This window comes from Arthrobacter sp. AL12 (genome assembly GCF_029960645.1).
GTDB lineage: Bacteria > Actinomycetota > Actinomycetes > Actinomycetales > Micrococcaceae > Arthrobacter.
Genome location: NZ_JASBQY010000015.1, coordinates 1 through 57,671 on the forward strand (window position 1 = coordinate 1; position 57,671 = coordinate 57,671).

Genomic DNA, 57,671 nt, shown 5'->3' on the forward strand with positions numbered 1-57,671 from the left:
ACGGACGCCGCGACAGCCGCCAGGGCCGCCCTGCTCCCCGCACTCCACACCGTGCCTTCCATACCCCCATGACATCACGAGCCACCGACATTAAATGATGAAGCCGAACGCGGTGCATCCCGACGCCGGTATGGCCGCGGCCCGTGGTAGGCCGACGCGGTCCTGCCGGTGCAAGCGTCCCGGGCGGCCCCGACGAACGTCCCTTCCGCGGGACTGATTTTCTCACCCGGTGCGGATGAGTGCCTGCCGGTTGCAGCGGGCCATACTGGGAAAATGCCGACGAGCGATACCCGCACCCGCGGCGTCCGAGTAACCGACCTGGCCAGGCTGGGCCTTGCCTGGGCGGCCTCGACGGCAGCCCTCATCATTACCGGCGCGCTGCTCCCGGGGTTCTCTGCATCCAGTTGGTGGGACTACGCCGCCGTGGCAGCGGTGGCCGGCATCGTCGGTCTGATTCTCCGTCCCGCGCTGGTGGAGATTTCGGCCCGGGTGGGCTGGCTGGCGGTGCTTCTTACCGCTGTTGTCGGTCAAGCCCTCATCATGTACGTCGCCATCCGTCTGGTGCCGGGCATCGAGTCGACGGGGTGGACCGCCCTTGCTGCAACCTGGATCAGTGCCGTCGTGGCCACCCTGATCTCGTGGGCCACCACGGCCGGTACCGATGACGGCCTGATCACCTCCCTGGCCAGCAGGGCACGCCGGCAGGTCACCGTCACCGACCCGGAAGTTGACGGCGTCCTGTTCGTGCAGCTCGACGGTGTCCCGTTCCCGGTGCTGCAATGGGCAGTCCAGTCCGGGGCGGTACCGCATATCCGGCGCTGGCTGTCCTCGGGGGACTACAGTTACCGCGAATGGACTCCGCAGCTCCCATGCACCACCCCAGCCAGCCAGATGGGTATTCTGCATGGCACGATTGACGGGATCCCCGCCTTCCGGTGGTACGACCGGGAACTCAAACAGGTCCTGGTCGCCAACCGTCCCGCGGACGCCCGGGTAATCGAGGAAAGGCACAGCACCGGCCAGGGCCTGCTGTTCGATGACGGGGTCTCCATTTCGAACCTGTTCACCGGCGACGCGCCACGATCGCTCTTGACGATGAGTCGGATTGAGGTCCGGCGCGGATCCACTCAGACGCGCCGTGCGTTCGCCTGGTTCTTCACTTCACCGAACGGGTTCATGCGCAGCTTCACGCGGACCGTCGGCGAGGTCATTAAGGAGCGGTGGCAGGCCCGACGACAAGTCAAGCGTGACTTTGACCCCCGAGTGCACCGGGACTGGACCTTCGCCCTGCTGCGCGCCGTGACCAACAGTCTCCTGCGCGACCTGAACACGGCCCTGGTCGCCGAGGAACTGCGGCGTGGCACGAAGTGCATCTATGTCGACTACGTGGACTACGACGAGATCGCCCACCACGCAGGCGTCTTCCGGCCTGAGTCACTCGCCTCCCTGGATGGCCTGGACCGCACGCTGGGGTCCCTGGCCCGGCTCGCCGGTTCCGCTCCCCGCCGCTACCGGCTAGTCGTGCTCTCGGACCACGGCCAATCCCAGGGCACTCCATTCGCTGACCGGTACGGCCAGGCGCTCGGTGATCTGTGTGCCGAACTCATGGAGGAACACGTACAGACTGTGGACGCGTCCGTCGAAGGGCTGGGGCGGGCCGACTCGATCGCAGGCGACATCGCGGCCGGGGGGATGACCGGGAAGCTCGCCGCCCGCGCCAACGGGGGGCTGACCAAGGCGCAGCAGACATCGGATCCCGGCAAGGCCGAGGAGCCTGTGGTCGTGCTGGGCTCCGGCAACCTGGGCCTGGTCTACGTGCGGGGTGACCGGCGCTGGACGCTGGAGGCGCTCAAGAGGGAGTGGCCGGCACTTGTCCCCGGCCTTGTGGGCCATCCCGGCGTCGGGTTCGTCGCCGGCATCGATGAAGACGGCCGGGAATGGGCGATCGGGAGCGGCGGGCGCGTCAATATCTCTAGCGGCGACGTGGAGGGCACCGACCCGTTGACCGGCTTCGGTTCCCACGCGGCGCGGGTGCTCCGGCGTGCCCTGCAGGACCCCAAGGCGCCGGATCTCTACGTCAACAGCATGGTCGATCCGGTAACCAACGACGTCGCGGCGTTCGAGGGCCTCGTCGGATCGCACGGGGGCCTCGGCGGCTGGCAGGACCGCGCCATGCTGCTCGGTCCGGCAGACCTGATGGCGGGGTTGCCCGAGCGAATCGAGGGGGCCGATGAACTCCACCGGGTGCTGGTGGGGATGCTCGAGGCCTGTGGCCAGCGCGCCACGGCGGCGTTCCCGCGTTGAGTGACCGGACCAGTTGAGTGACCGGAGCGTTGAGTGACCGGAGCGTTGAGTGACCGGACCAGTTGAGTGGCCGGAGCACTGCGGTGGGCCAGGCCCGCAGGCCCGGCACGGGCCCCGGATCACCCAGGCGCGACCCATGACTGGCCAGGGGATAGGACGACGGCCGTGCAGCCGGGAGCTTGCTCCGCCACCGCGTCCGCAAACCGGTGCCCGGGCAGCTCGAGCCAGCTCCGGGCAAAGTGTGTGACGAAGGGCGGGTGCAGCGTTCCCCAGTGCACCGGCAGGGCGAACCGTGCGCCGCTCAGTGCGACGGCGCGGGCGGCGGTCTCGGGGTTCAGGTGCCCCGCCGAGAGCCTCGGCCCCCACCCCCAGACCGGCACCACGGCGACATCGATGGGCCCGCCGGCCAGGGCAGGGATCCCGGCCATTTCCGGGAAAAGCCCCGTGTCACCCGCGATCCAGACGGTGCCCGACGGACTGCGAACCAGCTGGCCGTGGGCGTCGTTGGGCCGGTGCGGCATCGGGCGGTGACGATGCTCCGCCGGTACCTGCCGTATCTCGACGCCGCGGCCTGCCGGGGTCCAGCCTTCGCCCAGGGGGACTGTGTTCAGGAATCTGCGGCGGCGCAACCAGGCGACGTTCGCCGGCGCACTCATCAGGGCAGCTCCGGGCAGCATACGGAGGGAGCGCAGCTCGGCGTGGTCATGGTGGAGGTGGGAGAGGAGCACGACGTCGGGCCGGTTCCACGACGCCGGGTCCGGTCGGGGTGCCAGACGCCGCAGCAGGCCGGCATGAGGACGAAGCAGGGGATCGGTCAGGACCCGGACCCCGTCAAGGTCCAGGACCACCGAGGAGTGGCCCAGCCAGGTGAGTCTCATGCCGGGGCCTGCGTTACTCCGTCTCTTCCTCCATGACGGCGATCGCGAAACCCAGCGCTTCGGTGATGTTGATCGCCGCCGACATCGTCCGGGCCGTTCCGATGATGGGGGCCACGGCGACGAGCACGTTCTGCACATCCTTGGCCGTAACCCCCGACTCGATCGCAGGGCCAACATGGGCAAGGTAGGAGACGGGCCGGGCATCGACGGCGGCCAGGGCAGCGATACGAATCATAAGCAGCGCGTCGGCCGGCAGGTCGGAGCGTCCCAGTGCGGCGTCAGTAATGGCGCCGATGGTCTCCAGAACCGGGTTCTCACTCTGAGTGGACATGGTCGAACTCCTTCACATGGGTAGCCATGACAGCCCCAGGGTGGGGCTGTCGATCGTGCAGAGCATTGAACGCGCACCGGATACCGGGGCGCAGTCCGTCGACCGGGTCAGGCCATGGCCTTTGCCTTGAGGGACTCATACTCCGTCTGGCTGATGGCTCCGGAGTCCAGCAGGGCCTTGGCATCGGCGATCTGGCTGGCCGGGCTGGCTGACTTGCCTGCGACCTGCTGGATGTAATCCTGCTGGGCGGCCTGTTGATCGGCCACGGCGGCCATTTGCCGCTCGGTCATGCTGCGGCCGCGCGCGATCAGGTAGATGAGGGCGCCAAGCCAGGGCACGAAGACGAGCAGTACTACCCAGCCGGCTTTACCCCAGCCGCTGAGCGATCGGTCGCCGAACAAGTCAAACAGGCAGCGGAACCACACCATCAGGGCCGCGATCCAGATGAAGAACCAGAAACTCCACAGCAGGATGTCCCAGAAGTCAGTCGAAATTGAGCCCATGGCTACTCCTCCACTAGTGTCCGCCGGTGTCTGGCCCATCGCTTCGCGCACGAATCCGGCCGCAATGGCGGAACATCTGCCGGGGCCCGATGCAGGCCCTCAATGGCCAGCCTGCCCGGACGGGCGGAACACCGCATCGTTCGTCAAGGATGAGGTGGCCCCGAAAACCGCAGCGGCGGCGCGCAGCGGCCGGAACGATCGGCCCGCGACTGTGGAAGATAGGCCCGCAGCGGCTGGCTAGAAGGAGTGCTCCGGGCCGGGGAACTGGCCGGAGCGCACGTCCTCGCCGTAGGCCTTCGCGGCGTCGCTGAGGGAGGCGCGCAGGTCCGCATACTGCTTGACGAATTTGGCCATCCTGCCGCCCCGCAGTCCCGCCATGTCCTGCCACACGAGCACCTGGCCGGTGGTCGCGTTGCCGGCGCCGATGCCGATGGTGGGGACGTCGACGGCGGCGTCCACGGCAGCCGCCGTTGACGCCGGCACCATTTCCATCAGGACGCAGAACGCGCCGGCGTCGGTGAGGGCGACGGCGTCTTCGATGAGCCGCTGGGCGTCATCGCCGCGGCCCTGCACCCGGTAGCCGCCCAGGGCGTGCTCGCTTTGCGGGGTGAAACCGATATGCGCCATCACCGGAATGCCGGCCTGGACCATGGCCCGGACGGTTTCGGCATAGAACTTCCCACCCTCGATTTTGACCGCGTGGGCGAGTCCTTCCTTGAGGAACCGGACGCCGGTGGCCACCGCCTGCTGGGCGGAGACCTCGTAGCTGCCAAAGGGAAGGTCAGCCACCACGAGGGCGCGTTTGGCAGAGCGGGTGACGGCGCGGCACAGGGGGAGCAACTCATCGACGGTGACGGGCAGGCTGGTTTCGTTGCCGAAGACATTGTTGGATGCTGAGTCGCCCACGAGGAGGACCTCGATGCCGGCCTGGTCGAAGATTTCTGCCGTGTACTGGTCGTACGCGGTCAGCATGGCAAAGCGCTCACCGTTGAGCTTGGCCTGGCGCAGGTGGTGGGTGCGGATCTTCGCCACCGGCTTCCGGGCGCCCGCCTCCTGGCCCGCCGTCGGGTCCGGCGCCGCAGCCGGGGACGTTTCCGCTGCGGCCGCCGCGGCGGCGGCCGTGCCCGCGGGAGCCGGGCCGTTGCCGTAGGGGGCGGCGAGTTCTGCGGGCATGCTGGAATCGGGGCTTGTGCTTGAGGCCATGGCACGAGCGTAGTGCGATACCGCGCGTCCTAGCTACCGGGCTCCAGCCCGTGGGCGCGTGAGTCACGTCACACGGCCCCCGGGAGAACGACCCGGGGACCCGTGTGGAGCGTCGAATTCTGGGTTCCGCGGGTTAACGCTGTGTTACGCGGGGCAGCTGCGCCAGCAATCGGTGGCGATGATTAGTAAAGTGAACGGTGAGCAGCTGCTGGACCCATGCACGACGGGCCTGGGGCACGGACGAAGAACCGGAAAGAGGCCAGTATGGACCGCCAGCAAGAGTTTGTCCTGCGGACGATCGAAGAGCGCGACGTGCGGTTCGTGCGGCTGTGGTTCACCGACGTCGTGGGATCGCTGAAGTCCGTGGCGCTGGCCCCGGCAGAAGTGGAAGGGGCGTTCGAGGAGGGTCTGGGTTTTGACGGCTCCTCCATCGAGGGCCTCGCCCGTGTTTTCGAGTCCGACATGCTGGCCCAGCCGGACCCCGCCACCTTCCAGATCCTGCCGTGGCGCGGCGAGACCGAGGCGACGTCCCGGATGTTCTGCGACATCCTGACTCCCGACGGCGAACCCTCCGCCGCTGATCCGCGCAACGTCCTCAAGCGCAACCTGGCCAAGGCCGCGGACATGGGCTTCACCTGTTACACCCACCCCGAGATCGAGTTCTACCTGCTCAAGTCCCAGCAGCCGGGCCCGGACGGCGCCCCCGTCCCCGTGGACGAGGGCGGCTACTTCGACCACGTACCGGGTGGTGTGGCGCAGGACTTCCGCCGCACGGCCGTGACCATGCTGGAATCGGTCGGCATCTCCGTCGAGTTCAGCCACCACGAGGCCGGCCCCGGCCAGAACGAGATCGACCTGCGCTACGCGGATGCCCTGCAGACCGCGGACAACATCATGACGTTCCGCACTGTGATCAAGGAAGTCGCGCTCCAGCAGGGCACGTACGCCACGTTCATGCCGAAACCGTTCACGGCCCACCCGGGTTCCGGCATGCACACCCACTTCTCGCTCTTCGAGGGCGACACGAATGCCTTCTACGAGGCCGGCGCGGAGTTCCAGCTGTCCGAGACGGCCCGGCAGTTCATCGCCGGCATCCTCAAGCACGCCCCGGAATTCACTGCGGTCACCAACCAGTTCGTGAACTCCTACAAGCGCCTCTGGGGCGGCGGCGAAGCACCCAGCTACCTCAGCTGGGGCCACAACAACCGCTCCGCCCTGGTCCGTGTCCCGCTGTACAAGCCCGGCAAGGGACAATCCGCGCGGATCGAGTACCGCGGCATCGACTCGGCAGCCAACCCCTACCTCGCCTACGCCGTGCTGCTGGGCGCCGGGCTCAAGGGCATCGAGGAGGGCTACCAACTGCCCGCCGCCGCCGAGGACGACATCTGGTCGCTGAGCTCGGCCGAGCGCCGTGCGATGGGCCACGACCCGCTCCCGGCCAGCCTGCACGACGCCATCCGCTCGATGGAGGACTCCGAACTTATGCCGCAGATCCTCGGTGAGCAGGTGTTCGAGCACTTCCTGCGCAACAAGCGTGCCGAGTGGCAGGACTACCGCCTCCAGGTCACGCCCTACGAGCTGCAGCGCAACCTCGGCATCCTTTAGGCGGCCCCGGTGAGCCTGGCACGACGCCTCATCGCCGCCGGTTTCAGCGATCTGGAAAACGGCGAACGGTGGCTGGCCGCCCCGGAGCTGGTGGGCCTGGACCAGGACCTGCTCTTCGCCGGGCTGCAGCTGGCCGCGAACCCGGACACGGCGCTGCAGTCGCTGGTCCGGCTGATCGAAAAGCATCCGGACCTGCGGAAGCTGGCGGTCGCGGACCCGGAACGCAGCGAACCCATGTACCGGGTGCTGGGAGCCTCGGAGGCGCTGGGTGAGTTCCTGATCCGCCACCCCGAGCATCTTGATGCCTTCGAGGTGACCGCCAGCCCGGAACCGCGCGCCGCGGACGCCGCGGAACTGCGCTCCCGGTTGCTGCGCTCTGTGCAGGCTGATCCAAAATCGGCCCGCCCGGTCGCGGCGCTGACCGGGCAGGAAGGCTACGTGGCGCTCCGCACGGAGTACCGGCGCGGCCTCGTCGAGCTCGCCGTCAAGGACCTCTGCGCCGCCGATCCGCTGGACTTCATGCCCGCCGCGGGCGCGGAGCTGGCGGATCTCGCCGGCGCCGCGATCGAAGCTGCCCTGGCTGTCTCGCGGGCCGAGGCCGTCGAGCACTTCAGCGCCACCGAGGTGGCCGACGTCGGGCTGGCCGTCATCGGCATGGGCAAGTGCGGTGCCCGCGAACTGAACTACATCTCCGACGTCGACGTCATCTACGTGATCGAGTCCGACGAGCTCGACGATTCGCGCGCCAACACGATCGGCACAGCCCTGGCCTCCGGCATTTCCCGGGCGATCATGTCCATTGGCCGCGAACCAGGGCTGTGGGAGGTCGACGCCAACCTGCGCCCGGAGGGCAAGTCCGGGCCGCTGGTCAGGACCCTTGCCTCGCATGAGAGCTACTACGCCCGCTGGGCCGAGAGCTGGGAATTCCAGGCCCTGCTCAAGGCCCGGACCATCGCCGGGGACACCGAGCTCGGCGCCCGCTACGAGGCCGCCGTCGCGCCGCTGATCTGGTCCTCCGCCGGCCGGGAAGGGTTCGTGGAGTCCGTCCGCTCGATGCGCCGCCGGGTCACCGAACACATCCCCGCCGAGGAGGAACAGCGGCAGATCAAGCTGGGCAGGGGGGGATTGCGCGACGTCGAATTCACCGTCCAGCTGCTGCAGCTGGTGCACGGAAAGTCCGACGAGAGCCTGCGCTGCCGGGACACCACCTCGGCCATCGCCGCGTTGTCCGCGGGCGGCTACATCGGCCGCTCCGACGCCGCCGAGTTCGACCGCGACTACCGCTACCTCCGGCTCCTCGAACACCGGATCCAGCTCTTCCAGATGCGCCGCACCCACCTCATGCCGGTCAAGGAAGCCTCGCTGCGGGCCCTCGCCAAGGCCGTGCTTGGGCCCTTCTCCAGCGAACGGCCCAAACCTGACGCCCTCGTCGCGGCCTGGCGCAAAACCAAACGCTCCGTCCGAGAGCTGCACGAACGCATCTTCTACCGGCCGCTGCTCAACACTGCGGCGGCGCTCAGCAGCGAGGAAGCCAGGCTAAGCCCGGAAGCGGCGCAGGGGCGCCTCGCCGCCCTGGGCTATCTGGATCCGCGCGGAGCCATGCGCCACATCGAGGCCCTCACCGCCGGGGTCAGCCGCCGCGCCGCGCTCCAGCGCCAGCTCCTGCCGGTCCTGCTCGGCTGGCTCGCGGAGGGCGTGGACCCCGACGCCGGGCTGCTGGCCTTCCGGCGGGTCAGCGAAGCGCTCGGGACCACGCACTGGTATCTCGGGATGCTCCGGGACTCGACGGCGGCGGCCGAGCGGCTCTGCCACGTGCTGTCCAACTCCCGCCTGATCGCGGACCTGCTGGAAGTCTCACCAGAATCCGTGGCCTGGCTCGGCTCGGACAAGGAACTGCTGCCCTTGACCTACGAGGCGCAGTGGCTGGAGATCGTCTCGAAGATGTCCCGGCACGCGGAGCCCGAAAGCGCGATGCGCCTGATTCGGCTGATCCGGCGCCGCGAGATCCTGCGGATTGCGATCGCGGACAGCGCGGGGCTGCTGGACCAGGACCAGGTCGGTGCGGCGCTGGCCGACACTGACCGGGCCGCTGTCCTGGGCGCACTGCGCGTCGCGGAGAATGTGGTCACCGCCGAGGAGCCGCTCAAGACGCATGTGCTGGTGGTCGCCATGGGGCGGCAGGGCGGCCGGGAGATCGGCTACGGCTCGGATGCGGACGTCATGTACGTGCACCGCGGGCTTCCCGGAGTTCCGGAGGACGAGGCCCAGCAGCAGGCCCTGCAGATCGTCAGCAGGCTCTCCAGCCTGCTGACCCAGCCGCTGAAGCCCGCCATCCTCGCCGAGCGCGTCCTGATGGTGGACGCGGACCTTCGTCCGGAGGGCAAGAGGGGGCCGATGGTCCGGTCGCTGGAGTCCTACGCGGAGTATTACCGCCGGTGGTCGCTTGTGTGGGAGGCGCAGGCGCTGCTCCGTGCCCGCCCGATGGCCGGCGACGACCAGCTGGGCGCCGCGTTCGTGGCCCTGATCAACCCGATCCGCTACCCCGAGTCGCTCTCCGAGCAGGACGCGCGCGAGGTCCGGCGTGTCAAGGCCCGGGTGGAAGCGGAGCGGCTGCCCCGCGGCGCGGATCCGGCCCGGCACCTGAAGCTAGGCCGCGGCGGCCTGAGCGACGTCGAATGGCTGGCCCAGCTGCTCCAGCTGCAGCACGCCGGACAGCACCCCGGGCTGCGGACCACCTCCACCGTCGAGGCGCTCGAGGCGGCCGCCGCCGCCGGGATCCTCGACGCGGAGGACGCGGTGATCCTGCTCCGCGCCTGGCGCCTGGCGAGCCGAATCCGGTCAGCCAACGTGATCTGGACCGGGCGGGCCTCGGATGTGCTGCCATCCTCGCGCCGGGACCTGGAAGCGGTGGCCCGCTGGTGCGGCTACGGGCAGGGCAACGCCGCCGCGCTGGAGGAGGACTACCTGAGGCTCAGCCGCCGTGCCCGGAGCGTGTTCGAGCGGGTTTTCTATGGCCAGTAGCGTTGCCGGCAGGGGCTGACACGCGCCGGGCGCCGGTGCTACTTTGGGCCCATGGCGAAGCAAATGTTCCTGAATCTCCCCGTGAAGGACCTCGACACATCGGTGCAGTTCTTCACCGCGCTGGGGTTTTCCTTCAATCCCGACTTCACCGATGAGAACGCCACGTGCATGATCATCAACGACGACGCGTTTGTGATGCTGCTGGTGGAGAATTACTTCAAGACCTTTACGTCCAAACCCATTGCCGACGCCCGCAGCACCACCGAGGCGATCATGTCCTTCTCCCTGGGCAGCCGCGAAGCCGTGGACGAGCTGGTCCGGACGGCCCTCACTGCCGGTGGGGCCCCGTCCGAGGAAGCCCAGGACTACGGCTTTATGTACACCCACAGCTTCCAGGATCCGGACGGCCATCTGTGGGAAGTCTTCTGGATGGACCCGGCCGGGCCGCCCAAGGACGCGGCGCTCTGAGCTGACCGAAGCACCCGGAGGCGGGGCGCCCGCCGGTGTGGGTAGGCTTGTTTTATGGCTGGAAACGTGTGGCTGCTGCCGCTGAAGGACCTCGACGACGACGCCCGCGACATCAAGCTCGGGGAGATTGCCGGACTCGAGGTCCTGGACGGCCAGCGCAGGTTCGTCGGCGAACCGCTGCGAATGATACTGATCGGGCTGGAAGAGGATTCCCGGCACCCCTTCGTGATCGACGCCAACGGATCCGCCGTCGGCGTCCTGACACTGCAGACCGGAGCCGCGACGCTGGCCGGCTGGGCCGATGACGACTCGGTGTGGCTGTTGCGTGGATTCCTGATCGACCGCCGGCAGCAGGGCAAGGGCCTGGGCACGCTGGCAGCGGAGGCCTCGGTGCGGGCCGCCGGGAAACTGACGGCAGCCCTCGGCGGCGGGCAGGCCGGCGTCGTGCTCTCGGTCAACGAACAAAACCCGGCCGGGCAGGGCGCCTACCGCAAGGCCGGGTTTGAGGACCGCGGCCGGTACCTGGGCGGCGACGCCGGCCCGCAGCGGAGCATGTACCGGCCCTTCTGATCCGCCAACGGAAATGCCGGTTCTAAGGCCCGCAACTGCCATGGGAAGCTATCACAACCTGTCTCGGCGTCTGCAGGCAGGCCGTGCACAGGAAGTACGGGAAGCGCTGAGCCGGCCTGCGGGCGGCGGCGGCTTGATGGCCAATGGCTTAAAAGACAAGCGGCCCCCACCGTAAGGTGAGGGCCGCCGTCGGGCAGTCCCCTGAGGGTCAGCCTCTAGCTAGACGCCGTAGTACAGCTCGAACTCGTACGGGTTCGGGCGCAGCGAGAGCGGACGGATCTCGTTCTCGTACTTGTACTCGATCCAGGTGTCGATCAGGTCCTGGGTGAAGACGCCGCCGGCCTGGAGGAACTCGTTGTCCTCGGCCAGTGCATCCAGGGCCTCTTCGAGCGTGCCGGGGGCCTTGGGGATGTCCTTGGCTTCCTCGGCGGGGAGCTCGTAAAGGTCCTTGTCGATCGGGGCCGGCGGTTCGATGCGGTTGCGGATGCCGTCAATGCCGGCCATCAGCTGGGCAGCGAAGGCCAGGTAGGGGTTGGAAGAGGGGTCCGGAGCGCGGAACTCGATGCGCTTGGCCTTCGGGTTGGAGCCCGTGATCGGGATGCGGATGCCGGCGGAGCGGTTGCCCTGCGAGTAGACCATGTTGACCGGAGCTTCGAAGCCCTTGACCAGGCGGCGGTAGGAGTTCACCGTCGGGTTGGTGAAGGCCAGCACGGCGGAGGAGTGCTTCAGCAGGCCGCCAATGTACCAGCGGGCCATGTCGGACAGGCCGGCGTAGCCCTTTTCGTCGTAGAACAGCGGCTCGCCATTGGTCCACAGCGACTGGTGGCAGTGCATGCCCGAGCCGTTGTCACCGAAGACCGGCTTCGGCATGAAGGTGACCGACTTGCCCCAGGCATCGGCGGTGTTCTTGATGACGTACTTGAACTTCTGCAGGTCATCAGCCGCATGGGTCAGCGTGGTGAACTTGTAGTTGATCTCAGCCTGGCCGGCGGAACCGACTTCGTGGTGGCTGCGCTCGACCTCAAGGCCGGCCTCGTCCAGGTTGATGCACATGGCATCGCGGAGGTCCGCCTGCTTGTCGGTGGGGGAGACCGGGAAGTAGCCGCCCTTGACCGGGGTCTTGTAGCCGAGGTTTCCGCCCTCTTCTTCGCGGCCGGTGTTCCAGTGCGCTTCCTCGGAATCGATCTTGTAGAAGCTGCCCTGCGGGGAGGACTGGTACTGCACGTTGTCGAAGACGAAGAACTCGGCCTCGGGTGCAAAGAATGCGGTGTCGGCGATGCCGGTGGAAGCCAGGTAGGCCTCGGCCTTCTCGGCTACGCCGCGCGGATCACGGTGGTACGGGTCACCGGTGCGCGGGTTCACGATCGAGAAGTTCAGCGCGAGGGTCTTCTCCATGCGGAACGTGTCGAGGAACGCCGTTGTGACGTCCGGGATGAGCTGCATGTCCGACTCGGCGATGCCCTGGAAGCCGCGGATCGAAGATCCGTCGAAGAGCTGGCCGTTGACGAAGAAGTCCGCGTCAACGCTCTTGGCGGGCACATTGAAGTGCTGCTGCACGCCAGGGAGATCGGTGAAGCGAATATCGACGAACTTAACGTCTTCGTCTTTGATGAACTTGAGGACTTCGTCCGCAGTCTTGAACATCTATGCTCCTTATGCATGTGAAAGATCTGGCCATCAGGCCGTGTGGTCCAGCGCAATCCGACAGCGGGGAAAACACAAAGGTGCCCCCCGCTCCTGTGCCGCTAGCAACTGTTACCAGCCTAAGGACACGGGATTTCCCCCCGGTGTCCGCTTTGTTTCCGGCAGGTTACAGAATGCCCTGACAGGTAAACGGTAGTCGCTGTCCACAACGTGGCCTATCCGTGACCAGAGTGTGGCCCCTGATTGTCCACACTCTGAACAGCGGTGGGAGGCGTCCATTTGCCGATAGGCTTGGAGGGTGGTTGATCGTAAAGACATAGGTTCATGGCTCACCGGGCCGGACACGTCCGGCATTTCGAAGTACCCGGGGGAGCGGCTGGGCCTGCCCGAGTCCGGGCCGGGGTCCATTGCCCGGGCCGGCCGGCGCATCGCCGCCATCTGCGTTGACTGGGCCATCGCGCTGCTGATCAGCAACTACGCCTTCGCCGGCGATCCCTGGGCGACCCTGGCCGTGTTCGCCGTCGAACAGGCGCTGCTCGTCGGCACCCTGGGCTACAGCATCGGCCACCGGATGGTGGGGATCCACGTAGTCCGGCTCAGCGGCGGCCCCGCCGGCCCCGTGCCGGCCCTGGTCCGCAGCCTCCTCGTCTGCCTCGTGATCCCCGCCGTCATCTTCGACCCGGACCACCGCGGGCTCCACGACAAGGCCATGAACACCGTCCTGGTCCGGATGTAGCCTCCGCCGCGACCCGCCCGGCCGCCGCGCGCGAATTGCCGCGACCGCCTCGTTGATTTGAAGCGGCTAAACGCCGGCGGTCTCGCCGGCCGGCTCCTGCACCGGCTGCGCAGCGTCCTGCCCGGCCTTGACCGTCAGGTACCCGTGGCGGCCCGCCCAGCGCTCAAACCAGACCGTGGCGAACGGCAACACCGCTGCCGCCCCCGCGAACAGGGCCACCCGGAACGGCCAGCGCTGCAGGCCCCACAAGCTCAGTGCCGCGATCCCGTAGCCGACAAAAAGTGCGCCGTGGATCGGGCCCGCGATCTGCACCCCGAATTCCGTGGTCCGGGTGACCCACTTGAGGAACATGCCCACCAGCAGTGCGGCCCAGCTGAAGGCCTCGGCGATGGCCAGGAACCGGAAGATGCGGATCACGGCAGAAGTGGACGGACGTTTCATGGCGGGGGTCTCCGGGTTCTGTCCCGAGGGGACGGTATGGGCTGGGCAAAGGAAACGCCCCGGCTGCCGGCCTGAAAGGCGGGTACCGGGGCGTTCCTGCAGGCTGGCGTGGCTTAGCGTCCGCGGGCCGCCTTGCGGTCCGGGCGGGCCTTGTAGGGATCGATGCCCTTGGGGATGGGCAGACGGCTTCCGAGCGACGAGATGCGCTTGGAAACCGTGCTGACCTCGAGCTTGGTCAGCTCATTCTTCATCTTGGTCATCTTCTTGGCGACCTGGCTGATCGGAACCTGGCCCTCGCCGCGGCCGCTTTCAATCACGTGGATGGTGACGTTGGGCAGGATGCGCGCGAGCCGTTTGCGTTCGGCGTCGAGCAACGGCTTGACGCGGGCACTGGGGCCCTCGCTGACCAGGACCACGCCGGGACGGCCGATGGCGCGGAAAACGGCGTCCTGGGTGCGGGGGTTCACCGCGACAGGCTGCTCTTCGACGATCCAGCCGCGCTTGAGTGTGCCCAGCGCCGCACCCGAGGCGCCCGGCTGGTTTTCAATCCGGGCGAAGGCGGCGCGCTCGGCGCGGCGGGACAGGATCAGCGTGGCCGCGAGAAGGCCCAGCGGGAGGCCGATGAGCAGGCCCGTGATCCAGTTGTCCAGCAGGAATCCGATGACGAAGCTGACAGCCACGACACCGAGGAACGCCAGCAGCATGAGCCACGGAATCATCGGATCGTGCTGGCGGGTCATCTGGAAGACCTCGCGGATCTGCTTCAGACGGCTCGGCTTCTTGACCTTGGCCACCTTGGGCTTTCGGGAAAAGAGGCCGCGCTTCGGAGCATCAGAAGCCGGAGTGGAGTTGCTGGAATCAGGGGAATTCGCCATAGTGCCTTAATTCTACGTGATGGACGGCGAAGGGCCGGACGCCGGATTCCTCCGGTGCCGGCCCTTCGCCGCGATCATGGCAACTGGTTTCAGGCGCGCGCCGCGAGCAGCGAACTGGCTTCCTGGCGGGTGCTGCCGGAGCTTTCGATGTGGGCCAGCTGGGCCGGGATCTCCAGGCCCTTCTTGCGCATCGCGGTGGCCCAGAGCCGGCCTGCACGGTAGGAGGAGCGCACCAGCGGACCGCTCATGACTCCCAGGAAACCGATCTCGTCGGCTTCCTGCTGCAGATCCACGAACTCCTGCGGCTTGACCCAGCGGTCAACCGGCAGGTGCCGCTCGCTCGGGCGCAGGTACTGGGTGATGGTGATCAGGTCGCAGCCGGCGTCGTGCAGGTCCCGGAGCGCCTCGGAGATTTCCTCGCGGGTCTCGCCCATGCCCAGGATCAGGTTGGACTTGGTGACCATGCCGAGGTTGCGGCCCTGCGTGATGACGTCCAGCGACCGCTCGTAGCGGAAGGCCGGACGGATGCGCTTGAAAATCCGCGGGACGGTCTCGACGTTGTGGGCAAACACCTCGGGCTTGGAGTCGCAGATCGCTTCGATGTGCTCCGGCTTGCCGGAGAAATCGGGAATCAGGAGCTCGACGCCGGTGCCCGGGTTGAGTTCGTGGATCTTGCGGACCGTTTCGGCGTAGAGCCAGACGCCCTCGTCGGCGAGGTCGTCGCGGGCCACACCGGTAACCGTGGCGTAGCGGAGCTGCATCGCCAGGACCGAGCGGGCCACCTTCGTGGGTTCGAAAACGTCCACGGGGGAGGGCTTGCCGGTGTCGATCTGGCAGAAATCGCAGCGCCGGGTGCATTCGGAGCCGCCGATCAGGAAGGTGGCTTCCTTGTCTTCCCAGCATTCGAAGATGTTGGGGCAGCCGGCCTCTTCGCACACGGTGTGAAGGCCCTCTTTTTTGACGAGGTTCTTGAGCTGCACGTACTCGGGGCCCATCTGGACCTTGGCCTTGATCCATTCCGGCTTGCGTTCCACCGGGGTGGCCGCATTGCGCTGCTCGATACGCAGCATTTTCCGGCCTTCTGGTGCCAGGGTCACAGTAGAGCTCCTTCATGGGTTGCAACTAGCGCTTCTTCATTGTTGCGCAGTTCTTCGATGATCCGCGACACGAGGTCGGCGGGGGTGACGTTCCGGCCCGTCTCCTGCGCGATGGTGGTGACGCCGGCGTCGGTGATCCCGCAGGCGATGATCTGGGCGTACGGCGCCAGGTCGTTGTTGCAGTTGATCGCGAAGCCGTGCATGGTGACGCCCTCGTGGACGCGGATGCCGATCGCGGCAATCTTGCGTGCGGGGCCCTTCCCGTCCTGCTCGATCCAGACCCCGGCACGGCCCTTGATCCGGACCGCTTCGATGCCGTAGTCGGCCAGGACGGCGATGATGACGGCTTCCAGCCGCTCCACGTAGTCGCGGATCCCGGCCGGGTTCCTGAGCTTGATGACGGGGTAGCCGACCAGCTGTCCCGGGCCGTGCCAGGTGAGCTTGCCGCCGCGGTCCACCGGGACGACCGGCGTGCCGTCAAAGGGGCGTTCGTGGTCTTCCGTGCGTTTGCCGGCCGTGTAGACGGCGGCGTGCTCCAGCAGCAGGACCGTGCTGGGTGCGGTGCCGGCGAGGACCCTCCCATGGAGTTCGCGCTGGATGTCCCAGCCGCGCGTGTAATCGACGAATTCCGGGTCGAGACCCAGCTGGGAGAACTCAAGAGTCATGGCATCCAGCTTAGACCCCGGCTGTCGCAGCGGCCGATTCTGTGGCGAAGCTCTCACCCCCTGTGGATAACTCCTGCAGGATTCCGCCGGATCCGCTATTCCTTGGTTATGGAAGATCACGCACCCGCCGCCGCCGCCGAGCCAGAGGTTCCCGGATACGACGTCGGCCGTTGCCTCGGACGCGGCGGCGGCGCCGCCGTCTGGCTGGTGACCGAACAAGCGAGTGGTCGCGATTACGCACTCAAGTGTTTCTTCGCCAGCGACGGCGAAGGCGAGGAGACGATCCGGCACGAGGTGCGGATCCTGTCCGTCCTTGACCACGAGCACCTGGTCAAGGCATACGACGTCGTCCGGCTGGACGGGCCGCGTGCCGGGAGCCTCGGGCTGATCATGGACTACGCCGCGGGCGGCTCGCTGGGACAGCTCGTGGCCGGCCGGGGAAGCCTGGGGCCGGGGGAAACCGTGACCGTCCTGACTCCGATCGCCCAGGCCCTCGCCTACCTGCACGGTCACGGCTTCACCCATGGTGACGTCGCTCCCGGCAATGTGCTGTTCACCGCCCACGGCAAACCGCTGCTGGCCGATCTGGGCGTGGCCCGCATGGTGGCTGACGCCTCGGCGGTGCCCGACGCCGGAACCGAGGGCTTCCGCGACCCGGCGCCCGTGGACGCCGTCCGGGCCGGGCTGCAACCGGAACGCGATGTGTATTCCCTTGCGGCCCTGGGCTGGTACTGCCTGACCGGCCGCGCCCCTGAGCCGGGCGCGCAGCGGCCGCCGCTGCCGCTGCTCGTACCCGGGGTTCCGCCTGGTCTGGCCGCGGCGCTGGAATCCGGACTTCAGGAGGACCGCAGGCTCCGGCCCACTGCCGCAGAGCTGGCCGCTGCCGTTCACCGCAGCGCCGTGGCCGCCCCGGTGGACCTGTCCGTTTCGGTCCACCCCACGGTTATTCCGCAGCTGCTGACCCGGCGCACCCTGCCCGGTAAGGCACGGGGGCGTCGGGTGGAACAGCTCCGGTCCCTGCCCGACCGGTTCCACGGGCCGCGCGTGGCCGCCCCGCTGCCAGCCGCCGCGTCACCTGGTGCCGGGGTTCGACCTTCCGTGCGTCCGGGCGCCCGGCGCGGTGCCGGCAGACGTGGCGCGCGCCGCTCGGGCGGCCGGGGCATCACCGGCCGACGCTCGTTCGGGCTCTCGTTCCGGCCCGGCTCCGACCGGCCTTCCGCCGCCCGCCCGGCACGGCCGGGGCGCCGCGGCCTCCGGGCGGTAGCCGTGGGCCTGGCCCTCATGAGTGTCCTTGCCACCGCGTGGGGGTTCACCCGGGCCGGGCTGCCCGCGTCGTTCCCGGGATTTGCTGTCAACGACGCCGGGTCCGCTACGGAGTCCGCCCCGGCGCCCGGGTCGCCGGGCCCCGGTGCGGAGCCGGGTCCTGGCGCGTCTTCCGGGTCGCCGGGCCCTGCCGCATCGCCGGCTGCTTCCCTTCCGCCTGATGTGCAGGCGCAGCTGGCTTCACCCGACCCCGAGGAGGCGGTCCGCGGGCTGGCCCGGCTCCGCTGCCTGGCGTTCAGCTCCGGGGACTTCGGCCTGCTGGAGCAGGTCAACGTACCGGCGTCGGCGGCGGCCGCGGCGGACGGACGGATCAGCGCCAGGCTCAAGGAAACCGGCCGGGTGCTGGCGGGATTCACGACCCTCCTGACCCGCGTGGCACAGGACGCGGCACCGACGGGGGACAGCGGGCAATCGCTGGCCGTCGTGGCCGTCACCGCGGGCACCTCCGCCTATCAGGAACGCGACGGGACCGGGGCGGTGCTGGCGGACGCCGCGGCCGCACCGGAACAGCAGTTGCGGCTCGTCCTGGCGACGGTCGAGGGACGCTGGCGGGTCCAGGACATCCTTCCCGCTGCCGGAGCACCCACCGATATGGACAGGTAGGACCCCGCCGCCGAAGCCCCCGCCGCCGAAGCCCCCGCCGCCGGAGCCCCCGCCGCCGGAGCTCCCGCCGACGCCGGTACTGCTGGCGGTTAGTTCCCGCCGGGACCGGCGCGGATCAGCCGCCTGCGGGTCTCAGGATTCCGTGTCGCGATCCACCACCCACGCGGCGGCCTGGGCGAGCGTGGGGTGCTGCCACTCGAAGCCCGCCCCGCTCAGGGCAGCGGGTTCCATCCGCTGGCTGGAGAGCAGCAGCTCCTCGGCAAGCTTGCCCATCACCAGCCGCAGCACCGGGGCGGGGACGCGGAGCACCGCCGGCCGGTGGAGGGCCGCTGCCAGCGCCGCGATCAGCGAATTCACGTCCGCGACCTCCGGGGCGCAGAGGTTCACGGGGCCGGACAGGCGGCTGTTGAGCAGAAATTCAAAGGCGCCGGCCACATCAGGGAGCGTGACCCACGGCCAGTACTGCCGGCCGTTGCCCAGCGGTCCGCCCACGCCCAGGCGCAGCAGCGGCATGAGCCGTCCCAGCGCACCGCCCGAACGGCTCAGCACGACTCCGGTGCGCGGAGTGACCACCCGGACGCCGGCCGGAGCCTCGTGTGCGGCCGCTTCCCAGTCGGCGCAGATCCCGGCCAGCACACCGCTGCCGGCGGGGGAGCTCTCCCGGATCAGCACCTGTCCGGCGTTGCCGTAGTAGTTGGAGCCCGACTGGCTCAGGAAGACTGCCGGCGGGTTGTCCAGTCGCCCCATGGCCGCCGCCAGCGTCCGCGTCGGTCCGAGACGAGAGTTGCGGAGTTCGTTGATGCGGGACCGGGTCCAGGGCCGGTCGCCGATGCCGGCGCCGGAGAGGTTGATGACGGCGTCGGCCCCCGTCAGTGCGGTCTCGTCGATGCTGCCCTCCGCGGGGTTCCACTGGAACTCCGACGCCGCCGCGGGCGCCCGCCTGACGAGCGTGCCGACGTCGTGCCCGGCGCTGCGCAGGGTGCTGGAAATGGCGGTTCCGATCAGCCCGGAGGCTCCGGCAATAATGATTCGCATGATCCATCTCACCATGCCCGGCTCGGCAGGGATACCTCCCGGGCGGGAGGGCCCGCCTTGACTATGATCTAACGATGACCTCTTCGAGTTACTTCCGTTTCCCGCATCTGCACGGCGATCTGGTCACTTTCGTGGCCGAGGACGACGTCTGGATTGCGCCCCTCGGCGGGGGCCGCGCCTGGCGCGTTTCCTCGCTGCAGCTGCCGGCCCGCAATCCCCGCTTCACGCCGGACGGCAAGCGCCTCGTATGGACGGTCATTCAGGGTACGGCCCCGGAAGTTGTCACGGCGGACGTCGACGGCGGCGGCTACCGGCAGTTGAGCTACTTCGGCCACGCCACCACCAAAGTTAAGGGCTTCACCCCCGACGGCGACGTCCTGGTCACGAGCGCCTTCCGCCAGGCCGACAGCCGCCTCGCCCACGCCTACAGCCTGCCGGTCAGCGGCGGCTGGGCCGCCGAACTCCCGCTGGGTCCGGTGGAGTCCGTGGCCTTCGGGCCGGTCGTCGGCGACGAACGACCCGTCGTCCTCGCCAGTGTCCTCTCCCGGGAGCCCGCGTGGTGGAAGCGCTACCGGGGCGGCGCTGCCGGCAAGCTCTGGATCGACGCCGACGGAAACGGCGAATTCGAACGCCTCGCCGCTGAACTGGACGGCAACCTGACAGACCCGATGTGGGTCGATGGCCGGATCGCCTTCCTCTCCGACCACGAGGCCTACGGCAACCTCTACTCCGTACTCCCCAACGGCTCCGACCTTCGCCGCCACACCGACCATGAGGACTTCTACGTCCGGCATGCCGCCACCGACGGCCGGCGTGTCATCTTCGAATCCGCCGGTGAGCTGTGGCTGCTGCCGGACCTCGGCTCGGAGGCCGTCAAACTTGAGATCTCCCTGGGATCCGCGTCCCAGGCCCGCCGCGGCGCGCCGCTGAAGCCGTCGAAGCACCTCGGCGAGGTGGTGCCGGACCGTACCGGCGGCTCCAGCGCCGTCGAGTCCCACGGCACCCTGCACTGGCTGCGGCACAAGGACGGCCCTTCGCGCGTCCTCGAAGCCACCCCCGGTGTCCGGGCCCGCCTGCCCCGCCCGTTCGGCGCGGGCCGGATCGCCTACGTGGCCGACCATGACGGCGTCGAAGCCCTCTACCTGAAGGCGATCGCGGCGCCCCTGGAGACGGGATCCCCGGCTTCCGCCTCCCCGGCTTCCGGGACCCCGGACGCGGGAACCGCCGCCGGGCACGAGGCCGGGCAGCCGGCCGCGCCGGCCCCGCAGCAGGCAGCCCGTCCGGGCGGGGAGTCCGACGCCGCCACGCACCTGCCCAGCCCGGTCCCGGCCGCAGCCAACGCACGGCCGGGCACCGTGGCCGCGGTCCCGGCAGCGCGTCCGGCCGCAGCTACCCCGGCCACTGCCGACGACGCTGCCGACACCGCCGGGCCTGCGGAAGGCACCGTCCCGGCGACGCAGGAACCGTCCGGCCGCCTGACCAGGATCGAGTTCCCCAAGCCGACCAGGGCCAGTGCCATCGAGGCCAGCCCGGACGGCAACTGGCTCGCCGTCGGCACCGCCTTCGGCGACATCTACCTCGCCGACACCCGGACCGGCGCCCTGTCCGTCGTGAGCAGCATCGGCGAGGGCAGCATCGAAGGCTTCAGCTGGTCTCCGGACTCGGCCTGGCTGGGCTGGTCCGAGCCGGTCACCTCCTTCGGCTCCCGCAGCCGGCTGCGCATCACCGGTGTGGACGACGCCGGTATCGCAGCGGGCGGGGAACGCACCATCATCGAGGTCACCGACGGGCGCTTCCGCGATGAATCGCCGTCGTTCACCCCGGACGGAAAATACCTGGCGTTCCTCTCCAACCGCAGCTTCGACCCGGTCTACGACGGTCACTCCTTCGACCTGTCCTTCCCGAGCCCGATCAAGCCCTACCTCGTGGCCCTCGCCGCGGACACTGCCTCGCCCTTCGGCCCGAGCGTTGACCTGCAGGACGACGCCGGCACCGACGCCGGTGCCGGCACCGACGCAGAGGGTGCCCACCAGGACCAGGTGCCCGCGGTCCGGGTCGACGCCGAAGGCCTGGCCCACCGCGTCATCAGCGTGCCGGTGCCGCAGGGCAACTACTCGGCCCTCACGGCGACCGACGGTGCCCTGCTCTGGCTCGACCACGAGCTTTTCGGCGTCACCGGCGACGGCCGTGCCAGCCTCGAGGACAAGAACGCGGCGCCCTGCCTCGTCCGCTTCGACCTGGCCCGGCGCAAAACCACCACCATCGTGGACGCCCTGGACAGCTACCGGCTCTCCGGCGACGGCGAGAAGGTCGTGGTCCTGCAGGACAAGCAGATCCGCGTCTCGCCCGCCAACGCCAAGGCGGACGAGGAAGCCGGGCAGCTGGTCAAGGTCGACCTCAGCCGCATCCGCGTGCTGCTCGACCCGCTCAGCGTCTGGGGACAGGCCTTCGACGAGGCCTGGCGGCTCCAGCGCGACTTCTTCTGGGCCGAAGACATGGCCGGGCAGGACTGGGATTCGGTGCACGCCCGCTACCGTCCGATCGTGGACCGGCTCGGCTCGCACGATGACCTGGTGGACCTGCTGTGGGAGCTCCACGGTGAGCTGGGCACCTCACACGCCTACGTCCGCCCCTTTGCTGTCACCGAGAACGGCAGCAACGGCCAGGGCCGGCTCGGCGCGGACCTCGCCTTCACCGGAGCGGGCTGGGAGATCACCCGGATCCTCGCGGGGGAGTCCTCCGACCCGCTCGCCACCTCGCCGCTGACCCGCCCCGGCGCGGACGCGAAAACGGGCGACGTGCTGCTGGCGATCGACGGCGTCGAGCTGACCGCAGTGCGCACGCCCGCCATGCAGCTGGTCGGCGCCGCGGGACGTGCCGTCGAGCTCACGCTGCGCAACGGCGCCGGGCACGGAAGCCAGGCTGGGAGGCAGCGCCGGGTGGCCGTGGTCCCGGTCAGGGACGAGGAGCGGCTGCGGTACCAGGAGTGGGTGGCCGGGAACCGCCGGACCGTCCGGCAGGCCTCACAGGGGACTTTTGGCTACCTGCACATCCCCGACATGATGGCCAACGGCTGGGCCCAGCTGCACCGCGACCTCGACACCGAGACGGCCCTTGACGGGCTGATCGTAGACGTCCGGCGCAACCGCGGCGGGCACACCTCCCAGCTCGTCGCGGAGCTCATCGGCCGCAAGGTCACCGGCTGGAGCATGCCGCGCGGGGAGCGGCCGCGGACGTACCCGCACCACGCACCGCGGGGACCGGTCATCATCCTGACCGACGAATTCGCCGGATCCGACGGCGACATCATCACCCAGGTCTCCAAGCTGCGGGGGATCGGCCCGGTCATCGGCACCCGGACCTGGGGCGGCGTCGTCGGCATCGACAACCGCTTCGCCCTGGCCGACGGGACCGGCGTGACCCAGCCGCGCTACGCCACCTGGTTCTCCGGCGGCGTGGGCTGGGGGGTCGAGAACTTCGGCGTCGCCCCCGACATCGAGGTGACCTTCCCGCCGCACGCGTACGCCGCCGGCACCGACCCGCAGCTGGAATACGGCATCGGCGCCCTGAAGGAAATGATCCAGGAGCTGCCCACCGACCGGCCGCCCCTGCGCGAGGGCTACCGCCAGGTCCGGCCTGCCCCGCTGCCGGCCCGCCAGCCCGGCAACTAGGCCGCCGCTCGCCTGCCGGGCAGCCGCCCGCCGATGCCTTAACGGCGAAGGCCCCCGTTCCCAAGTCAGGGAACGGGGGCCTTCGCCGTTAAGGCATCGGAAGCTAGGAGGCCAGGGTGGCGTCCAGGGTGATCTTGATGCCGGTCAGGGCGGCCGAGACCGGGCATCCCACCTTGGCTTCTTCCGCGATCCGCTGGAATTCGTCCTCCGTGATCCCGGGGATGCGCGCGCTGACGGTCAGGTGGCTGTCCGTGATGCCGGTACCAGGCACGAAGGTGACATCAGCCTTGGTGTTGACTTCCTCGGGCGTGTGGCCGGCCTGGGCGACGGCGAGGCTGAACGCCATGGAGAAACAGGCCGAGTGTGCCGCGGCGATGAGCTCTTCGGGGCTGGTCTTGCCCTCGGAGGCCTCCGCGCGCGCTTTCCAGGTGACATCGAAGTTGCCCAGGCCGGAGCTGTCCAGCGTGGTGTTGCCGGCGCCCGTCATCAGGTCGCCATTCCATACAGTGTGTGCGGTGCGTGTAGCTGCCATGTCCACTCCTCAAGTTCGTTGAAATCCCGCAGACCCGGCGAAGCCGGATCATGCCGTGTCCCATCCTAGGGATTCTGCGGCCTCGGCGCACCGGTGTCCGCTATCGGAGGATTGTGACCACGTACAGTGTCGACATGGACAACAGCGACCCCGGCGCCGCGCCCTCGGTGCGCATCGCCACGATCATGGTCAACGCGGTGGACGCGGAGCGCCTGGCAGCATTCTGGGCGGCACTGCTGGGCACCCCGGTTTCGGCGCGCCTCGAACAGTTCGTCTGGCTCCGCCCTGCCGGCCCAGGGGCCCCGCAGCTGGCCTTCCAGCAGGTCGGGCTGCCCACCGGGGGAAGGCGCCGGCTGCACCTGGACATCCACGGGCCCGATCCCCGTGCGCTGCGTGCCCTCGCCGAGTCGCTCGGTGCCGGGTTCGTGGAGGGTAATGACATCGGCGATTTCCTCTGGGACGTGATGCAGGATCCCGAGGGCAATGAATTCTGCATCGCCGGCGACTGAGGTTCCGGGAGAACGACGACGGCGACGCACCCCGTGAGGGTGCGTCGCCGTCGCCGCTGGCGGGAGGGCTGTTTCCGGCGGGAGGTCTACGTCCAGAGGGTGGCGATGGCCACGTTGAGCAGGGCCAGTCCGCCGACGGCGTGCGCGAGGCCGTTGCCGACCTCCTCGCCCTTCTTGTACTTGCGCCGGCCGATGAACGCCAGGACGCCCACGGCCAGGGCAACGGCCAGCTTGACGCCGAGTTTGGCGTAGTTGGCATCCATGTCCAGGGCCGGGATGAGCCCCATCATCGCGATGCCGGTGAGGAGCTGCAGCATGGCGCCGTCGAACTGGCGCGGGTGCACGGTGGGCTGCTTCATCTGCCCAATCCAGATGCCCACGATCATGGCGGCGCCGACGATGTGCAGGAAGACCATGACGTTATAGACGATATTCATGGCATCAGTCTGACATGAAAATTTCCGGGACCATGTGTGGGTGACTGGCCTCGTGGGGTAGGCGTTGTAGCCGGTGGTTATCCGGTCTGTTGCAGGGGCTCGAGGATGACCTGGTAGCCCAGGGACTCGAGCTGACCGATCGCGCGGGCTTTGGTTTTGGCTGGTGCCTGACGGGTGAAGTAGTCGGCGCCGGGGTCCTTGTAGAGTTCGCCGGTGGTAAGCATGTGCCAGGCTGCGGTGAGCATGGCGTGTTCGACCGCGACGAGTGCTTTGGAGGGTCCCCGCCGGGCGGTGATGCGCCGGTACTTAGCGGAGAAATAGGTGTTCTTTGACCGTGCTGCCGAGAGCGCAGCGATGCCCGGGGCTCCTTTGAGGTAGCGGTTACCGGGGCGTGTTTTCGTGGACTTGACCCGCCCGGCGGATTCGTTGGACCCCGGGGAGGTGCCGGCCCAGGATGCCAGGTGCCCCGCGCTGGGGAACACGGTCATGTCGGCTCCGGTTTCGGCGATGAAGACCTCCGCGATCGTGGTGCTGAATCCCGGGATGCTGATCAGGAGTTCCCGGGCCAGACGAAAGGGCGCGATCGCCTCCTCAATCCTGGCGCTCAGGGCCTCGATGTCGGCGGTGTGGGCGTCGATCCGGTGCAGATACAGTTCCGCCATGTAGCGGTGGTGGCGGCTGAGCCGGCCGGTCAGCGCATCGGTGAGCTCGGGGATTTTTGAACGCATCCTGCGCTGGGCGAGCTCTGCCAGGGCCGCCGGATCGTCCTGGCCTTTGATCAGTGCCTGCAGCATGAGACGTCCGGAGACGCCGGTGATGTCCGAGGCCACCGAGGAGAGTTTGATGCAGGCGTCCTCGAGGAGCTTCTCCAGGCGCTGGATCTCCCGGGTCTGTTCCCGGGTGATGATGGTCCTGGCCCGGGTCAGGTCCCGCAGTTCCCGGATCGGGGGCGGGGGCACGAAGGAGGCACGCACCAGCCCGTGGGCACCCTGATCGGCCAGCCAGGCGGCGCCGGAGACATCGGTTTTGCGTCCCGGAACGTTCCTGGCATCGCGGGCGTTGACCAGGATCACGGCCAGGCCCTCGTCCTCGAGCAGGTAATAGAAGGGCCGCCAATAATCACTGGTCGCTTCCATCACCACCAGGCTCACCTGCTCCTTGAGCAGGAAGTCCTTCAGGTCCAGGATCTGCCCGGTCATCGCACCCCAGGTGGTGGCCGTTGACGTCGTGGATCTGGGCCCGCGGCCCTGGATACGGACGCAGACCTTCGCGTCCTTCTTCGAAACATCAATGCCCGCGCACCGCGGGTGGATCACTTCCATGGCGGATCACCCTTCCCAGTCCGTCCAGCAGGAAAAAGAGAGTATGCGTTCCGGGGAGGACGGATGGAACAACAACTCTGACATCCGGGCTCAACGGCAACAATCCACGGTCCCGCGGACAAAAAGCTGTGTCCTCCACCCACAAACTAGCCCACAGGCTCACCGGCACCATAGACGCATCGGGGTCGACCGAAACACACACAACAAGTCTGATTCAGAGCCTCAGAAAGCACCAGAGATCCATCAGCGCCAAGAGGACATCACCGCATTTTCCATGCCCACGGCGGAGCGAAGCGCCCCTCAGAAACTAGCCAGAGGATTCTACGCTCCGTAGTAAGACCCGCCCGGTCTGGCGACGCGCCACGCCGGCCAATAAAACGGCGACGGCGGCGCGGGTTCCGGTGGTTTCCCACCGCTGTCCGCACCGCCGTCGCCGTCGGTATTCCTTGCCCTTGGAGGCTAGAGCCCCAGGTCGGCTTCGAAGGCGCCTTCCTCAAGGCGTGCCTTCAGCGTCTGCAGGAAGCGTCCCGCGTCGGCGCCGTCGACCAGCCGGTGGTCGTACGTCAGGGAGAGATACATCATCGAGCGGATGGCCAGCGAGTCATCGCCGTTCTCGTCGGCGACGACGACGGCCCGCTTGACGATCGCCCCGGTGCCGAGGATGGCAACCTGCGGCTGGTTGATGATCGGAGTGTCGAACAAGGCGCCCACGGAACCGATGTTGGTGATGCTGAAGGTTCCGCCGGAGAGCTCGTCCGGGCCGATCTTGCCGTTGCGGGTGCGGTCCGCGACGTCGGCGATCTTGCCGGCCAGGCCGGCGAGGTTGAGGTTGCCGGCGTCGGCGATGACCGGCACCAGCAGGCCCTTGTCCGTGTCCACCGCAATCGCCAGGTGCTCGGCGTTGTGGTAGGTGATCTCCTGCTTGTCCTCGTCGTAGGAGGCGTTGACCTTCGGGTGCTGCTTCAAGGCCTCGGCCACAGCCTTGGCGATGAACGGCAGGAAGGTCAGCTTGGAGCCGTTCTGGGCCTGGAAGGAGTTCTTGGCCTTGGCGCGCAGCTTGGCGACCTTGGTCATGTCGACCTCGTGCACCTGGGTCAGCTGGGTGGAGATATCCAGCGACTCACGCATGCGGCGGGCAATGACCTGGCGGATTCGCGGGGCCTTCTGCACGGTGCCGCGCAGCGAGGACTGGTCAGCGGAGGGACGCGCCGCCGGAGCAGCGGACGGAGCCGGGGCCGCGGGGGCAGCCACAGCGGGCGCGGGGGCAGCCTTGGCTTCTGCCGCGGCCAGCACATCCTGCTTGCGGATGCGGCCGCCGACGCCGGTGCCGGCCAGCGAGGAGATGTCCACGCCCTGCTGGTTGGCCAGCTTGCGGACGAGCGGAGTGACATAGCCGGACTCCGCGGCCGCGGCGGGGGCAGCAGCGGGCGCAGCCGGGGCCTCCTGCTTCGGGGCTTCCTGCTTGGGGGCCTCCTGCTTCGGGGTTTCCTGCTTGGGGGCCTCGGCCGGGGCAGCTTCCTGCTTCGGAGCAGCTGCCGCTTCCTTCGGGGCTTCCTTTGCGGGAGCTGCCGCGGGAGCCGCACCGGAACCGATCACGGCGAGGACCGAGCCGACCTCGGCCGTTTCATCCTCGGCGACACGGATTTCCTGCAGGATGCCGGCAACCGGTGACGGGATCTCGGTGTCGACCTTGTCGGTGGACACCTCAAGCAGCGGCTCGTCAACCTCAACGGTGTCGCCAATGCTCTTGAGCCAGCGGGTGACAGTGCCTTCGGTGACGCTCTCGCCCAGGGCGGGGAGCGTGACTTCGTGGCCTTCGCCGGCGGGAGCAGCGGCCTCGGCGGCGGGTGCTTCAGCTTCGGGGGCCGGCGCTTCTGCGGCGGCCGGGGTCTCGGCGGCGGGTGCCTCAGCCTCGGCTGCCGGCGCTTCCTCGGCCGGTGCCTCGGCGGCGGGGGCTTCGCCCGAGCCGGCGGAACCGGAGCCGTCGCCGATGCGCACCAGCGGCGCGCCAACTTCAGCGGTCTCGTCTTCGGCGACGAGGATTTCCTCGATCACGCCGGCGATCGGAGAGGGGATCTCGGTGTCTACTTTGTCGGTGGAAACCTCGAGCAGCGGCTCGTCCACCTCTACCCGGTCACCTACCTGCTTGAGCCAGCGGGTGACGGTTCCTTCGGTGACACTCTCACCGAGGGCGGGCAAGTTAACGGATTCAGACATGTCGTCCCCGTTCTCCTTATTGATCTTTGTGCGGATGATTGCTGCCTTGGTCGAGCTTAGTGCACCCGGCGTTTCGGGCCGGGTGCACTAAGCACGGAGGTCTTGCGGTGGTGCGGGCCGAACTATCAGCCGTGGAGGGGCTTGCCGGCCAGAGCCAGGTGGGCCTCGCCCAGGGACTCGTTCTGGGTCGGGTGTGCGTGGACCAGCTGGGCGACGTCCTCCGGGTAGGCTTCCCAGTTCACGATCAGCTGGGCCTCACCGATCTGCTCACCCATGCGAGCGCCGATCATGTGGACGCCGACGACGGGGCCGTCCTTCTGGCGGACCAGCTTGACCAGGCCGCTGGTGCCCAGGATGGAGCTCTTGCCGTTGCCGGCGAGGTTGTATTCCTGGGTCTGGATCTGGTCGTCACCGAACTTGGCCTTGGCGGCAGTTTCCGTGTAGCCCACCGTGGCGATTTCGGGCTCGGAGTAGGTGACCTTGGGGATGTTGACGTCGTCGACGACGACCGGCTTGAGGCCGGCGATTTCCTCGGCGACGAAGATGCCCTGCTGGTAGCTGCGGTGTGCCAGCTGGACGCCGGGGACGATGTCGCCCACGGCGTAGACGTTGCCGACACCGGTGTGCAGGCGCTCGTTGGTGATGACGAAGCCGCGGTCGATGGTGACGCCGGCCTCCTCGTAGCCAAGGTTGGCCGTGACCGGGCCGCGGCCGACGGCGACGAGCATGAGGTCGGCTTCGAAGGTCTTGCCGTCCACGAGGGTGACCTTGACGCCGTCGCCGTTCTGCTCAACCCCCTGGAAGAAGGTGCCGGTGGAGAACTTGATGCCGCGCTTCTTGAAGGCGCGCTCGAAGGCCTTGACGATCGTCGCGTCCTCGTTCGGGACCAGGGAGGGCAGGCCCTCGATGATGGTGACATCGACGCCGAAAGACTTCCAGACCGAGGCGAACTCGACGCCGATGACGCCGCCGCCCAGAATGATCGCGCTCTTGGGGATGAAATCCATGGTGAGGGCTTCGTCGGAGGTGATGACCTTGCCGCCGATTTCCAGGCCCGGCAGCGAGCGGGAGTAGGAGCCGGTCGCAAGAACAATGTTCTTGCCCTTGTACGCGGTGCCGTTCACGACGACGGTGTCGGTGCCCTGGAGCTTGCCTTCGCCCTCGATGACGGTGATGCTTTTTTTGCCCTTGATGAGACCTTGCAGGCCCTTGAATTTGCCGGCAATGATGCCGTCCTTGTAGGCGTTGACAGCGGTGATGTCGATGCTGTCCAGGGTGACGTTGACGCCGTACTTGGCCGAGTCACGGGCGTGGTCGGCCAGTTCCGCGGAGTGCAGCAGGGCCTTGGTGGGGATGCAGCCGTTGTGCAGGCAGGTGCCGCCCAGCTTGCCCTTTTCGATCAGGCCGACGGTGAGGCCGAGCTGAACGGCACGCAGGGCAGTAGCGTAGCCGCCGCTGCCGCCGCCGAGTACCAGGATGTCGAATTCTTGCGCAGTTGCCTGATCGGCCACTAAAACGCTCCCTCGCGTGAACGATGACACGAGAGTACGCATCATCTGGTCTTGGAACTTCCCTGCCGTGATTATGCCAGCAGGTAAGTTCCCTTTCATTTGTGACTACCGGTGTTCACCTTAGCGAACCACTAATACATGCTCCACCTTGCCGTGGCGTTTGTGGAGCGCTTGTGTCCAGTGTCACGCGGCCTGGCGGGCGGGCAGGCTGCCGGCCCACCAGGCCGCGCGGACGGCTGGGCGGATCGTGCCTAGGCGGTTTTTGCCAGGATGTCCTCGACGTAGGCCACCAGCGTGCGCACGGTGCAGCCGGTGCCCTGCTTGTGGTTGTAGCCGTAGGGGCTGCCGTTGTTGAACGACGGGCCCGCGATGTCGATGTGGGCCCAGGGGATCGGCTCGCCGTCCTTGCCCTTGCCCACGAACTCGCGCAGGAAGACGGCCGCCGTCATCATTCCGCCGTGGCGTTCGCCAATGTTGGCGAGGTCCGCGACCTGGGAGTCGAGGCTGGGGCGCAGCTCTTCGGGCAGCGGCATCGGCCAGGCCAGCTCGCCGGCGCGGTCCGCGGCCGCCTTGAGCGGGCCGGTGACGGAGTCGGCGCCCATCAGGCCGGCGGTGCGGTTGCCGAGGGCGACCAGCTGCGCGCCGGTGAGGGTGGCGACGTCGATGATGGCGTCTGGGAACTCCTGGCTGGCGGCGACGATGCCGTCCGCCATGACCAGCCGGCCCTCGGCATCGGTGTTGAGGACCTCGACGGTCTTGCCGCCGAACATGGTGAGCACGTCGGCCGGGCGCTGGGCGGCGCCGGAGGGCATGTTCTCGGCGATGCAGAGCCAGGCGGTCGCCTTGACGGGCAGGCCGAGTCCGGCGATGGCCAGCACGCTGTTGAGGACGACGGCGGCGCCCGCCATGTCGGACTTCATGTCGCCCATGCCGAGGGCCGGCTTGATCGAGATGCCGCCGGTGTCGAAGGTGATGCCCTTGCCCACGAGGGCGATCTTGGCGGTGGCCCGGACGGGCGAGTACTCGACCTTGACCAGGCGCGGCTGCCGGGTGGAACCCTTGCCGACGCCGAGGATGCCGCCGAAGCCTTCCTTTTCCAGACGCTTCTCGTCCCATACGGTGACCTTGACGGGCAGTCCCTTGGACAGTTCCTTGGCGGCGTCCGCGAAGGATTCGGGGTAGAGGTGGCTCGGCGGCTGGTTGACCAGGGAGCGGGTGGCGTTGACGGCCTTGCCGATCAGCGCGGCACGGTCCAGTACCGGCAACAGGGCCTTGTTGGCGGCAAAGTCCGTGACAATCACGACGTTCTTGACGGGATCCTTCAGGTCCTCCCTGGAGGAGCGGTATTCGGTGAAGGAGTAGGCGCCCATCGCGGCGCCCTCGGCGACGGCGGCAACGTCGCCGAGTGACGCCGTCGGGAGGGCCAGGGTGACCGTGCCGAGGCCGGCCAGCTGGCGGACGGCCGAGCCGGCGGCGCGGCGGAGGGCCTCTTCGGTGAGCGGCTGCGCGGCGGAAATCTTTCCGACGCCGGCGAGCACGAGGACTTTCGCCCCGGCCTCGCCCGGGCCCGGGAGGCGGTGGGCCTGGTCGGCCGCCCCGGTGATGCCAAGAACACTCAGTGATTCCGCCAGGGCTTCGGCGGCCTTGGCCGTCAGGGGGTTGCTGAGCAGGACAGGGCCGTCCTTGCCCTGCCCGACGCCGATGACAAGGGCGTCGCTGGGGGACTTCTTAAGGTCCCCTGCGACTGCACTAAGTTTGACTTCAGTATTCTTGACCACGAGGACAGTCCTCAATTCTCTGAGTAATTTCGGCAGGAACTTGCATGTTCTTCCGCCCTGCCTTGGAGCCTGGGCCGCCGCCGGTTTGAGACGTAACCCAGGTGTCTGCAAGCCGTCATAAGGCCAGCTCCGATCGTAGTCTCTCCGCGGCGCGGGTGTTCAATTGAATGAGAGCTGGAGCACACCCCGATCAGGAATGAGCTGACACTCCGCCGTGTTGTACCCGATATCAGCGCTGGCGCCCCGCAGGGCCCGTCCGGCTGCCCACTGACTACGAAGAAAGGAACATGCCGTGCTTGAACGGATTTCCGGCTCCCTGCTGGACCCCGAATCGCTTTACCTGCGTGATGACGCGCTGTTCCAGAGCCCGGAGCTGCGCGGGCTGAACCTCGTCATGGGCTTCACCGGATTCGCCGACGCAGGACACGTCGTCCGGCAGATCACCGCCGAACTGCTGGACACGCTGGACACCGAGATGGTGGCCGAATTCGACGCCGACCAGCTGATCGACTACCGGTCCCGCCGCCCGCAGATCAGCTTCGTCGAGGACCACCTGCAGGACTACCAGGCGCCGCGCCTGGCCCTGTACCGCCTCGTTGACGGGCTCGGCAGCCCGTTCCTGCTCCTGGCCGGATTCGAACCGGACCTGCAGTGGGAGCGGTTCGCGCGCGCCGTCGTGGGCATCGTCGAGGAACTGGACGTCAACCTCGTCACCTGGATCCATTCCATCCCCATGCCGGTCCCGCACACCCGTCCCGTCGGAGTGACGGTGCACGGCAACCGACCGGACCTCATCGAGGGCATCTCGGTGTGGAAACCCACCGTCGAGGTTCCCGCCGCCGTCGGCCATATCCTGGAACTGCGGCTCTCGGAGGCCGGCCGCAACGTCGCCGGCTACGTGATGCACGTGCCGCACTACCTCGCCGAGGCCGAATACCCGACGGCCGCCGTCGCCGGACTCGAATACCTCGGGGCGGCCACCTCGCTGATGCTGCCCGGCGACCGGCTCCGCGAAGCAGGTCGGGACGTCGGGCGCCAGATTGCCGAGCAGATTGAGGCCTCGGAGGAGGTTCAGCAGGTGGTCGCGCGGCTCGAAACCCGGTACGACGAGAACGCCGAGGGGACCGTCCGCCGGTCCCTGCTCGCCGATGAGAACGACCAGCTGCCCAACGCCGATGACCTCGGCGCCGCCGTCGAGGCCTACCTGGCGCGTAAAGAACCCGGCGAATAAATACTATTTTTCTCTCCGCTGGGCATAATGGGGGAGTGACTTCACCCCGCGCCTGGCTGATCTGGATCGTCGGGGTCTTCGCGTACCTTGTGGCGGTCAGCCAGCGCACCTCGTTCGGTGTGGTGGGGCTGGAGGCCACGGAACGCTTCCACGCCAGCGCGGCCGAAATCTCCTTCTTCACCGTGCTGCAGCTCCTGGTCTACGCGGCCCTGCAGATTCCGGTCGGCATCCTCGTGGACCGCTTCGGCTCCCGGGCCATGATCGCCGGCGGCGCCGTCCTGATGGGTCTGGGGCAGCTTCAGCTGGCCTTTGCCGAGAACATCCCCGGCGGTGTGCTGGGCCGGGTCCTGGTAGGCGCCGGCGATGCGATGACGTTTATCGCCGTGATCCGGATGATTCCGATCTGGTTCGCCGCCGCCCGCGTCCCGCTGCTCACCCAGCTGACCGGAATGTCCGGCCAGCTCGGCCAGCTCTTCAGCGTGCTGCCTTTCGCCCTGATCCTGAACCTCGCCGGCTGGACCCCCGCGTTCCTGACGCTCACGGCCATGTCCGTCCTCGCTGTGGTGCTTGTACTGGTCCTGCTCCAGAACCGGCCTCCCGGGCACCCGGCTCCGGAACCGGCCCAAGGGCTGCGCGCCACCGGGATCTCCATCTCCCATGCCTGGCGGCAGCCCGGCACCCGGCTGGGGCTCTGGAGCCACTTCACGGTCCAGTTCAGCGGCACCGTCTTCGCGATGACCTGGGGCTACCCCTTCCTGATTTCGGCGCAGGGCCTGGAAACGCCGGCCGTTTCGGCGCTGATGACGCTGTACGTGGCCGCGGCCATCGCCGCCGGGCCGCTGATGGGCAGCTTCGTCGCGCGGCACCCGCTGCGGCGCTCCACCATGGTGCTGCTAATTTCCGCCGCCACCGCTGCGGCGTGGGCGGCGGTGCTGCTCATTCCGGGACGCTCCCCGCTGTGGCTGCTGGCCGGGCTGGTGGTGGTGCTCGCCATCGGCGGCCCCGGTTCCATGATCGGCTTCGACTTTGCCCGCACCTTTAACCCGGCCCACCGGATCGGTACCGCGACCGGGATTGTGAACGTGGGCGGCTTCATCGCCTCCCTCATCGCCATCTACCTGATCGGCCTGGTCCTGGATGTGCTGCACGCCACCGGCTTCTCGCAGGGCGAGCTGTATGGGCTCGATCCGTTCCGGATCGCCCTGAGCGTGCAGTTCCTGCTGCTCGCCGGCGGGGCCGGAGCCATCGTTGTCAGCCGCCGGAAGGTACGGAAGCAGATGGCGGCCCAGGGCGTCCGGGTGCCGCCGCTGCTGGCGGCCCTCGCCGAACAGCGCCGGCGCAGCGCAGAGCGGCGCCGCACGCCCTGACCGCGGAAACCCGGCCCGGCCTGCCGCCGGGCCCACGCCATGCTGTGACCCGGGTTGTCCACATAGGCCACGCCGGCCCTAACGCGGGCCTGTCCGGGCCGCGAAGCTGGCTTCATGACAGCTCCCGATCACCTGAGAATTACCGGCCCGGAGGACATCCTCGGGTTCATCCCGCATTCCCTGGGCTACTGGCCGGCCCGCAGCCTCGTGGCCATGACCATGCAGGGCAAACTTCTCGGCGCCACGCTGCGGGTGGACCTCCCGGGCGACGGCGGCAGCCCGGACTGGTCCGGCACTCCCGGACCGGCAGGCTTTGCCCGTTCCGTGGCGTCCTATCTGGCGGCCGACGCCGATGCGGACGGCTCACTGCTGGCCCTGTTCACCGAAACTGACGGGGACGGCGCGCCGTGGGCGGAACTTCTGGCGGCGCTGGAAGTCACACTGGCTGACGCCGGCATGCCCGTGCGGGACACCTGGCTGGTCGGAGCCGACTACTGGCGCAACGCCTACTGCCTGGACCCGTCCTGCTGCGCACCACCCGGGCGTCCCGTGGAGGAGATCAGGAACAGCAGGCTCAACGCCGAGATGGTCTACCGCGGCAGCACCGTGGGAGCGGCTCCCGGCGCCGCACTGCTCACGCCGCCGCCGGGTCCGCCGGATCCCGCCGTGCTGGAGGCCCAGCAAGAGTGGGCGCAGCTGTTCTCCGCCCTCGTGCGGGACAGGTGCCAGTTCGGCCAGGTTCTGGACGTGTGGGCGCGGGTGCTGCAGGCCCCCGCACCGACACTGTCCACGGCGCTCACCGGCTACCTGCGCGCGACCCTGTGCGTCCCGTCCTGGCGCGACGCGGTGCTGGTGATGGCGGCTGCCGGGCCGGAGACCGCTGAGCGGGGGGCAGAGGACTTCGGTGTGTTCGACGGCGGGCGACCGGATCCCGGAGAGGGCGGTCCCCGTCCTGCCGCCGGACCCTTGTCGCGGCCGCCGGCTCCGATGCCTCCGCTGGATGGCTTCCCGCCGCCCGGCCCGGCGCCCAGCCGACAGAGCTCCAGGGGCGGTAGCTCCAGGAAAGAGGGCGCCGGGCGAGACGGCACCGAACGTGGAGGCGGCCATGAGCGGCCGGAAGTTCCCGGGTACGGTGAGGTCCTGCTAGGTCTGGCGCCCCCGCTGCCGGACTGGGCCTGGATGGCACGCCTGGACCGGGTGCTGGAGCAGCTGGGCGCCGCCGGCGGTGAGGCGGGAGCCGCTGCGCTGACGGGGCGTGGCTGGATTGAGTGGTGCCGCGGCAAAGGATCCTTCGCCGATGCACTCTTCCGCCGCGCGGACCAGGAGTTCCCGGGCTACCGGCTGGCCGAACTGCTGGCGGAGCTGGTCAGCCGCGGGACGCTCTGCGGCTGGGCGGCCAGGAGGGAGGCGGCCTGGCAGCGGTTCGAGCCGGACGTTGCCTGACAGGCTCGCCAACGACAAGCCACTGTCGACCACCGCAGACCAGCGCCGACCAACACCCGGCCCCCGCCGGGCAAACGCCCGGCCACCCCCGGGCAAACGCCCGGCCCCCGAGTAAACGCCCGGCCACCTCCGGGCAAACCCCCGGCCACCTCCGGGCAAACCCCCGGCCACCTCCGGGCAAACCCCGGGCGAACACTGTGGGCTGTGCGGGCGCCGACGGATATCGCGGCCCGCGTCCCGTGTCGGTTCCGATTAAGAAAACCGTGAGACAATGGTTGCCGAGACCCGGTTGGGTCCGTGTATTAAGTGCTTGTAGTGGACCGTGGAAACAGGGAACATTACGGTCGCCCCGGGAGTTCTACTTAGTGGCTCTTCTGGTCGTGATTGCACTTGATGTGAAACACGGACTTGACAGGGTCATAGTGGTGTTGCCCGTATGGTGATTCCACAGACCGCCGCTAGAAAGGTTTTCTGTGACCCCGTCTTCCGCGAAGAAGGAACCCGCCGACCAGGCCGTATTGTCCCCCGAGGAGAAGAAGGCGGCGACGAGCGCCAAGCGCGCCGCCACGCGTGCAGCCAACAAGGCCGTCAAAGACGCAGCCTTGGCCGAAGGTGACACCACCGCATCGGCAGTCGCCAAGCCTGAACCCAAGAAGCGCGGGCCCAAGCCCGGCGCTAAAGCCGCGGCGCAGGCCGCCGGCAAAGCCAACGGTGACGACGACACCGATGAGGAGGCCGAGGTCGACCTCGACGACGTCGTCGTGGAGGCTGTCGAGATCGGTGAGGACGGGGAGGAAATCCCCGCCAAGGCCGCCGCGGCCGCTACCGGCTCCGGCTTTGTCTATTCCGACGCCGACGACGACGACGCCCCCGTGCAGCAGGTCATGTCCGCCGGCGCTACCGCCGACCCCGTCAAGGACTACCTGAAGCAGATCGGCAAGGTCGCCCTGCTGAACGCCGAGCAGGAAGTCGACCTTGCCCTGCGCATCGAGGCCGGCCTCTTTGCCGAGGAAAAGATCAACGCCGACGACGGAACCATGGATCCGAAGCTCAAGCGTGAGCTCGAATTCGTCATCCACGACGGCAAGCGTGCCAAGAACCACCTGCTGGAGGCCAACCTCCGGCTCGTGGTCTCGCTGGCCAAGCGCTACACCGGCCGCGGCATGCTGTTCCTGGACCTGATCCAGGAAGGCAACCTGGGCCTGATCCGTGCGGTCGAGAAGTTCGACTACACCAAGGGCTTCAAGTTCTCCACCTACGCCACCTGGTGGATCCGCCAGGCCATCACCCGCGCCATGGCCGACCAGGCCCGCACCATCCGCATCCCGGTGCACATGGTGGAAGTCATCAACAAGCTAGCCCGTGTGCAGCGCCAGATGCTGCAAGACCTCGGCCGTGAACCCACTCCCGAAGAACTGGCCCTCGAACTGGACATGACACCCGAAAAGGTCGTCGAAGTCCAGAAGTACGGGCGCGAACCGATCTCCCTGCACACCCCGCTGGGCGAGGACGGCGACTCTGAATTCGGTGACCTCATTGAGGACTCCGAGGCAGTGGTCCCGGCCGACGCAGTGAGCTTCACCCTGTTGCAGGAACAGCTGCACTCGGTGCTGGACACCCTCTCCGAACGCGAAGCCGGCGTGGTGGCGATGCGCTTCGGCCTGACCGACGGACAGCCGAAGACTTTAGACGAAATCGGCAAGGTCTATGGGGTCACGCGTGAGCGGATCCGCCAGATCGAATCCAAGACCATGTCCAAGCTGCGGCACCCGTCACGGTCCCAGGTCCTCCGGGACTACCTGGACTAGGCACGCAACAAACAACGCGGGGTCATTTCCGGCCCGATCCTCCCCGGAGGATTGGGCCGGAAATGACCCCGCGTTGTTTGTTCGGTGAGAATCGGTGTTCGACAACCGCGTTCGAAAACGTTGTTCGGCAACGGAGTTTGACAGAGTCGGTCGTTAAGACGGAAAGAGCCCCTCCGGAACCGGAGGGGCTCTTTCTCTTGTGGTCTAAGCGACCGGACTCTAATCGACCGGGACTGCCGGCTTCTCGTGAAGGCGGCCCGTCTCGTCGTGCCAGTCAGAGCTGAGCGGCCTGAGCGTCGGTTCTACGGCGCGGGCGTGGTGGCCGCAGAAAAGAAGCTCACCTCCGGAGGCGCCGAGAACAACCCGGACATACGCCTGTGCTCCGCAACGATCGCACCGGTCGACGGTGGTGAGTGTGCGGTCCGCAACTGCTGTTGTCATGTTCGGCCTCCTTAGTAGATCGGTATACCTATATAACCAGCATTCGCAGCGAAACCACGGCACGGATGGCTCACTTTCGCTGTACGCGTATCACGTCTCGGTAACGGGTTCCGGCGTCCGCGGCGCCGGAAGAGTGGCGGCACGCCGGACGACGGCACTCCGACTACCCTAGGAAGAGCGCCAAAACCTCTGTCCGTCCAATGGCGACGGTTCCGTTCCTGAAGGAGTTTCCGCCCCGTGGCACCAAGTTCTGACTACACCGCCCGGCACCTCTCCGTACTGGAAGGCCTCGAGGCCGTCCGCAAGCGACCGGGCATGTACATCGGTTCCACCGACTCCCGCGGTCTCATGCACTGCCTCTGGGAGATTATCGACAACTCCGTCGACGAGGCCCTCGCCGGGTTCGGCCATGACATCAAAATCATCCTGCACGCGGACAACTCGGTGGAGATCCACGACGACGGCCGCGGCGTCCCGGTGGACATCGAACCGAAAACCGGGCTCAGCGGCGTCGAAGTCGTCTTCACCAAGCTGCACGCCGGCGGCAAGTTCGGCGGCGGATCCTACACGGCCTCCGGCGGGCTGCACGGCGTGGGCGCCTCCGTCGTGAACGCCCTGTCCGCCCGGCTGGACGTCGAAGTGGACCGCGGCGGCAAGACCTACAAGATGTCCTTCCGCCGCGGCGAGCCCGGCCGTTTCAAGGACACCGGCACCCGGCTGGACCCTTCCTCGGTCTTCTCGCCCTTCGTCGACGGTTCAGTCCTGGACATTGTGGGCAAGGCCAAGCGCGGCGTCACCGGCACACGGATCCGCTACTGGGCGGACCGGCAGATCTTCACCCCGGACGCCAAGTTCTCCTACGACGAACTCGCCGCCCGCGCCCGCCAGACCTCCTTCCTGGTCCCGGGCTTGAAACTCACCGTACGGGACGAGCGCAAGCTCCCCGGCACCCCGGGCGAGTTCGGCGGGCACGAGGAGATCTTTCACCACGACGGCGGCATCTCTGAGTTCGTCGAGTACCTCGCCGCCGACCCCGCCGTCACGGACGTCTGGCGTCTGCACGGCTCCGGCAAGTTCAAGGAGACCGTCCCGGTCCTGGACGACAAAGGTCACAGCCAGCTGACCGAGGTCGAGCGGGACTGCGAGGTCGACGTCGCCCTTCGCTGGGGCATCGGCTACGACAGTACGGTGCGCACCTTCGTCAACATCATCTCCACGCCCAAGGGCGGAACACACCAGACCGGCTTCGAACAGGCGCTCCTCAAGACGTTCCGCAAGGCGGTCGAGACCAACGCCCGCAAACTGAAGGCCGGCAACGACAAGATCGAGAAGGACGACATCTTCGCGGGACTCACCGCCGTGCTCACCGTCCGGCTCGCAGAGCCGCAGTTCGAGGGCCAGACCAAGGAAATCCTGGGCACCTCTGCCGTGCGGGCCATCGTCGCGAAGGTCGTGGAACAGGAAATCACCTCGAAGCTGACCTCGTCCCAGCGCAACGACAAGGCCCAGTCGGCGCTGCTGCTGGAAAAGGTCGTCAGCGAGATGAAGTCACGCATCTCCGCCCGCGTCCACAAGGAAACCCAGCGCCGCAAGAACGCCCTCGAGACGTCCTCCATGCCCACCAAGCTCGCGGACTGCCGCACGGACGACGTCGCGCGCTCCGAGCTGTTCATCGTCGAAGGCGACTCGGCGCTCGGCACCGCCAAGCTGGCGCGCTCCTCCGACTTCCAGGCGCTGCTGCCCATCCGCGGGAAGATCCTCAACGTCCAGAAGGCCTCGGTGGGAGACATGCTCTCCAACGCCGAATGCGCCGCGCTCATCCAGGTGGTGGGAGCCGGCTCCGGCCGGAGCTTCGACATCAGCGCGGCCCGGTACGGCAAGGTCATCCTGATGACCGACGCCGACGTCGACGGCGCCCACATCCGCACGCTCCTGCTCACGCTGTTCTTCCGCTACATGCGGCCGATGATCGAGGCAGGCCGGATCTTCGCGGCCGTCCCGCCGCTGCACCGGGTGGAGGTCATCAACGCCGGCCAGAAGGCCAACGAGATGATCTACACCTACTCGGAGGCGGAACTGCACCTCCTGCTGGCGAGGCTCGCCAAGGAAGGCAAGCGGTACAAGGAGCCGATCCAGCGCTACAAGGGCCTGGGCGAAATGGACGCGGAGCAGCTGGCCGAGACCACGATGGACCCGCGGCACCGCACCCTGCGCAAGGTCGGGATCGAAAACGCCAAGCACGCCGAAGAGACCTTCGACCTGCTGATGGGATCCGACGTCGCGCCCCGCAAGGACTTCATCATCGCCGGAGCGGCGGGCCTCGACCGGGAGCGCATCGACGCCTGACCCCGGACCTTGGGGCGCGGTGGCGGCCGGAATTGTCCGTGCCGCAGCCGGATCACGTCAGTGGCCAAAGGCCCTCTAACCCGGCATGCCTCTATCCGATAGTGTCGTCGCGCGGCCCCGGGCAATGACGCCCGGGGCCGTATTCCGCAGCATGAATCCCGGAGACCCCTATGAGGCAAACTCGGAATATCCAGCGTGCGGCCATCGCCGCCACGATCGGGCTGGCGGTCAGCTTCGCGCCGCCGGCCCTTGCAGCACCCGCAACCAACTCGGGCGCCCTTCGCTCCGCGGTGTCGGCAGCAAACATCATGACCCACCTCAGTGCCCTTCAGAAGACCGCGGATGCCAACGGCGGCAACCGCGCGGCCGGGACATCGGGCTACGAGGCCTCCGCCCGGTACATCGAAGGTCAGTTGCGGGCAGTCGGCTACACCACGGCCCGCCAGCCTTTCACGTACGAGCGGTACTCCAGCCTCAAAGCCACTCTGGCGCGGGTGTCGCCGACGCCGAACGTTTATAGCTACGAAAAGGACTTCCTGGACCTGGACCACTCCGGTGATGGGGACGTCACCGAAGCAGTGACGGGCGTCGACCTGAACCTGATCGGTGACCGCGCGTCGACCAGCGGCTGCGAGGCGGGCGACTTCGCCGCCTTCCCGACGGGAAACATTGCCCTGATCCAGCGCGGCACCTGCACCTTCCGGATCAAGGTGGACGCGGTCGCCGCCGGGGCCAAGGGTGTCATCATCTTCAACCAAGGCAATGTTGTGCCTGATGAAGACCGCACCCTTCTGTTTGGCGGCATGGTGGGCTCGCCGAACTTCGTCCGTTTCTTCTATGACGGCGACGGCTCGGCGTTCGGCGAGAAGGGACCCAACGGCTCCGCATTGGTGGAGAAGGTCTTCCTGGCCTCCTTCAAGTCCCAGAGCCTGCCCGTGGCGCCGACGGCCTTTGACGGACGGTCCGACTATTCCGGTTTCATCAACAACGGCATTCCGGCCGGCGGCTTGTTCACCGCGGCGGAAGACCCGAAGACGGAGGAGGAGGCGGCAATCTTCGGGGGGGGGGGGGGCAGCAAAGATTGCCCATGACGAGTACTACCACGCGGCCTGCGACACCATCGAAAAAGTAAACGTGACCGTGCTGGAGCAAATGGCGGATGCGATCGCCCACTCCACGCTCACCTTCGCGATGACCACCTCGGCCGTGAATGGCACGACCAAAGGTAGCGGAACCGGCAACGTGGACCTCGAATACAAGGCCAACAAGCTGCTCAAGTAGCCACGGGCCACAGCCGCGCAACGGGTGCCGGGCCGCTCCGCCTGCGGGTGGGGCGGCCCGGCATTTGTATGTAGCCGTCGACGGCGGCGGCCGCGGACGGGCTTCAGCCCAATAGGCCGCGGGCAGCCATGAAGCAGGCTCAGCCCAGCAGGCCGGGGACAATCAGCAGGGCCGTCGGAACGGCCAGCAGCAGCAGGCAGGCCGCCAGCACCGCCGCGCGCAGGGGTTCCGGGAGCGGCGGCTGCGGCGAGAGCAGGCGGCTGACGCGGGACGCCGTCGTCCGGGCCGAACCGGCCCCGCCGGTGGCACCGGGCTGGCCGGGCCCGACGTCGCACAGTTCCGGTTCGCCGAACGCCATCCGGGCAGCGGGGGAGCCGGAGTTGCCGCCCGCCACAATCGCGATCGCCTTGATCAGGGTGGCCTTGCTCTCGGTCTTCAGGGCGACGTCGTCGGCGAGCATCTCGATCAGCGAGCTGACGGCCTCCTGTGCCAGCCGCGTGGTGGGCAGCCACGGCAGCGCCTGCCGCCAGGCCGCAAAAGCCCAGAGCAGCAAGTGGTGCCGCTGGTCCAAATGGGCGTTCTCATGGTTCAGGACCGCACGGAGCTCGGCGGGTTCCAGGGCCGCCATGAGCCCGTCGGAGAGCACAGTGACCGACCGGGCCCCTCCCGGCAGGCAGTACGCGACGGGGGAGTCAACGTTGATCACCATGGTCCGCGGGCCGTCAGCGGACGGGGACGCCAACAGGGCCAGCAGCTCGCGGTGCCGGCGCCGCTGGCGCTGGATCTTGTAGTACGTCAGCAGCAGCGTGAAGACCAGATGGGCCGTCAGCAGGGCCGCGGCCGAGAGCGCAAAGACGTGCCAGAAACCCAGCGACGTGGTGGGCGCATTGGTGAAGACCATCCCGGCAAGGGCCTTCAGGCCGGCCAACAGGTTGTCCCCGATCGGTTCCAGCCCGTAGACCAGCATGGCGCCGATCATGGACAGCCCGCCGGCGAGCGCAATCGCCTGCCAGAGCAGCATCGCTGTGAACGGCGAACGCGCCGGCCACTGCGCGCGGGAAAGCAGGACAGGCACGGGCCAGGCCAGCGCTATCGCCAGGACCGCCAGAAACCATGAGGTCCAGAACATAGGGCGCTAGCTGAGTCCCAGCAGCTTGCGCAGCGTTTCTGCCTCGGTATCGGTAACGGATCCAATAAAGCGGGCCAGTACGGCCTCGCGGTCGGGTGCGGAGCCCAGCACCTCGTGCATCAGTTCAGCGGTGTGGTCCTCACGGCTGGAGACTGCCTGGTAGCGGTGCGGGCGGGTGCCGCGTTCGCGCTCGACCAGGCCCTTGCGCTCCAGTCGGGAGAGCACGGTCAGGACCGTGGTGACGGCCAGGTCCTTGCCCTCGTGGCCTGCAGTACCGTTTTCGGGACGGGTGCTCTGTGCAAGCAGATCCCGCAGGGTGTTCGCGGTCGCAGCCTCATGGCCTGCCCAGAGCAGATCCATCACTGCCCGTTCCAGCTCACCGAGACTTGCCATTCCATACATCCTTCGTGAGGGCCGCCCGGCGGATCGACTCTGCCGGGCGGTAGTTGAATACTTCTGTCTCAAATTTACCGCGTTTTGCGGATAGTTTCTACATGAGGTAGAAGTGCCGGGTGTGGGCGTGTCGCGGACGATGTCGACCTAAAGGCCCTCGATTGCTTCCAGCCGGCCGGAGCGGACCGCGTCGGCGAAGGCCTGGTAGTCCCGCTCATTCTGGTCGGCGTAGCGTGCCGAGAAGTCGGTGACCGCCACATCGAACTTGTCGCTCCTGCCCAGATAGGCGGCCATTGCGACGGCGTCGCCCGAGCGGGCGTGCGCACGCGCCAGGGTCCATCCGCAGGCATTGGCATAGAGGGTCAGGCCGAGCGGTTTCATCCCTTCCACAATGGCCGAGCCCTTCATGTCACGCAGTTGGCGCCAGTACAGGTACCGGTTTTCCTGCGCGCCCTTGGTCCACCCCAGGAAGATGTCGCTCGCGGCCTGCATCATACGCTGCCCCTGCACCACGCGCTCGCCCGGCTGTTTGAATTTGCTCTTGGGCAAGTGGTCCTCGAGCACTGACCGCGTGGCCTCCTTGACCTGCAGGAACAGCGGGTCCTGCTGGTCGCGCCCCTGAAGCAAGGCGATGAACGCCCGGGTGCCGACGCTGCCGACGCCGACGACCTTGCGGGCGACGTCGATGATTTCGAAGCGCTCGAGGAGGCGACGCCGGTCGTCCTGCAGCGTCGCCCGGTACGAACGCAGCTGGTCGTGAATCACGTGCTCGAGTTCATCGGCGGACATGTGGAACGATCCGCCCAGCTCCCGGGCCGGGATGACGATCGGTGGCTGGCTGACGATTCGGTACTGCCCGTCCACAAGCTCGGCGAGCTTGGAAAGTGCCTGAAGGCTGTCCCGGGTGTGGGCCTTGGCGACGTTCGCTTGCGCCTTCTTTTCCATGCCTTGGGCAGCCTTCTTCAGGGCCTTGCCCTTTTGGGATGCGACGGCCAAGTTGATGGTTTCCAGCAGCTGTTCCTCGGACAGCCGGGCGTACCAGATGTCCAGAGTGCGCATTTTCGCGAACTGGGCCATCGCTTCCCGGTAGGCCCGAACCGCGGTCAGCGTCACATCGCGGGTTTCTTCCTTGGTGAACCCGTTGTTCCGGGCCGCGATGGTGAAGCTTGCGGCCATGCGTTTTACGTCGTATTCGAACGGCCCTGGCAGTGTCTCGTCGAAGTCGTTCAGGTCAAACAGCAGTGTCCGCTCTGGCGAGGCGAATACGCCGAAGTTGGACAGGTGGGCGTCACCGCACAGCTGGGCGACCAGGCCGGCCCGCGGGGTGTCCTTTAGGTCGGCGGCCATGATTTTGGCCGCGCCCCGGTAGAAAGTGAACGGTGAGACCAGCATCCGTCCGTGGCGTACCGGGACGAGGTCCTGTTCGCGGGTAAGGTTCTGTTCCTCGAGGAGCGCGACCGGATCCGGCCGGTCCGGTGCGGGCACCCAACCCGTGGAGCTGGAGACTGGCGTCTTCTTCCGGTATCCCTTGCCCTTCGCAACCCGCTCCTCGACGCTCCGGTGCTTGACTTTATTCTCGGCCATGATCGGCGACCTCCCTTTGACGTCGGGAACCGCCACCGGGCACTGGTTGCCTGGGGGCGGTACCTGCTGAGTTGCGCGAACGCGCCTCGGCTCCGTGCTCCATCAGCATGGCTGTGCAGGTATTTGCGATTGTGGCCCTGAAGCGGCCCGTGGTCAACGCGCTGCGGAAAGCGCGGAGCCGCCCCGGCTGGCGGACGGAACCGCGCCATCCGCCAGCTAGCGAGCGACCCGCGCAGCGCTGACAAGGGTCTCCGTCAGCGGTACATTGGCCTTCTCAGGTGCCGGCTCCTTTTTTGGGCGGGCACGATGCCAGCGTCGGCCGTGGTGCCCGGGCCTGATGGTGATGGGGATCATCCTGTTCATGGGCAAGATCTCCGGCGCACATCTGAACCCTGCGGTCAGCATTGCCTGCGCGCTCCGCGGTGACTTCCCGTGGCGCAGGGTGCCGGCTACATCGTTGTTCAGCTCATCGGGGCGACGCTTGGCTGCGTGCTGCTGCAGGCGGTGATCGGCGTCTCCGCCACCTACGGATCAAACTATCCGGCGGCAGGCTATTCGCCCGGCGCCGCATTCTGGATGGAGGCACTGCTGACGCTCGGGCTGGTCAGGGTCATCCTGGGAACCGCCTCCGGTGCCCAGAACATCGGGTTGCTCGGGGCGGTTGCGGTCGGCGCGTACATTGCTGTGGCCGGTCTGTGGGGCAGCCCAGCCTCCGGCACATCGATGAATCCGGCGCGTACGTTAGGGCCCGATCTTGCCGGCGGCAATTTCAGCGACTAATGGGTGTACGCCGCCGGCCCAGTGGCCGGTGCGGTGGTCGCTGTCGGTATCGCCTTCATCTTGCGCGGCACGGGCGGCGGGAAGTCGGGCTCGGGCGCCGCCCAGGGAGCCCTCTTCACCGAGGTTGCCACCGACAAGGAACCTTTGCTGTGCTGACCCGATGAGGGTCGATGTGTCCCCAAGGCCTGGCGCAACTCAGGAGTGACGCTGCAGCAGGCCTGCGTTCAATGGTCTGGCACCCGCGTCCCTTTGGATCAAGGGACAGTTGCCGAATTTCGCATGCCGCGCGGTCAGTTTGCCGCGGTCAGCTTTGCTGGCGGTGCTGTATCAGGATGTCCCGGGCGGTCGTCCACTTCCGGCTGCCGTAGCGGTCATTGTTGATGAAGCGCAGGTTCGCGTCGCCGCTGAACATGCTGGCGAAGTACTGCATGCCCTGCCACGGCGGGAACGGGTCGTCAGAGGCTGGCGTCAGGGCCCTGACTGCACGGCTCATTGCAGTCAGGGAACCGACGCTGCCCGCGTAGAGGAGCCGGAATTGGGTCCCGGTCAGGTCGGTCATCGTCGATGCCAGGGTCCTTGCCGTGACCTGATCCCCGGCGATCTGGAGGACGCGGGGCGCACGCTTGTCGAGGGCGGCGGCGGCGGCGGTGTACGTGGCCGTGTCGTCCTTGGTGGTGAAGTCGAGCACTTGGTCGGGGTCGGACCAGAAGAGCACGCGGCGACGGGAGAACAGGATCATTGGTGCCTGCCCGGAGAGCATGTCGGTGAAGGCGCCGTTGAGAATCGACGTGGCCTGGATTTCGGTGGCGTCCAGTGTCTGTGCGAAGACCCTGCGGAGCTGCAGGTTCCGGTTGCTTCGGGGACGGATGCCGCGGTAGTCGATGGAGAAATCGGACGGGATGAAACGCGGCGCGCCGACCCTGGCGGCCGCCTCAAGCAACCGCGATTGGGCACTGAAGATTGCGCTGTCGAGACCGTTGATCGCGGAGACGACGCAATCAACTCCCGTGCAGGCCCTTCTGAGGCCGTCCGGATCGTCGTAGTTGGCCTGGACCACCTCGGCTCCCTGGGCGCGTAGCTGGGCAATCCGCGCTGCGTCGGTTCCTGGTCGTGTCAGGACCCGAACGGTGGCCCCCTGCGTGACCAGATTCCGCAGGATCCGTCCGCCCAGATCGCCGGTGGCGCCGGCGAGCAGGACGGTGTCCGAAGGGGGTGTTGTCGGGGTCATTTGTTCGCACCTTTTGGGATGTCTCGGGGAAAGGGGTGCGTCGGCTAAAGACTACCAACGGTGGGACGAGGAGACTCCCGGGTTTGACCCAACGACGCCCCGGTTCCAACGTGGGTCGCCCGCGGCGCCTCCATTGCGGGCCGTTACATGCCGTGGGACTCTGGGTGCAGTGACCCATCAAAGTGTTCTACACTCTGTAGAAGAATTCTTCTACGTGATGTAGAAGTTGCTCCTAGCAAGTGAGGGACGCCTTGGACGCCTTGGAAATCGCACGGTGGCAATTCGGAATCACCACCGTCTACCACTTCATGATGGTGCCGCTCACCATCGGCCTGGGCCTCGTCGTCGCCGTGATCCAGACAATGTGGCACCGGACCGGCAAGCCGGAGTACCTCCGGATGACCAAGTTCTGGGGCAAGCTCTTCCTGATCAACTTCATCATGGGCGTCGCCACCGGCATTGTGCAGGAATTCCAGTTCGGCATGGCTTGGAGCGAATACAGCCGCTTCGTCGGCGACGTGTTCGGGGCGCCGCTGGCTATGGAGGCCCTGCTGGCGTTCTTCGTGGAGTCGACGTTCCTGGGGCTCTGGATCTTCGGCTGGAAGCAGCTCAAACCCGGCGTCCACCTGGCCTGCCTGTGGATCGCCGTGATCGGTTCGGTCTTCTCCGCCTACTTCATCATCGTCGCCAACAGTTGGATGCAGCACCCGGTGGGCGTTGAGATGGTCAACGGCCGTCCCGTGATGACCGATGCATGGGCGGTCTTCACCAACAACACCGCCCTCGTCGCCGTCCCGCACACCATCTTCGGCGCCCTCGCCGTCGCCGGCGCCTTCCTGCTCGGCATCGCCTGGTACCACCTGTGGCGCCGCCGGCACGACGGGATCGACACCCTCGGCGCGAACGGCAAGGTCGTCCCCGGCGAGGCCGCCATCCCCGGCCGGGACAGCACCGACCACGCCGTCTGGATCCGCTCCCTGCGGATCGGCGCCGTCGTGGCCATGGTTTCCTTCGCCGGAACCGCCATCACCGGGGACCTGCAGGGCAAACTCATGTTCGAACAGCAGCCCATGAAGATGGCCGCCGCCGAAGCGGCCTGCCACGACGGCACCGGCTTCTCCATTCTCAGCATCGGCAACGTCGGCTCCAGGAACTGTGATGACATCGTCGCGCTCATCGAGGTCCCCGGGATCCTGTCCTTCCTCGCCAAGGGCGACTTTACCACCGAGGTCAAGGGCGTCAACAGCCTGATCGACCAGTACAAGGCCGACTACGGCACCAACCTGCCGGACAACCCCATCTACGGGGAACGTGCCGGGCAGGAGATCCAGTACGTTCCGGTCATGGAGGTCACCTACTGGGGCTTCCGGATGATGATCGGCTTCGGCGGACTGGCGGCCCTGGCCGCGCTGGTTGCACTCTGGGTTACCCGCAGCGGGACAGTGCCCGCCTCCCGCGGCCTCATGCGGCTGGCCGTGTTCGGGATCCTGGCGCCGTTCGGAGCCAACGCCGCCGGCTGGATCTTCACCGAGATGGGCCGCCAGCCCTTCGTCGTTGCCCCCAACCCGGACTCCAACGGGATTGACCAGGTCTTTATGTTCACTGCCGCCGCGGTCTCTCCCGGCGTCTCGGCCGGCGAGCTCCTGACCTCCCTCGTGGTGCTCACCGCCGTGTATGCGGTGCTGCTCGTGGTCGAGGTGAAGCTGTTGGTCAAGTACATCCGCGGTGGGGTGGTCGCGGCCATGCCGGAACTGGCGCACGTGCCCGCGGACGAGAACGAGGATGCCACCCCCAACGGCGGTGGCCCCGGCAAGCCCGGGGACGCCGACGACGTCCTGGCCTTCGCCTACTAGCCTTCGCTCCCCAAGAAACGCAGAGGATACTCAGCATGGATCTCCTTCCCACCATCTGGTTCATCGCCATCGCGGTGCTATGGACGGGCTATCTCTTCCTCGAGGGCTTTGACCTCGGCGTCGGGATGCTGATGAAGGCCTTCGCCCGGAACAACACCGAACGCCGCGTGCTGCTCAACACCATCGGCCCGGTCTGGGACGGCAACGAGGTCTGGCTCCTGACCGCGGGAGGCGCCACCTTCGCCGCCTTCCCGCTCTGGTACGCCTCGCTGTTCTCCGCGCTGTACCTGCCGCTGCTGCTGGTCTTGGTCGCCCTCATCTTCCGCGCCGTGGCCTTCGAATACCGCGGCAAGGTCGACAACCCGCGGTGGCGTGCCCGCTGGGACTGGGCCATCTCCCTCGGCTCCCTCGTGGCGGCCTTCGGCATCGGCGCAGCCCTGGGGCTCACCACCACGGGACTGCCGCTGAACGCCAACGGCGACCGCGAAGGTGGCCCGTTCGCGTGGTTCAGCGCCTATGCGGTGCTGGGCGGCCTCGCCGTCGTCGGTTTCTCGCTGCTGCACGGGCTGGCGTTCCTGGCCCTGAAGACCGACGGCGACGTCCGGCACCGCGCCCGCCGGTGGTTTGTCCGGCTCCTGCCCGTCCTGCTGCTGCCGATCGCGGGCTGGGCGATCAGCCTGCAGCTGCTCAGCGGCGAGATGTGGACCGTGCTCGCGGTGGTCGCCGCCGTCGTAGCCGCCGTCCTGGCGTGGAACTTCGCCCGCACCGGTGCCGAAGGCCGCGCGTTCCTGTCCCTGGGCGCCTTCCTGCTCCTGGGCAGCGCCTCGATCTTCGGCGCCGCGTTCCCGGTGGTGCTGCCGTCCACGCTGAACCCGGACTTCAACCTGACCATCTCCAATGCCTCCTCCTCGGACTACACCCTGGGGCTGATGAGCATTGTCGCCCTCATCGGTCTGCCCCTGGTGCTCGCCTACCAGGCATGGACCTACTGGGTGTTCCGCCGGCGGGTGAGCGACGCCCACATCCCGGAGGCACACAGCTTCCTCCCCGCCATCGCCGCCAAAGCCCTGGCACCCAAGGACTAGCACCTGATGAGACCGCAGTTCCCCCCGGGCCCCGCCAACCGCGCCGCCCTCTACCTGCTGGGCCTGCTCGCGGCCCTGAAGGCCCTGTCCCTCGTGCTGATCGCGCAGGCGGTCGCGTCCATGCTGGCGGGACTAATGGCCGGCGACCCGGCCTGGGGCGGGCAGCTGTACTGGGGGGTTGCGGGCGTGGTGCTGCGGTCCCTGATGGTCTGGGCGCAGGCTGTCGCGTCGCGACGGGCGGCACTGGGGGTGAAAGAGCAGCTGCGCTCGCAGCTGCTCGGGCGGGCGCTGCGCAACGGCACCCGGTCCGCCGGGCCGTCCGACGGCGGCCTCGCCATCCTGGCGACCCGGGGACTGGACGCCCTGGACGGCTACTACACCCAGTTCCTGCCCGCCCTGGTGAACTGCGCCGCGATCCCGTTGCTGCTGGGGGCGCGCATCCTGTACGCCGACTGGATCAGCGCCGCCGTGATCGTGCTGACCGTGCCGCTGGTCCCGGTCTTTATGGTCCTGATCGGCCGCTATACCGATGACCGCGTCCGGGAAGCCCAGTCGGCCCTGTCCCGGCTCTCCGGCCACATGCTGGAGCTCGCCAAGGGCCTGCCCGTCCTCGTGGGACTGGGCCGCGCCACCGCGCAGCGCAAGGCGCTCGAGGGTCTCTCCGAGGAATACCGCCACCGGACCATGGGAACCCTGCGGACCGCTTTCCTCTCCGCCCTCGCGCTGGAACTCATCGCCACCATCTCCGTGGCCGTCGTCGCGGTCTTCATCGGCGTCCGGCTCGTCCACGGCGACATGGCGCTGGAAGCGGGGCTGCTGGCCCTGATCCTCGCCCCCGACTGCTACCTCCCGCTCCGGGAACTGGGCACCGCCCACCATGCCAGCGACGACGGCCGTGCCGCGCTCGCCGAAACCACGGCCGTCCTCGAGGCGCCCGAGCCCGCGCCGCTGCGGCCCGCCGCGGACGCCACCGGTGACGCTGCCTCCGCTGCTGCCGCAACCGGGACGGCCGCCTTAACCGGGACGGCCGCCTTAATCGGGACGGCCTCCGCCTCTGCGGGGGCTGACGCCGGCACCGTCCGTCCGCCTGCCCTGAGCGTGGCCGGGCTGGCCGTCCGCTACGGCGGCCGGCAGGACGCCGCCGTCGGGCCCCTGACTTTCACCGCAGCCCCGGGGCGCATCACCGCCCTTGACGGTCCCAGCGGCGCCGGCAAGAGCACCGTCCTCGGGGTGCTGGCCGGCACCATCGGGACGGTCGGCGGCCCGGACCGGGAAACCACTGTCACCGGACGGCTTGAAGGGTTCACGATGGCGGACCTCGCCTGGGTGCCGCAGCATCCCGTGATGGTGGCTCCCACCGTGCTGGACGAGATCCGGCTGTATCTGGGATCCGCCGCGGGACCTGCGGCGGACGGTGCCGGCGGCGATCCGGACCACGCCGCGGCCCTGCGCTGCCTGGCCGCCTGCGCCGCGGAGCACCTGGCCGCAAAGCATCCCGCCGAGCTCAGCCCGGGGGAGCTGCGCCGCGTCGCACTGGCCCGCGGCCTGGCGCGGATCGAAGCCGGGGCCCGGGTGCTGCTGCTCGATGAGCCCACCGCCCACCTGGACCGGGAATCCGCCACCGCCGTGAGCCGTGCCATCGCTTCGCTCCGCGGAAGGGTCACCGTCCTGCTGGTGGCCCACGACCGGTCGACCCGGGAACTCGCCGATGATTTCGTGGCCGTTGCCCCCGTTGCCCCCGTTGCCCCCGTTGCCCCCGTTGCCCCCGTTGCCCCCGGGTCCGTGGTGGCCGCGCCGGTTCCCGGGCCCGTGCCGGCGACCCGCGCCGCTGCATCCGCCGGCCAGCCTGGGCTTGAGCAGCCTGGGCCCGGCCGGCCCGCCGACAACACGGATCCCCGCGGGACGCAGGGCGCATTCGAACCGGCCGGGATCATTGATCCCCGCGCGATGCAGGCGGGGACGGCCGGACGCACCGCGCCCGGGTCCACGGCAACCCGGCTCCGCCGGCTGCTCGCACCCGTAGGCGTTAAATTCGCCGCGGCCGGCGCTGTTGGGACCCTGGCGGCGCTCTTCGCCGCCGCCCTCGCCGGGCTCTCCGGCTGGCTGATCATCCGCGCCAGCGAGCAGCCGCCCATCCTGTACCTGCTCACCGCGATCGTGGGCGTGCGCTTCTTCGGCATCGGCCGCGCCGCGCTGCGCTATCTTGAGCGTCTCCTGCTGCACGACGCCGTCTTTGCGGCCCTGACCCGGCTCCGCGGCCGGCTCTGGGAGTCGCTGAGCCGGCGGGCCCTCTCGCTGCGCCGGCTATTGCAGGGCGGCAACGTCCTGGGCACCGTGGTGGACGACGTCGACACGGTCCGGGAGCTGCTGCCCCGGGTGGTGCTGCCGCCGCTCACCGCCGTGGCCGTCGCCGCTGCCGCCGTCACCGGCACCACGCTGCTCCTGCCGGCCGCGCTCCCTGCCGTGATTGCCGCCGCGGTGCTGAGCCTCGTGGCAGCCCCCGCCCTGGCGCTGGCAGCGGACCGGATGTCCGCCGGCACCGAGCAGCGGCTGCGCTCCGGGGTCCTCCGCCAGGTGGCGGCAGCCCTCGACGCCCGCGCCGAGCTGCACGCCAATGGCGTCTCCGCGCCGGTGCTCGCGGCCATCACCCGCGCGGACCGCTCCGCCACCCAAGCCTCCCAGCGCTCGGCGTGGGCCGAAGGGCTCGGCCAGGGCCTGACGGTGCTGGCCTGCGGGACCGCCGCCCTGGCCAGTGCCGTGCTGGCCGCTCCGCTGGCCCTCAGCGGAGCCGTTGAAGCCGCCACGGTTGCCGTTGTGGTGCTGCTCCAGCTCGCACTCGTGGAGCCCTACGCGGCGATCACGACGGCGGTGCGGCAGTATCCCGCGCTGCGGGCCGTGCTGGGGCGCATCGGCGAAGCGGGCGTCCTGGACGACGGCGACACCGACACGTCCTCCGGCCTGGTTCCGGTCGCCGGCCGGCGCGGAGGCAGGCCCGGGATCGAGCTGAAGGACCTCGCGGCCGCCTGGCCCGGCGGGGTGCCGGTCTTCACCGGCCTCACCGCCACGGCGGAACCCGGGCGCTGGCTCGCCGTCACCGGGACCTCGGGCTCCGGTAAGTCCACCCTGCTCGCCGTCGTCCTGGGCTTCCTCCCGGCAGCCAGCGGCCAGATCCTGCTGGGCGGGCGTGCCGCCTGGTGCCCGCAGGAGGCGCACCTCTTCGACTCGACCATCCGCGGCAACCTGCTCCTGGGGCTCCCGGAGAGCCAGCGCGGGGGAGAACCGGAACCCTGGCTGCAGGACGCCCTGGCCACGGTGGGCCTCGGACCGCTGATCGGGCGGCTGGAGCACGGCCTGGACACCCGGATCGGACCCGGCGGCGCCTTCCTCAGCGGAGGCGAACGCCAGCGCCTCGCCGTCGCCCGCACCCTCCTGACCGGTGCGGACGTGATCCTGCTCGATGAACCCACAGCCCATCTGGATGCGGAGTCCGGCCGGGCCATGCTCGCCGAGCTCCGGCACGGCCTACGGGACCGCACCGTGGTCCTGGTGACCCACAATCCCGACGACATCGCCGCGGACGACAGCCGGCTGGACCTGGACCGGGCCGCCGCCGCGCAGGCTGCGCTCACCCCGGAGCCAACGCCGTTGCTGGCGCGGGGGTAGGGCGGACGTTAGCCTGTTGCCATGAACGCACACGCCGACCCCCTTGCCAGCCTGGACCCCCGCCTCGAGTGGCGGGCCGCCGGCACCGCGGACCTGGACGACTGGGCGGCACTGATCGCGCGGACCGCCGCCGTCGAACGGCCCGTCTGGTTCGAGCGTCGCGCCGACCTGGAACAGGTCCTGGAATCACGGACGAACCCGGCCGCCGCGAACACGGTGCTCGGCTTCGACGCGCGGGGCGCGGTCCGGGCCTATGGCCGGATCACCAAGAACCCGGACGGCGAGAAGGCGATCGGGTACGGCTGCGTCGACCCCGCCTGGCAGGGACACGGGATCGGCACCGGGTTGCTGGGCTGGATGGAGGTGAGGACCCGTCAGCGTTTTGCCGAGGACACCGTGGACGGTTCCATGCCCAGGCTCCGGCTCCATATGGAGCAGCAGCACACCCACCAGGCCGCCCTGTTCGGGGACGCGGGCTACCGGATCGTCCGCTACTACAACGAAATGCACCGGCCCCTGGCGGACGGTCTTCCCGAGGCGGTGCTGGGCGAAGGGCTGGAACTCGTGGGCTTCGGGCCGGAACTGCACGAGCCGGTGCGGCTCGCGCACAACGACGCGTTCCGGGACCACTGGGGCAGCGAGCCGAGGGACGAGGAAGGCTGGGGCTTCGTGGTAAACGATCCGCTGGCCCGGCCTGACTTGAGCGCCGTCGTCCTGGAGCGATCCACCGGGAAGGTGGCGGGCTACCAGCTCGCCAGCCATGACGCCGTCAGTGCCGTGTCGCGCGGCTACAAGGAGGGCTACACGGACCTGCTGGGTGTGCGGCGCGAGTTCCGCGGCCGCGGGGTGGCGCAGGCGCTCCTGGCCGATGCGATGCGGCGCTTCGCCGCAGCCGGGATGGATAAGGCCTCGCTCGACGTCGATTCGGAAAACCCCACCGGCGCCCTGGCCCTCTACGCCAGGATGGGCTACGTCGCCGTCAACACCAGTATGGCCTGGGACAAGGACCTGTAGCTACCTGCCCACACTGTAGCTACCTGTCCCACTGGCCACCCGCACGCTATCCGTCCACGTCGTGGAGGTGATGGACGACGTCGTGCAGGAAGTACTGCGAGAACGTCAGCACGGTGAACTCCGAGCCGTTGCTGCGGGTGCCCGTACGGCCCCACTGGTCCTCCGGGACCCGTGCGAAGGAAGCGGCGATCTGCTCGCCCTCCGCGGTGAGTTCCGCGCTGACCTCGGCCGGGTCGGCGTTCGCGTAGTCGTTCTCAACCGCGGTCACGTCCTGGTCCCAGTCATCGAAGCGGGCGCCCTCCTCACGGAGCATCAGGTCCAGCCGGTAGTCGAACAGGGTGAAAACGTCCCGGACGTGGCAGGCGTACTCCAGCACGGACCACGTGTCACTATTCGGGCGTTCCGTCACGTCCGGACGCCGCAGCGCGGCGCGCCAGCGTGGCAGCATGCTGGCCAGTTGCCCGGGCGCGGTGGCCGGGGTGCACGCCAAGACGTCGAAGCCGCACTCCGGACAGGGCCGCTGCAGCACCCAGGTCCAGTCCTTGTTGTCCGCGATGATAGGCATGTGAGCAGTCTAAACGCATTTTCCCGGCCGTGGTCGATGGCCGGATACGCTTGACGACCAGGCGCGTGCCGGCGGCAAATGGCCAATTTGCGAGTGTCCTGCCGGGGAGCGGACCCGGGCGCCGCCGGTAGACCCGGCGCCGGACCGCCGCAAACCCCAGCCGGCCTAGGCTTCCGGTTCGGGGGCCGGCTGCCAGGACATGCTCGGACCAATCGCGTCGATGGCCTGGGAGAGCGGGATGCCGGACCCGTCCCGGCGGCCGTGTTCCCCGGGCAGGGATCGGGCCACCCCGGCCTGGGAGGACGCCTTCGCGGGGCCGTGGCCGGCCCACGCGAGCAGCAGGCTGTCCTCGCCCTTGAGGAACCGGTGCGCCCGGACCCCGGCGGTCGCGCGTCCCTTGGCGGGGTATTCGCTGAGGGCGGTGACCTTGGCGGCTCCGGGAGCGGTGCCCGGGAGAGCCCCTTCGGTGCCGGCGATGGTCACCACGACGGCGTCGGAGTCGGCCGGGCTGGCGGCGCCGAAGAACATCACCTGGTCCCCGGCCGCCAGTTTGATGCCGGCCATTCCGCCCGCAGTCCGGCCCTGCGGACGGACCGCGGAGGACGGGAAGCGCAGCAGCTGCGACTGCCGCGTCACAAAGACGAGGTCGACGTCGTCCGAACCCGCGGGGGCGACACCGACCACGGTGTCCTTGTCCTTGAGCGCGATGACTTCCCAGTCCTCGCGGTTCAGCGGGTAGTCGGGCTGGACCCGCTTGACCACGCCCTGGGCCGTGCCGACCGCCAGCACCTCATCCAGCGGCGCGAACGCCACCAGCGATTCGCCCTTGAGCAGGGTGATGAAGTCCTTGGCCGGCACACCGCCGGCCATGTTCGGGGTGCCCTGGGTCGGCGGCAGCACGGGCATGTCCATCACCTGGAGCCGGAGCATGCGCCCCTGCGAGGTGACAGCGGCAATCTCGCCCCGGGCTGACGTCTTCACCACGGAGGTGAACACATCGTGCCGGGTCCGCGGGCCGGACTCGGCGAGGCCGTCCTGGTTGGCGGTGCGCGCGATCTGGCCGGAGGCGGTCAGGATCGCCCAGCAGGGATCGTCAGCGATCTCCAGGGCCAGGGGATTGGCCTTGCCCTTCGCCCCGGGCGCGGCGGCCAGGGCGGCGGCGACGGTGGGGGAGACGGCCTCGGATTCGAGCAGCACGGTCCGGCGCGGCGTGCCGTATTTCTCGGCGATCTCGGCCAGCTCGGAAGACACCAGGGCGCGGAGCCGGTCGCTGGAGCCGAGGATGGCTTCGAGCTCGGCGATCTCCCTTCGGAGTTCCTCCTGCTCCTTCTCGAGTTCGATCCGCGAGTACTTGGTCAGCTGCCGGAGCCGGAGCTCCAGGATGTAGTTGGCCTGGATCTCGGAGAGGTCGTAGATGGACATCAGCCGGGTCCTGGCCGCGGCCGGCTCGTCCGAGGAACGGATGATCTGGATGACCTCGTCGATGTCCACGATCGCGATGAGCAGGCCCTCGACCAGGTGCAGACGGTCCTTCTTTTTGCCGAGGCGGAAGGCGGTGCGCCGGCGCACCACGGTGATGCGGTGCTCCACGTAGACGGTCAGCAGCTGCAGCAGCCCGAGGGTCTGCGGCTGCCCGTCGACGAGGGTGACGTTGTTGATGCCGAAGGAATCCTCCATCGGCGAGTAGCGGTACAGCTGCTGCAGCACGGCGTTGGGGTTGAAGCCGTTCTTCAGCTCGATTACCAGGCGCAGGCCGTGCTTGCGGTCCGTGAGGTCCACGATGTCGCTGATGCCGGCGAGCTTCTTGCCGTTGACCGCGTCCTTGATCTTCTCGATCACCTTTTCCGGCCCCACCATGTACGGCAGTTCCGTGACCACCAGCCCGGTGCGGCGGGCCGAGAGCTGTTCGACCTCCACCTTGGCCCGGGTCTTGAAGGAGCCTCGGCCGGTGGCGTAGGCGTCGCGGATGCCGTCCAGGCCCACGATCCGGCCGCCGGTGGGCAGGTCCGGGCCGGGGACGAACCGCATGATGTCCTCGAGCGTGGCGTCCGGGTGCTCGATCAGGTGCCGGGCCGCGGCGATCACTTCCACCAGGTTGTGCGGGGCCATGTTCGTGGCCATGCCGACGGCGATGCCGGTGGCGCCGTTGACCAGCAGATTCGGGAAAGCCGCCGGCAGGACGTCCGGCTGGGTCAGCTGGTTGTCGTAGTTGGGCACGAAGTCGACGACGTCCTCGTCGAGGTGGTCCGTCAGGGTCAGGGCCGCCGCCGCGAGCCGGGCCTCGGTGTACCGCGGGGCCGCCGGGCCGTCATCGAGCGAGCCGAAGTTGCCGTGCCCGTCGATGAGCGGCAGCCGCAGCGAGAAGTCCTGCGCCATGCGGACCATGGCGTCGTAGATCGCGGTGTCACCGTGCGGGTGCAGCTTGCCCATGACCTCGCCCACCACACGGGCGCTCTTGACGTGGCCGCGGTCCGGGCGGAGGCCCATCTCGCTCATCATGTACAGGATGCGCCGCTGCACCGGCTTCAGGCCGTCCCGCGCATCCGGAAGCGCCCGCGAGTAGATCACCGAATAGGCGTACTCGAGGAATGAACCTTCCATCTCGGAGGTGACGTCGATATCGACGATGTTCTCTACGAAATCGTTGCTGGCTTCCCCTGCCGGGGACGGGGTTTGGCGGCGTGCCATGAGGCTGGTGGGTCCTTCTGAGCGGTGCTGGACGTGTGCGGCGGAAGTTTATGACTAGGCTAAGCCTATGGTGGATCAGCCCGTGGACGGCGTATATCCGGAATATTGGGAAGCCGATGTTGTGCTGCGCGACGGCGGGACGGCCCATCTGCGCCCGATCCACCCGTCCGACGCGGACGCGGTGCAGGCCTTCCATGTGGGGCAGTCGCAGAAGTCCATCTACATGCGGTTCTTCGCGTTCAAGTCCAAGCTCTCCGCCAAGGAGCTCAAACGGTTCACCGAGGTGGACTACAAGGACCGCGTGGCCCTCGTGATCACCATCGGCGGGGAAATCATGGGCATCGGCCGCTACGACCGGCTCGATGACCCCGAGGAAGCCGAAGTAGCGTTCAACATCTCCGACGCGCACCAGGGCCGCGGCATCGGGTCCATCCTGCTCGAACACCTCGCCGCCGCCGCCCGCGAAAACGGGATCCGGAAATTCAGCGCCGAG

44 protein-coding genes and 1 pseudogene (1 of these 45 running past the window's edge) are annotated in these 57,671 nt (G+C 68.3%); 22 read left to right on the forward strand and 23 right to left on the reverse strand.

Annotation, left to right across the window (positions count from 1 at the left end; all coding sequences use genetic code 11):
- Positions 1-273 precede the first annotated feature (273 nt).
- Positions 274-2,304, forward strand: a complete 2,031-nt coding sequence (locus QK291_RS14725; protein WP_282383203.1) for a phage holin family protein — start codon at positions 274-276, stop codon at positions 2,302-2,304.
- 119 nt (positions 2,305-2,423) lie between these two features.
- Here the strand turns inward: QK291_RS14725 and QK291_RS14730 are convergent, their stop codons facing one another.
- The 4 genes from QK291_RS14730 to panB form a co-directional block, all read right to left on the reverse strand.
- Positions 2,424-3,182, reverse strand: coding sequence for an MBL fold metallo-hydrolase (locus QK291_RS14730; protein WP_282383205.1), 759 nt, complete (start codon positions 3,180-3,182; stop codon positions 2,424-2,426).
- Between the two features lie 13 nt (positions 3,183-3,195).
- Positions 3,196-3,513 (reverse strand): carboxymuconolactone decarboxylase family protein, encoded by a 318-nt coding sequence (locus tag QK291_RS14735; protein WP_282383208.1) that lies wholly within the window; start codon positions 3,511-3,513, stop codon positions 3,196-3,198.
- A gap of 107 nt (positions 3,514-3,620) precedes the next feature.
- Positions 3,621-4,016, reverse strand: coding sequence for a PLDc N-terminal domain-containing protein (locus QK291_RS14740; RefSeq protein WP_282383211.1), 396 nt, complete (start codon positions 4,014-4,016; stop codon positions 3,621-3,623).
- 237 nt (positions 4,017-4,253) lie between these two features.
- Positions 4,254-5,219 carry a 3-methyl-2-oxobutanoate hydroxymethyltransferase gene (gene panB / locus QK291_RS14745; RefSeq protein WP_282383214.1) on the reverse strand — a complete coding sequence of 322 codons (966 nt, stop codon included), beginning with the start codon at positions 5,217-5,219 and terminating at the stop codon, positions 4,254-4,256.
- 264 nt (positions 5,220-5,483) lie between these two features.
- Between panB and glnA (QK291_RS14750) the strand changes: the two genes are divergently transcribed.
- From glnA (QK291_RS14750) to QK291_RS14765, 4 genes are read left to right on the forward strand one after another with little or no spacing between them, the layout of a single operon-like run.
- Entirely contained in the window at positions 5,484-6,824 is a 1,341-nt protein-coding gene (gene glnA / locus QK291_RS14750; RefSeq protein ID WP_282383217.1) for a type I glutamate--ammonia ligase, read from the forward strand.
- A 9-nt stretch (positions 6,825-6,833) separates the two neighbouring features.
- Positions 6,834-9,845 carry a bifunctional [glutamine synthetase] adenylyltransferase/[glutamine synthetase]-adenylyl-L-tyrosine phosphorylase gene (locus QK291_RS14755; RefSeq protein ID WP_282383220.1) on the forward strand — a complete coding sequence of 1,004 codons (3,012 nt, stop codon included), beginning with the start codon at positions 6,834-6,836 and terminating at the stop codon, positions 9,843-9,845.
- Positions 9,846-9,896: 51 nt separating this feature from the next.
- Complete coding sequence (locus tag QK291_RS14760) at positions 9,897-10,313, forward strand: VOC family protein (protein WP_282383222.1); 417 nt, start codon at positions 9,897-9,899, stop codon at positions 10,311-10,313.
- Positions 10,314-10,367: 54 nt separating this feature from the next.
- Complete coding sequence (locus tag QK291_RS14765) at positions 10,368-10,883, forward strand: GNAT family N-acetyltransferase (protein WP_282383224.1); 516 nt, start codon at positions 10,368-10,370, stop codon at positions 10,881-10,883.
- Positions 10,884-11,102: 219 nt separating this feature from the next.
- Here QK291_RS14765 and glnA (QK291_RS14770) read toward each other — a convergent pair whose 3' ends face one another.
- Positions 11,103-12,527 (reverse strand): type I glutamate--ammonia ligase, encoded by a 1,425-nt coding sequence (glnA, locus tag QK291_RS14770; RefSeq protein WP_282383226.1) that lies wholly within the window; start codon positions 12,525-12,527, stop codon positions 11,103-11,105.
- Positions 12,528-12,825: 298 nt separating this feature from the next.
- Here glnA (QK291_RS14770) and QK291_RS14775 point away from each other — a divergent pair, with 298 nt between their 5' ends.
- Positions 12,826-13,263, forward strand: a complete 438-nt coding sequence (locus QK291_RS14775; RefSeq protein ID WP_282383229.1) for an RDD family protein — start codon at positions 12,826-12,828, stop codon at positions 13,261-13,263.
- 66 nt (positions 13,264-13,329) lie between these two features.
- Here QK291_RS14775 and QK291_RS14780 read toward each other — a convergent pair whose 3' ends face one another.
- The 4 genes from QK291_RS14780 to lipB form a co-directional block, all read right to left on the reverse strand.
- Entirely contained in the window at positions 13,330-13,704 is a 375-nt protein-coding gene (locus tag QK291_RS14780; RefSeq protein ID WP_282383232.1) for a DUF3817 domain-containing protein, read from the reverse strand.
- A gap of 113 nt (positions 13,705-13,817) precedes the next feature.
- Positions 13,818-14,579, reverse strand: a complete 762-nt coding sequence (locus QK291_RS14785) for a DUF4191 domain-containing protein (protein ID WP_282383233.1) — start codon at positions 14,577-14,579, stop codon at positions 13,818-13,820.
- An 89-nt stretch (positions 14,580-14,668) separates the two neighbouring features.
- Positions 14,669-15,676 carry a lipoyl synthase gene (gene lipA / locus QK291_RS14790; protein ID WP_282383234.1) on the reverse strand — a complete coding sequence of 336 codons (1,008 nt, stop codon included), beginning with the start codon at positions 15,674-15,676 and terminating at the stop codon, positions 14,669-14,671.
- On the reverse strand, positions 15,673-16,341 hold the full coding sequence (gene lipB, locus QK291_RS14795; RefSeq protein ID WP_282383235.1) for a lipoyl(octanoyl) transferase LipB: 669 nt from the start codon (positions 16,339-16,341) through the stop codon (positions 15,673-15,675). The genes lipA and lipB overlap by 4 nt, the downstream gene beginning before the upstream one ends.
- 108 nt (positions 16,342-16,449) lie before the next feature.
- On the opposite strand from lipB, the gene QK291_RS14800 reads away from it, so the two are divergent.
- Entirely contained in the window at positions 16,450-18,267 is a 1,818-nt protein-coding gene (locus QK291_RS14800; protein ID WP_282383237.1) for a serine/threonine-protein kinase, read from the forward strand.
- Positions 18,268-18,399: 132 nt separating this feature from the next.
- On the opposite strand, the gene QK291_RS14805 is transcribed toward QK291_RS14800, so the two are convergent.
- Complete coding sequence (locus QK291_RS14805; RefSeq protein WP_282383239.1) at positions 18,400-19,302, reverse strand: TIGR01777 family oxidoreductase; 903 nt, start codon at positions 19,300-19,302, stop codon at positions 18,400-18,402.
- Between the two features lie 74 nt (positions 19,303-19,376).
- Here QK291_RS14805 and QK291_RS14810 point away from each other — a divergent pair, with 74 nt between their 5' ends.
- Positions 19,377-22,973 (forward strand): S41 family peptidase, encoded by a 3,597-nt coding sequence (locus QK291_RS14810; RefSeq protein ID WP_282383241.1) that lies wholly within the window; start codon positions 19,377-19,379, stop codon positions 22,971-22,973.
- 103 nt (positions 22,974-23,076) lie between these two features.
- Here QK291_RS14810 and QK291_RS14815 read toward each other — a convergent pair whose 3' ends face one another.
- Complete coding sequence (locus QK291_RS14815) at positions 23,077-23,505, reverse strand: OsmC family protein (protein ID WP_056431323.1); 429 nt, start codon at positions 23,503-23,505, stop codon at positions 23,077-23,079.
- A 134-nt stretch (positions 23,506-23,639) separates the two neighbouring features.
- On the opposite strand from QK291_RS14815, the gene QK291_RS14820 reads away from it, so the two are divergent.
- Entirely contained in the window at positions 23,640-24,014 is a 375-nt protein-coding gene (locus QK291_RS14820; RefSeq protein ID WP_282383257.1) for a VOC family protein, read from the forward strand.
- Positions 24,015-24,100: 86 nt separating this feature from the next.
- Here QK291_RS14820 and QK291_RS14825 read toward each other — a convergent pair whose 3' ends face one another.
- From QK291_RS14825 to QK291_RS14845, 5 genes are all read right to left on the reverse strand, one after another.
- Complete coding sequence (locus QK291_RS14825; protein ID WP_282383259.1) at positions 24,101-24,451, reverse strand: hypothetical protein; 351 nt, start codon at positions 24,449-24,451, stop codon at positions 24,101-24,103.
- Between the two features lie 77 nt (positions 24,452-24,528).
- Complete coding sequence (locus tag QK291_RS14830; protein WP_282383261.1) at positions 24,529-25,773, reverse strand: IS110 family transposase; 1,245 nt, start codon at positions 25,771-25,773, stop codon at positions 24,529-24,531.
- 459 nt (positions 25,774-26,232) lie between these two features.
- The gene (gene sucB, locus QK291_RS14835; RefSeq protein WP_282383262.1) at positions 26,233-27,990 is read right to left on the reverse strand and encodes a 2-oxoglutarate dehydrogenase, E2 component, dihydrolipoamide succinyltransferase; all 1,758 of its coding nucleotides are present in this window, start codon (positions 27,988-27,990) and stop codon (positions 26,233-26,235) included.
- A gap of 125 nt (positions 27,991-28,115) precedes the next feature.
- Complete coding sequence (gene lpdA / locus QK291_RS14840) at positions 28,116-29,501, reverse strand: dihydrolipoyl dehydrogenase (protein WP_282383264.1); 1,386 nt, start codon at positions 29,499-29,501, stop codon at positions 28,116-28,118.
- A 251-nt stretch (positions 29,502-29,752) separates the two neighbouring features.
- Positions 29,753-31,279, reverse strand: coding sequence for a leucyl aminopeptidase (locus QK291_RS14845; RefSeq protein WP_282383265.1), 1,527 nt, complete (start codon positions 31,277-31,279; stop codon positions 29,753-29,755).
- A gap of 292 nt (positions 31,280-31,571) precedes the next feature.
- Here QK291_RS14845 and QK291_RS14850 point away from each other — a divergent pair, with 292 nt between their 5' ends.
- The 4 genes from QK291_RS14850 to QK291_RS14865 all read left to right on the forward strand — a co-directional run bounded on the left by QK291_RS14850 (position 31,572) and on the right by QK291_RS14865 (position 37,128).
- Positions 31,572-32,510, forward strand: coding sequence for a PAC2 family protein (locus QK291_RS14850; RefSeq protein ID WP_282383266.1), 939 nt, complete (start codon positions 31,572-31,574; stop codon positions 32,508-32,510).
- A 35-nt stretch (positions 32,511-32,545) separates the two neighbouring features.
- Positions 32,546-33,877 (forward strand): MFS transporter, encoded by a 1,332-nt coding sequence (locus QK291_RS14855; protein ID WP_282383269.1) that lies wholly within the window; start codon positions 32,546-32,548, stop codon positions 33,875-33,877.
- A gap of 114 nt (positions 33,878-33,991) precedes the next feature.
- Positions 33,992-35,320, forward strand: a complete 1,329-nt coding sequence (locus QK291_RS14860; protein ID WP_282383274.1) for a DUF4192 family protein — start codon at positions 33,992-33,994, stop codon at positions 35,318-35,320.
- 473 nt (positions 35,321-35,793) lie between these two features.
- On the forward strand, positions 35,794-37,128 hold the full coding sequence (locus QK291_RS14865) for an RNA polymerase sigma factor (protein ID WP_282383277.1): 1,335 nt from the start codon (positions 35,794-35,796) through the stop codon (positions 37,126-37,128).
- A gap of 219 nt (positions 37,129-37,347) precedes the next feature.
- Here QK291_RS14865 and QK291_RS14870 read toward each other — a convergent pair whose 3' ends face one another.
- Complete coding sequence (locus QK291_RS14870; protein WP_282383279.1) at positions 37,348-37,569, reverse strand: hypothetical protein; 222 nt, start codon at positions 37,567-37,569, stop codon at positions 37,348-37,350.
- 237 nt (positions 37,570-37,806) lie between these two features.
- On the opposite strand from QK291_RS14870, the gene QK291_RS14875 reads away from it, so the two are divergent.
- The 3 genes from QK291_RS14875 (at position 37,807) to QK291_RS14885 (ending at position 41,196) form a co-directional block, all read left to right on the forward strand.
- Entirely contained in the window at positions 37,807-39,915 is a 2,109-nt protein-coding gene (locus QK291_RS14875) for a DNA topoisomerase IV subunit B (protein WP_282383282.1), read from the forward strand.
- A 170-nt stretch (positions 39,916-40,085) separates the two neighbouring features.
- Positions 40,086-41,006: a PA domain-containing protein gene (locus tag QK291_RS14880; protein WP_282383284.1), complete on the forward strand. Its 921-nt coding sequence runs from the start codon at positions 40,086-40,088 to the stop codon at positions 41,004-41,006.
- Positions 41,007-41,055: 49 nt separating this feature from the next.
- Positions 41,056-41,196: a hypothetical protein gene (locus QK291_RS14885; RefSeq protein ID WP_282383286.1), complete on the forward strand. Its 141-nt coding sequence runs from the start codon at positions 41,056-41,058 to the stop codon at positions 41,194-41,196.
- Positions 41,197-41,335: 139 nt separating this feature from the next.
- Here QK291_RS14885 and QK291_RS14890 read toward each other — a convergent pair whose 3' ends face one another.
- The 3 genes from QK291_RS14890 to QK291_RS14900 form a co-directional block, all read right to left on the reverse strand.
- The gene (locus tag QK291_RS14890; RefSeq protein ID WP_282383289.1) at positions 41,336-42,325 is read right to left on the reverse strand and encodes a M56 family metallopeptidase; all 990 of its coding nucleotides are present in this window, start codon (positions 42,323-42,325) and stop codon (positions 41,336-41,338) included.
- Between the two features lie 6 nt (positions 42,326-42,331).
- The gene (locus tag QK291_RS14895; protein WP_069951345.1) at positions 42,332-42,718 is read right to left on the reverse strand and encodes a BlaI/MecI/CopY family transcriptional regulator; all 387 of its coding nucleotides are present in this window, start codon (positions 42,716-42,718) and stop codon (positions 42,332-42,334) included.
- A 147-nt stretch (positions 42,719-42,865) separates the two neighbouring features.
- Positions 42,866-44,302, reverse strand: coding sequence for a DUF2252 domain-containing protein (locus QK291_RS14900; RefSeq protein ID WP_282383296.1), 1,437 nt, complete (start codon positions 44,300-44,302; stop codon positions 42,866-42,868).
- Between the two features lie 361 nt (positions 44,303-44,663).
- Between QK291_RS14900 and QK291_RS14905 the strand changes: the two are divergent.
- Positions 44,664-45,082 (forward strand): annotated as a pseudogene (locus QK291_RS14905) (aquaporin).
- A 304-nt stretch (positions 45,083-45,386) separates the two neighbouring features.
- Here the strand turns inward: QK291_RS14905 and QK291_RS14910 are convergent.
- Positions 45,387-46,310: an NmrA family NAD(P)-binding protein gene (locus QK291_RS14910; RefSeq protein ID WP_282383300.1), complete on the reverse strand. Its 924-nt coding sequence runs from the start codon at positions 46,308-46,310 to the stop codon at positions 45,387-45,389.
- Positions 46,311-46,561: 251 nt separating this feature from the next.
- Between QK291_RS14910 and QK291_RS14915 the strand changes: the two genes are divergently transcribed.
- From QK291_RS14915 to QK291_RS14930, 4 genes are read left to right on the forward strand one after another with little or no spacing between them, the layout of a single operon-like run.
- Positions 46,562-48,163, forward strand: a complete 1,602-nt coding sequence (locus tag QK291_RS14915; RefSeq protein ID WP_282383302.1) for a cytochrome ubiquinol oxidase subunit I — start codon at positions 46,562-46,564, stop codon at positions 48,161-48,163.
- Between the two features lie 35 nt (positions 48,164-48,198).
- Positions 48,199-49,248: a cytochrome d ubiquinol oxidase subunit II gene (gene cydB / locus QK291_RS14920; protein WP_282383304.1), complete on the forward strand. Its 1,050-nt coding sequence runs from the start codon at positions 48,199-48,201 to the stop codon at positions 49,246-49,248.
- 6 nt (positions 49,249-49,254) lie between these two features.
- On the forward strand, positions 49,255-52,911 hold the full coding sequence (gene cydD / locus QK291_RS14925; RefSeq protein WP_282383305.1) for a thiol reductant ABC exporter subunit CydD: 3,657 nt from the start codon (positions 49,255-49,257) through the stop codon (positions 52,909-52,911).
- A 21-nt stretch (positions 52,912-52,932) separates the two neighbouring features.
- Complete coding sequence (locus QK291_RS14930; RefSeq protein WP_282383306.1) at positions 52,933-53,925, forward strand: GNAT family N-acetyltransferase; 993 nt, start codon at positions 52,933-52,935, stop codon at positions 53,923-53,925.
- A gap of 46 nt (positions 53,926-53,971) precedes the next feature.
- On the opposite strand, the gene QK291_RS14935 is transcribed toward QK291_RS14930, so the two are convergent.
- On the reverse strand, positions 53,972-54,490 hold the full coding sequence (locus QK291_RS14935; RefSeq protein WP_282383307.1) for a DinB family protein: 519 nt from the start codon (positions 54,488-54,490) through the stop codon (positions 53,972-53,974).
- Positions 54,491-54,655: 165 nt separating this feature from the next.
- Entirely contained in the window at positions 54,656-57,178 is a 2,523-nt protein-coding gene (locus QK291_RS14940; protein WP_282383308.1) for a DNA topoisomerase IV subunit A, read from the reverse strand.
- 67 nt (positions 57,179-57,245) lie between these two features.
- On the opposite strand from QK291_RS14940, the gene QK291_RS14945 reads away from it, so the two are divergent.
- Positions 57,246-57,671, forward strand: partial view of a GNAT family N-acetyltransferase gene (locus QK291_RS14945; RefSeq protein WP_282383310.1) — the 5' end (the start) only. It continues 2,259 nt past the right edge of the window; the window shows 426 of its 2,685 coding nt (coding positions 1-426); it begins with the start codon at positions 57,246-57,248; the stop codon falls past the right edge of the window.

Coding starts and splice junctions, on each gene's coding strand:
- glnA (WP_282383217.1), top strand. CDS start 5,484: ATGGACCGCCAGCAAGAGTTTGTCCTGCGGACGATCGAAGAGCGCGAC.
- QK291_RS14935 (WP_282383307.1), bottom strand. CDS start 54,490: ATGCCTATCATCGCGGACAACAAGGACTGGACCTGGGTGCTGCAGCGG.
- QK291_RS14800 (WP_282383237.1), top strand. CDS start 16,450: ATGGAAGATCACGCACCCGCCGCCGCCGCCGAGCCAGAGGTTCCCGGA.
- QK291_RS14765 (WP_282383224.1), top strand. CDS start 10,368: ATGGCTGGAAACGTGTGGCTGCTGCCGCTGAAGGACCTCGACGACGAC.
- QK291_RS14815 (WP_056431323.1), bottom strand. CDS start 23,505: ATGGCAGCTACACGCACCGCACACACTGTATGGAATGGCGACCTGATG.
- QK291_RS14870 (WP_282383279.1), bottom strand. CDS start 37,569: ATGACAACAGCAGTTGCGGACCGCACACTCACCACCGTCGACCGGTGC.
- QK291_RS14735 (WP_282383208.1), bottom strand. CDS start 3,513: ATGTCCACTCAGAGTGAGAACCCGGTTCTGGAGACCATCGGCGCCATT.
- sucB (WP_282383262.1), bottom strand. CDS start 27,990: ATGTCTGAATCCGTTAACTTGCCCGCCCTCGGTGAGAGTGTCACCGAA.
- lipB (WP_282383235.1), bottom strand. CDS start 16,341: ATGACTCTTGAGTTCTCCCAGCTGGGTCTCGACCCGGAATTCGTCGAT.
- cydD (WP_282383305.1), top strand. CDS start 49,255: ATGAGACCGCAGTTCCCCCCGGGCCCCGCCAACCGCGCCGCCCTCTAC.
- QK291_RS14900 (WP_282383296.1), bottom strand. CDS start 44,302: ATGGCCGAGAATAAAGTCAAGCACCGGAGCGTCGAGGAGCGGGTTGCG.
- QK291_RS14785 (WP_282383233.1), bottom strand. CDS start 14,579: ATGGCGAATTCCCCTGATTCCAGCAACTCCACTCCGGCTTCTGATGCT.
- QK291_RS14895 (WP_069951345.1), bottom strand. CDS start 42,718: ATGGCAAGTCTCGGTGAGCTGGAACGGGCAGTGATGGATCTGCTCTGG.
- cydB (WP_282383304.1), top strand. CDS start 48,199: ATGGATCTCCTTCCCACCATCTGGTTCATCGCCATCGCGGTGCTATGG.
- QK291_RS14730 (WP_282383205.1), bottom strand. CDS start 3,182: ATGAGACTCACCTGGCTGGGCCACTCCTCGGTGGTCCTGGACCTTGAC.
- QK291_RS14930 (WP_282383306.1), top strand. CDS start 52,933: ATGAACGCACACGCCGACCCCCTTGCCAGCCTGGACCCCCGCCTCGAG.
- QK291_RS14725 (WP_282383203.1), top strand. CDS start 274: ATGCCGACGAGCGATACCCGCACCCGCGGCGTCCGAGTAACCGACCTG.
- glnA (WP_282383226.1), bottom strand. CDS start 12,527: ATGTTCAAGACTGCGGACGAAGTCCTCAAGTTCATCAAAGACGAAGAC.
- QK291_RS14805 (WP_282383239.1), bottom strand. CDS start 19,302: ATGCGAATCATTATTGCCGGAGCCTCCGGGCTGATCGGAACCGCCATT.
- QK291_RS14810 (WP_282383241.1), top strand. CDS start 19,377: ATGACCTCTTCGAGTTACTTCCGTTTCCCGCATCTGCACGGCGATCTG.
- panB (WP_282383214.1), bottom strand. CDS start 5,219: ATGGCCTCAAGCACAAGCCCCGATTCCAGCATGCCCGCAGAACTCGCC.
- QK291_RS14830 (WP_282383261.1), bottom strand. CDS start 25,773: ATGGAAGTGATCCACCCGCGGTGCGCGGGCATTGATGTTTCGAAGAAG.
- QK291_RS14825 (WP_282383259.1), bottom strand. CDS start 24,451: ATGAATATCGTCTATAACGTCATGGTCTTCCTGCACATCGTCGGCGCC.
- QK291_RS14940 (WP_282383308.1), bottom strand. CDS start 57,178: ATGGCACGCCGCCAAACCCCGTCCCCGGCAGGGGAAGCCAGCAACGAT.
- QK291_RS14910 (WP_282383300.1), bottom strand. CDS start 46,310: ATGACCCCGACAACACCCCCTTCGGACACCGTCCTGCTCGCCGGCGCC.
- QK291_RS14740 (WP_282383211.1), bottom strand. CDS start 4,016: ATGGGCTCAATTTCGACTGACTTCTGGGACATCCTGCTGTGGAGTTTC.
- QK291_RS14780 (WP_282383232.1), bottom strand. CDS start 13,704: ATGAAACGTCCGTCCACTTCTGCCGTGATCCGCATCTTCCGGTTCCTG.
- QK291_RS14890 (WP_282383289.1), bottom strand. CDS start 42,325: ATGTTCTGGACCTCATGGTTTCTGGCGGTCCTGGCGATAGCGCTGGCC.
- QK291_RS14880 (WP_282383284.1), top strand. CDS start 40,086: ATGAGGCAAACTCGGAATATCCAGCGTGCGGCCATCGCCGCCACGATC.
- QK291_RS14820 (WP_282383257.1), top strand. CDS start 23,640: ATGGACAACAGCGACCCCGGCGCCGCGCCCTCGGTGCGCATCGCCACG.
- QK291_RS14860 (WP_282383274.1), top strand. CDS start 33,992: ATGACAGCTCCCGATCACCTGAGAATTACCGGCCCGGAGGACATCCTC.
- QK291_RS14760 (WP_282383222.1), top strand. CDS start 9,897: ATGGCGAAGCAAATGTTCCTGAATCTCCCCGTGAAGGACCTCGACACA.